46 protein-coding genes and 4 tRNA genes (2 of these 50 running past the window's edge) are annotated in these 57671 nt (G+C 64.4%); 19 read left to right on the forward strand and 31 right to left on the reverse strand.

Annotated features, from left to right (window positions below):
* A protein-coding gene (gene ppsA, locus LOY22_RS18505; RefSeq protein WP_045195023.1) for a phosphoenolpyruvate synthase crosses the window boundary here: on the reverse strand, positions 1-1696 show its 5' portion. 680 nt of this gene lie to the left of the window's left edge; 1696 of the gene's 2376 nt are visible here — the first part of the coding sequence; its start codon is at positions 1694-1696; its stop codon lies off the left edge, out of view.
* 176 nt (positions 1697-1872) lie between these two features.
* Here ppsA and LOY22_RS18510 point away from each other — a divergent pair, with 176 nt between their 5' ends.
* Entirely contained in the window at positions 1873-2691 is an 819-nt protein-coding gene (locus LOY22_RS18510) for a pyruvate, water dikinase regulatory protein (protein WP_045195025.1), read from the forward strand.
* Positions 2692-2853: 162 nt separating this feature from the next.
* Here the strand turns inward: LOY22_RS18510 and LOY22_RS18515 are convergent, their stop codons facing one another.
* Positions 2854-7719, reverse strand: a complete 4866-nt coding sequence (locus LOY22_RS18515) for an NAD-glutamate dehydrogenase (RefSeq protein WP_258594388.1) — start codon at positions 7717-7719, stop codon at positions 2854-2856.
* 347 nt (positions 7720-8066) lie between these two features.
* On the opposite strand from LOY22_RS18515, the gene LOY22_RS18520 reads away from it, so the two are divergent.
* The 13 genes from LOY22_RS18520 (at position 8067) to LOY22_RS18580 (ending at position 24421) form a co-directional block, all read left to right on the forward strand.
* Complete coding sequence (locus tag LOY22_RS18520; RefSeq protein WP_045195029.1) at positions 8067-8420, forward strand: hypothetical protein; 354 nt, start codon at positions 8067-8069, stop codon at positions 8418-8420.
* A 74-nt stretch (positions 8421-8494) separates the two neighbouring features.
* Positions 8495-9205, forward strand: coding sequence for a FadR/GntR family transcriptional regulator (locus LOY22_RS18525; RefSeq protein ID WP_045195031.1), 711 nt, complete (start codon positions 8495-8497; stop codon positions 9203-9205).
* 109 nt (positions 9206-9314) lie between these two features.
* Positions 9315-10508 carry an L-2-hydroxyglutarate oxidase gene (lhgO, locus tag LOY22_RS18530; protein WP_195884709.1) on the forward strand — a complete coding sequence of 398 codons (1194 nt, stop codon included), beginning with the start codon at positions 9315-9317 and terminating at the stop codon, positions 10506-10508.
* Between the two features lie 46 nt (positions 10509-10554).
* The gene (locus tag LOY22_RS18535) at positions 10555-11883 is read left to right on the forward strand and encodes an MFS transporter (protein WP_045195035.1); all 1329 of its coding nucleotides are present in this window, start codon (positions 10555-10557) and stop codon (positions 11881-11883) included.
* Between the two features lie 202 nt (positions 11884-12085).
* Positions 12086-13045 (forward strand): MoxR family ATPase, encoded by a 960-nt coding sequence (locus LOY22_RS18540; RefSeq protein ID WP_038994235.1) that lies wholly within the window; start codon positions 12086-12088, stop codon positions 13043-13045.
* 4 nt (positions 13046-13049) lie between these two features.
* On the forward strand, positions 13050-13994 hold the full coding sequence (locus tag LOY22_RS18545) for a DUF58 domain-containing protein (RefSeq protein ID WP_045195038.1): 945 nt from the start codon (positions 13050-13052) through the stop codon (positions 13992-13994).
* Complete coding sequence (locus LOY22_RS18550) at positions 13991-14485, forward strand: DUF4381 domain-containing protein (RefSeq protein WP_093380674.1); 495 nt, start codon at positions 13991-13993, stop codon at positions 14483-14485. The genes LOY22_RS18545 and LOY22_RS18550 overlap by 4 nt, the downstream gene beginning before the upstream one ends.
* Entirely contained in the window at positions 14478-15554 is a 1077-nt protein-coding gene (locus tag LOY22_RS18555; RefSeq protein WP_045195041.1) for a VWA domain-containing protein, read from the forward strand. The genes LOY22_RS18550 and LOY22_RS18555 overlap by 8 nt, the downstream gene beginning before the upstream one ends.
* Positions 15551-17272, forward strand: coding sequence for a tetratricopeptide repeat protein (locus LOY22_RS18560; RefSeq protein WP_258594391.1), 1722 nt, complete (start codon positions 15551-15553; stop codon positions 17270-17272). The genes LOY22_RS18555 and LOY22_RS18560 overlap by 4 nt, the downstream gene beginning before the upstream one ends.
* Positions 17269-18894, forward strand: coding sequence for a BatD family protein (locus LOY22_RS18565; protein ID WP_258594393.1), 1626 nt, complete (start codon positions 17269-17271; stop codon positions 18892-18894). Before LOY22_RS18560 ends, LOY22_RS18565 begins: the two co-directional genes overlap by 4 nt.
* Before the next feature lie 51 nt (positions 18895-18945).
* Positions 18946-20187 (forward strand): exonuclease SbcCD subunit D C-terminal domain-containing protein, encoded by a 1242-nt coding sequence (locus LOY22_RS18570; protein WP_093380666.1) that lies wholly within the window; start codon positions 18946-18948, stop codon positions 20185-20187.
* Positions 20184-23831 carry an AAA family ATPase gene (locus LOY22_RS18575; RefSeq protein WP_258594395.1) on the forward strand — a complete coding sequence of 1216 codons (3648 nt, stop codon included), beginning with the start codon at positions 20184-20186 and terminating at the stop codon, positions 23829-23831. Before LOY22_RS18570 ends, LOY22_RS18575 begins: the two co-directional genes overlap by 4 nt.
* Entirely contained in the window at positions 23828-24421 is a 594-nt protein-coding gene (locus tag LOY22_RS18580) for a glutathione S-transferase (protein ID WP_213603613.1), read from the forward strand. The genes LOY22_RS18575 and LOY22_RS18580 overlap by 4 nt, the downstream gene beginning before the upstream one ends.
* Here LOY22_RS18580 and LOY22_RS18585 read toward each other — a convergent pair.
* The 11 genes from LOY22_RS18585 to LOY22_RS18635 all read right to left on the reverse strand — a co-directional run bounded on the left by LOY22_RS18585 (position 24408) and on the right by LOY22_RS18635 (position 36458).
* Entirely contained in the window at positions 24408-24590 is a 183-nt protein-coding gene (locus tag LOY22_RS18585) for a hypothetical protein (RefSeq protein WP_093380655.1), read from the reverse strand. The genes LOY22_RS18580 and LOY22_RS18585 overlap by 14 nt on opposite strands.
* A gap of 122 nt (positions 24591-24712) precedes the next feature.
* Positions 24713-25804: a lactonase family protein gene (locus tag LOY22_RS18590; RefSeq protein WP_408980951.1), complete on the reverse strand. Its 1092-nt coding sequence runs from the start codon at positions 25802-25804 to the stop codon at positions 24713-24715.
* Between the two features lies 1 nt (position 25805).
* Positions 25806-26099: a DUF5629 family protein gene (locus LOY22_RS18595; RefSeq protein WP_258594399.1), complete on the reverse strand. Its 294-nt coding sequence runs from the start codon at positions 26097-26099 to the stop codon at positions 25806-25808.
* Positions 26100-26235: 136 nt separating this feature from the next.
* A complete protein-coding gene (locus LOY22_RS18600) occupies positions 26236-28617 on the reverse strand; it encodes an RND family transporter (protein ID WP_093387402.1) in 2382 nt (793 codons plus the stop codon).
* 20 nt (positions 28618-28637) lie between these two features.
* On the reverse strand, positions 28638-29693 hold the full coding sequence (locus LOY22_RS18605) for a YCF48-related protein (protein ID WP_093380649.1): 1056 nt from the start codon (positions 29691-29693) through the stop codon (positions 28638-28640).
* Positions 29694-29953: 260 nt separating this feature from the next.
* Positions 29954-32611 (reverse strand): aminopeptidase N, encoded by a 2658-nt coding sequence (pepN, locus tag LOY22_RS18610; protein WP_195884718.1) that lies wholly within the window; start codon positions 32609-32611, stop codon positions 29954-29956.
* Between the two features lie 14 nt (positions 32612-32625).
* Entirely contained in the window at positions 32626-33456 is an 831-nt protein-coding gene (locus LOY22_RS18615) for a DUF2797 domain-containing protein (RefSeq protein WP_258594402.1), read from the reverse strand.
* Positions 33453-33713 carry a YeaC family protein gene (locus LOY22_RS18620; RefSeq protein ID WP_045195064.1) on the reverse strand — a complete coding sequence of 87 codons (261 nt, stop codon included), beginning with the start codon at positions 33711-33713 and terminating at the stop codon, positions 33453-33455. Before LOY22_RS18620 ends, LOY22_RS18615 begins: the two co-directional genes overlap by 4 nt.
* Before the next feature lie 14 nt (positions 33714-33727).
* Complete coding sequence (locus LOY22_RS18625) at positions 33728-34600, reverse strand: rhomboid family intramembrane serine protease (protein WP_195884720.1); 873 nt, start codon at positions 34598-34600, stop codon at positions 33728-33730.
* Complete coding sequence (locus LOY22_RS18630) at positions 34597-35568, reverse strand: metallophosphoesterase (protein WP_093380644.1); 972 nt, start codon at positions 35566-35568, stop codon at positions 34597-34599. The genes LOY22_RS18625 and LOY22_RS18630 overlap by 4 nt, the downstream gene beginning before the upstream one ends.
* Positions 35568-36458 carry an NAD(+) kinase gene (locus LOY22_RS18635; protein ID WP_045195070.1) on the reverse strand — a complete coding sequence of 297 codons (891 nt, stop codon included), beginning with the start codon at positions 36456-36458 and terminating at the stop codon, positions 35568-35570. Before LOY22_RS18635 ends, LOY22_RS18630 begins: the two co-directional genes overlap by 1 nt.
* Before the next feature lie 133 nt (positions 36459-36591).
* On the opposite strand from LOY22_RS18635, the gene LOY22_RS18640 reads away from it, so the two are divergent.
* Positions 36592-37536, forward strand: a complete 945-nt coding sequence (locus LOY22_RS18640; RefSeq protein ID WP_093380641.1) for a DUF1853 family protein — start codon at positions 36592-36594, stop codon at positions 37534-37536.
* A 57-nt stretch (positions 37537-37593) separates the two neighbouring features.
* On the opposite strand, the gene LOY22_RS18645 is transcribed toward LOY22_RS18640, so the two are convergent.
* The gene (locus tag LOY22_RS18645; RefSeq protein WP_045195073.1) at positions 37594-38880 is read right to left on the reverse strand and encodes an arsenic transporter; all 1287 of its coding nucleotides are present in this window, start codon (positions 38878-38880) and stop codon (positions 37594-37596) included.
* A gap of 169 nt (positions 38881-39049) precedes the next feature.
* Between LOY22_RS18645 and LOY22_RS18650 the strand changes: the two genes are divergently transcribed.
* Positions 39050-39598, forward strand: coding sequence for a cytochrome b (locus tag LOY22_RS18650; protein ID WP_093380638.1), 549 nt, complete (start codon positions 39050-39052; stop codon positions 39596-39598).
* On the opposite strand, the gene LOY22_RS18655 is transcribed toward LOY22_RS18650, so the two are convergent.
* A complete protein-coding gene (locus LOY22_RS18655; protein WP_093380635.1) occupies positions 39595-40494 on the reverse strand; it encodes a 1-aminocyclopropane-1-carboxylate deaminase/D-cysteine desulfhydrase in 900 nt (299 codons plus the stop codon). The genes LOY22_RS18650 and LOY22_RS18655 overlap by 4 nt on opposite strands.
* Positions 40495-40572: 78 nt before the next feature.
* Positions 40573-42609 (reverse strand): NADPH-dependent 2,4-dienoyl-CoA reductase, encoded by a 2037-nt coding sequence (locus LOY22_RS18660; RefSeq protein ID WP_258594406.1) that lies wholly within the window; start codon positions 42607-42609, stop codon positions 40573-40575.
* A 193-nt stretch (positions 42610-42802) separates the two neighbouring features.
* On the opposite strand from LOY22_RS18660, the gene LOY22_RS18665 reads away from it, so the two are divergent.
* Together LOY22_RS18665 and LOY22_RS18670 are read left to right on the forward strand one after the other, a co-directional pair.
* Positions 42803-43924, forward strand: a complete 1122-nt coding sequence (locus LOY22_RS18665; protein WP_213603604.1) for a carbon-nitrogen hydrolase family protein — start codon at positions 42803-42805, stop codon at positions 43922-43924.
* A 3-nt stretch (positions 43925-43927) separates the two neighbouring features.
* Entirely contained in the window at positions 43928-44968 is a 1041-nt protein-coding gene (locus LOY22_RS18670; RefSeq protein ID WP_093380628.1) for an AraC family transcriptional regulator, read from the forward strand.
* A 203-nt stretch (positions 44969-45171) separates the two neighbouring features.
* On the opposite strand, the gene LOY22_RS18675 is transcribed toward LOY22_RS18670, so the two are convergent.
* Positions 45172-46032, reverse strand: coding sequence for a DUF2242 domain-containing protein (locus LOY22_RS18675; protein ID WP_258594409.1), 861 nt, complete (start codon positions 46030-46032; stop codon positions 45172-45174).
* 266 nt (positions 46033-46298) lie between these two features.
* Here LOY22_RS18675 and LOY22_RS18680 point away from each other — a divergent pair, with 266 nt between their 5' ends.
* Positions 46299-47852 (forward strand): methyl-accepting chemotaxis protein, encoded by a 1554-nt coding sequence (locus LOY22_RS18680; RefSeq protein WP_258594411.1) that lies wholly within the window; start codon positions 46299-46301, stop codon positions 47850-47852.
* A gap of 8 nt (positions 47853-47860) precedes the next feature.
* Here LOY22_RS18680 and LOY22_RS18685 read toward each other — a convergent pair whose 3' ends face one another.
* The 14 genes from LOY22_RS18685 to truA form a co-directional block, all read right to left on the reverse strand.
* The gene (locus LOY22_RS18685; RefSeq protein WP_093380624.1) at positions 47861-48610 is read right to left on the reverse strand and encodes an SDR family oxidoreductase; all 750 of its coding nucleotides are present in this window, start codon (positions 48608-48610) and stop codon (positions 47861-47863) included.
* 217 nt (positions 48611-48827) lie between these two features.
* Positions 48828-48904 (reverse strand) — tRNA-Asp (locus LOY22_RS18690).
* A gap of 111 nt (positions 48905-49015) precedes the next feature.
* Positions 49016-49092: transfer RNA gene (locus LOY22_RS18695), tRNA-Asp, on the reverse strand.
* Positions 49093-49191: 99 nt separating this feature from the next.
* Positions 49192-49268, reverse strand: a tRNA-Asp gene (locus tag LOY22_RS18700).
* Between the two features lie 76 nt (positions 49269-49344).
* A tRNA-Val gene (locus LOY22_RS18705) sits at positions 49345-49420 on the reverse strand.
* Positions 49421-49600: 180 nt separating this feature from the next.
* Complete coding sequence (locus LOY22_RS18710; RefSeq protein WP_174242333.1) at positions 49601-50359, reverse strand: SDR family oxidoreductase; 759 nt, start codon at positions 50357-50359, stop codon at positions 49601-49603.
* Positions 50360-50370: 11 nt separating this feature from the next.
* Positions 50371-51582, reverse strand: coding sequence for an O-succinylhomoserine sulfhydrylase (locus tag LOY22_RS18715; RefSeq protein WP_093380622.1), 1212 nt, complete (start codon positions 51580-51582; stop codon positions 50371-50373).
* A gap of 15 nt (positions 51583-51597) precedes the next feature.
* Positions 51598-53103 (reverse strand): amidophosphoribosyltransferase, encoded by a 1506-nt coding sequence (purF, locus tag LOY22_RS18720; protein ID WP_010223267.1) that lies wholly within the window; start codon positions 53101-53103, stop codon positions 51598-51600.
* A 41-nt stretch (positions 53104-53144) separates the two neighbouring features.
* Positions 53145-53699 carry a CvpA family protein gene (locus LOY22_RS18725; protein ID WP_045195095.1) on the reverse strand — a complete coding sequence of 185 codons (555 nt, stop codon included), beginning with the start codon at positions 53697-53699 and terminating at the stop codon, positions 53145-53147.
* Positions 53700-53798: 99 nt separating this feature from the next.
* Positions 53799-54467, reverse strand: a complete 669-nt coding sequence (locus tag LOY22_RS18730; RefSeq protein ID WP_093380620.1) for an SPOR domain-containing protein — start codon at positions 54465-54467, stop codon at positions 53799-53801.
* Positions 54451-55758 carry a bifunctional tetrahydrofolate synthase/dihydrofolate synthase gene (folC, locus tag LOY22_RS18735; protein WP_093380618.1) on the reverse strand — a complete coding sequence of 436 codons (1308 nt, stop codon included), beginning with the start codon at positions 55756-55758 and terminating at the stop codon, positions 54451-54453. Before folC ends, LOY22_RS18730 begins: the two co-directional genes overlap by 17 nt.
* Positions 55755-56675, reverse strand: coding sequence for an acetyl-CoA carboxylase, carboxyltransferase subunit beta (gene accD, locus LOY22_RS18740; RefSeq protein WP_045195100.1), 921 nt, complete (start codon positions 56673-56675; stop codon positions 55755-55757). Before accD ends, folC begins: the two co-directional genes overlap by 4 nt.
* Before the next feature lie 279 nt (positions 56676-56954).
* Entirely contained in the window at positions 56955-57575 is a 621-nt protein-coding gene (locus LOY22_RS18745) for a phosphoribosylanthranilate isomerase (protein ID WP_258594416.1), read from the reverse strand.
* Positions 57576-57636: 61 nt separating this feature from the next.
* Positions 57637-57671 carry the final stretch of a tRNA pseudouridine(38-40) synthase TruA gene (gene truA, locus LOY22_RS18750; RefSeq protein ID WP_045195741.1) on the reverse strand. Its footprint extends 790 nt past the window's final position, so 35 of the gene's 825 nt are visible here — the last part of the coding sequence; the start codon falls outside the window, past its right edge; it ends in the stop codon at positions 57637-57639.

A 57671-nucleotide genomic window follows, 5' to 3' on the forward strand; every position in this document is an offset into this window, starting at 1 on the left:
CCGCCGCCAGGGTGCTGATGCCCTCGACCAGTTTCTCGACGTAGAAGCCGACCGGGTCGTTGTAGCCGGCAATACGCTTGTCGACGCTCTCTTTGAGCTCGGCAGGCAGGCCTGCGTAGTTGAGCAGCGCCTTGGGGTGCACGCCGATCATGCGGTTGATGATGAATTCCAGGCGCGCCAGGCCGACACCGGCGTTGGGCAACTGGGCAAAATCAAAGGCGCGGTCCGGGTTGCCGACGTTCATCATGATCTTGAACGGCAGCTCCGGCATGGCGTCGACGGAGTTCTTGCGCACGTCAAAGCCCAGCTCACCTTCGAAGATGAAACCGGTATCGCCTTCGGCGCACGACACGGTCACGCCCTGGCCATCCTTGAGCAGCTGGGTGGCGTTGCCGCAACCAACCACCGCCGGAATACCCAGTTCACGGGCAATGATCGCCGCGTGGCAGGTACGCCCGCCACGGTTGGTGACGATGGCGCTGGCGCGCTTCATCACCGGTTCCCAGTCCGGGTCGGTCATGTCCGAAACCAGTACGTCGCCGGGCTGGACCTTGTCCATCTCCGAGACGTCCTTGATGATCCGTACCTTGCCGGCGCCGATGCGCTGGCCGATGGCGCGGCCTTCGACCAGCACGGTGCCGGTCTCTTTGAGCAGGTAACGCTCCATGACGTTGGCCTGGGCGCGGCTTTTCACGGTTTCAGGGCGGGCCTGAACGATGTACAGCTTGCCGTCGTCACCGTCCTTGGCCCATTCGATGTCCATCGGGCACTTGTAGTGCTTCTCGATGATCATCGCCTGCTTGGCCAGCTCGCTGACTTCGGCGTCGCTCAGGCAGAAACGGGTGCGGTCGGCCTTGTCGACATCGACGGTCTTGACCGAACGACCGGCCTTGGCTTCTTCGCCATAGACCATCTTGATCGCCTTGCTGCCCAGGTTGCGGCGCAGGATCGCCGGGCGGCCGGCTTCCAGGGTGCCTTTGTGCACGTAGAATTCGTCGGGGTTGACTGCACCCTGAACGACGGTTTCACCCAGGCCGTAGGCGCCGGTGATGAACACCACGTCACGAAAGCCCGACTCGGTGTCGAGGGTGAACATTACGCCGGCAGTGCCGGTTTCCGAGCGGACCATGCGCTGCACGCCGGCCGACAGGGCCACCAGCTTGTGGTCGAAGCCCTGGTGCACGCGGTAGGAAATGGCGCGGTCGTTGAACAGCGAGGCGAACACTTCCTTGGCGGCGCGGATGACGTTGTCGACGCCGCGGATGTTCAGGAAGGTTTCCTGCTGGCCGGCGAACGAGGCGTCCGGCAGGTCTTCGGCAGTGGCCGAGGAGCGCACGGCCACGGCCATGTTCGGGTTGCCCTGGGACATTTCGGCGAAGGCAGTGCGGATTTCGGCGTTCAGGCGCTCGGGGAACTCGGCCTCCATGATCCACTGGCGGATCTGCGCACCGGTTTTGGCCAGGGCGTTGACGTCGTCAACGTCCAGCGCGTCGAGGGCAGCGTGGATCTGGGCGTTCAGGCCGCTCTGCTCGAGAAAGTCACGATACGCCTGAGCCGTAGTGGCAAAGCCGCCGGGGACCGAGACACCGGCGCCCGCGAGGTTACTGATCATCTCGCCGAGGGATGCGTTCTTGCCCCCCACATGCTCTACATCATGGACGCCGAGCTTATCGAGGGAAACTACGTACTCTACCAAGGTGATCTCTCCACTAACTGTGTTGGAAAAGCTCAGGTCGCCCGCCTGCCAGCTCTGGCTTGGCCGGGCGCTTGTGGCCTGGACCTGGAAAATAAGTGAGAATGCCGAACGCAGTGTTCGGTAAACCGAACCTATCATATCCAAGATTCGTCACCAGCTTAAGGCCCAAGGCGCAAATGAAACGATCTGCTTTCTTTATCTCCGATGGCACCGGCATTACCGCCGAGACGCTGGGACAGAGTCTTCTAGCGCAGTTCGATACCATTCCGTTCAATAAATTCACGCGTCCGTACATCGACAGCGTAGAAAAAGCGCGGGTGATGGTACAACAAATCAATAGCGCCGCTGAGAAAGACGGTGTCCGTCCGATCATCTTCGACACCATCGTCAATCAGGATATCCGCGAGGTCCTCGCCACCTCCAACGGCTTCATGATCGACATCTTCTCGACCTTCCTGGCCCCGCTGGAACAGGAACTGACCGCCCATTCGTCCTATTCGGTGGGCAAATCCCACTCGATCGGCGGCAATTCCAACTATATGGAACGCATCGAGGCGGTCAACTTCGCTCTCGACAACGACGACGGCGCGCGCACCCACTACTACGACAAGGCCGACTTGATCCTGGTAGGCGTGTCGCGTTGCGGCAAGACCCCGACCTGCCTGTACATGGCCATGCAATTCGGCATCCGCGCGGCCAACTACCCGCTGACCGAAGATGACATGGAGCGCCTGCAACTGCCCCAGGCCCTGAAAAACCACCAGCACAAGCTGTTCGGCCTGACCATCGACCCCGACCGCCTGACCGCCATCCGCCACGAGCGCAAGCCCAACAGCCGCTACGCAAGCTTTGCCCAGTGCGAGTTCGAGGTACGTGAAGTGGAGAACCTGTTCCGCCGCGAGAACATTGCGCACATCAACTCCACGCATTTCTCCGTGGAAGAGATTGCGGCGAAGATTCTGGTCGAGAAAGGTGTAGAGCGAAGGTTCAAATAAAATTCACCGGCCTCATCGCGGGTCAAGCCCGCTCCCACAGGTACAGCACGATCCACCCTGTGGGAGCGGCGGTGCGGCGACCCGACTTGACCCGCGATGAGGCCGGGACAGGCACAAAAAAAACCCCGGCAAATGCCGGGGCTTTTTCATTTCAGCTCACGCTCAGGACGGCATCACCGTTGCCTGGCCACTCAGGGCCAGGTCCACCAGTTCGCGGTTGGCCACCGCGTACATGGCGTAGTCGGTGCCGGTAGCGGCACGCAGCTCGTCGAGCATGGCGCGCCAGCGCTCGACCATGACCCGGTGCTGATCCAGCCACAGGGCCACGCGGGCGTCCATGTCCTCGGGTGCGTCGATCATCTGCAGCACCGAGATGGTGATCGCCCGTTGCTGCAGGTCGATATCATCGCGGAAGGCTTCACGGGCCAGGGCCTGCCAGTTGTTTTCCACCGGCAGGTTGCTGATTTCCTGCAGGTACCAGGTCAGGTCCAGGGCGCTGCCAACGGCGAAGAAGGCCTTGGCCACTTCGGCCGGGTCCTGGCCGGTGACGTCGGAAGCCTCGATGATCGGCAACAGGGTGTACAGGTGCGTAGTGCCGGCCACCATGCGTGCCAGCAGCTCCGGCACGCCGGCTTCGACAAAGCCCTGGTAACGGGTCATCCAGCGCTCGCGGGTCGGCCCTTCCAGCAGTTCGTCAAGCTTGAGCCCCAAAGCAGCGATCTTCGGCCCGAAGTGCGCCACGTCACGCCCGGCATCCTGCTCGTTACGACGGCTGCGCAGGAACCAGCGGGTCGCACGGCGGCCCAGACGCATCAGCTCGTCCATCAGGGTCAACTGGATTTCAGCCGGGACCTGGTAGTCCAGCGCCTCGATCTGACGGAACCAGTGCGGCAGGTGGAAGATGTCGCGCACGATCACGTAGGCGCCAGCGACGTTCGCCGGGCTCATGCCGGTGGACTCTTTCAGGCGCTGAACGAAGGTGATGCCCATGTTGTTGACCAGATCGTTGGCGATCTGGGTGCTGACGATCTCGCGTTTCAGGCGATGGCGGCGCATGGCTTCGGCGAACTTGCTCACCAGCGACGGCGGGAACGCGGTTTCCATGTCGCGGGTCAGGTAGTCATCGTCCGGCACCAGCGACTTGAGCAACTGCTCCTTGAGGTCGATCTTGCTGTACGAGATCAGCACCGACAGCTCGGCACGGGTCAGGCCCTGGCCGGCGGCCAGGCGCTCGGCCAGTTGCTCTTCGGTCGGCAGGAACTCGATGGCGCGGTCCAGCTTGCCACGGCCTTCAAGGTCGGCCATCAGGCGCTTGTATTCAGCGATGCGCTCCTTGGCCCGACGCGCAGCCAGCGACAACGCCTGGGTCTGCTTGTAGTTGTTGCCCAGCACCAGGCCGGCCACTTCGTCGGTCATGCTGCCCAGCAGCTGGTTGCGCTGCTTCTCGGTCATGTCGCCAGCCTGCACCACTTCGTTGAGCAGGATCTTGATGTTGACCTCGTGGTCGGAGCAGTCCACGCCACCGGCGTTGTCGATGAAGTCGGTGTTGGTGGCGCCGCCGTTCAAGCCGAACTCGACCCGGCCCAACTGGGTCATGCCGAGGTTGCCGCCCTCGCCCACCACCTTGCAGCGCAGCTCGTTGCCGTCCACGCGCAGGGCGTCGTTGGCCTTGTCGCCGACGTCAGCGTGGCTTTCCTCACTGGACTTGACGTAGGTGCCGATACCGCCGCTCCACAGCAGGTCGACCGGCGCCTTGAGCAGTGCGTTGAGCAGCTCGGTCGGGGTCAGCTTGTCGGCTTCGATGGCGAAGCGCTCTTTCATCTGCGCGGTGATCGCGATGCTTTTCGCACTGCGCGGGAAGATCCCGCCGCCTTCGGACATGATGCTGGTGTCGTAGTCGCTCCAGGCCGAACGCGGCAGGTCGAACAGGCGCTGGCGCTCGGCGAAGCTGCTGGCCGGCTCCGGGTTCGGGTCGATGAAGATGTGCAGGTGGTTGAACGCCGCCACCAGTTGCAGCTTGTCGGACATCAGCAGGCCGTTGCCGAACACGTCACCGGCCATGTCGCCGACGCCGACCACGGTGATCGGGTCTTCCTGGACGTTGATGCCGCGCTCGCGGAAGTGACGCTGCACGCCAACCCAGGCGCCACGGGCGGTAATGCCCATTTTCTTGTGGTCGTAACCGGCCGAGCCACCGGAGGCGAACGCATCGCCGAGCCAGAAGCCGTAGTCGATGGCAATGCCGTTGGCGATATCGGAGAAGGTCGCGGTGCCTTTGTCGGCAGCCACCACCAGGTACGGGTCATCGTCGTCATGCCGGACGACGTTGGCCGGCGGCACCAGGGCGCCGTCCTTGAGGTTGTCGGTGATGTCCAGCAGGCCGGAAATGAAGATCCGGTAGCAGGCGATGCCTTCGGCCTGGATATCGTCGCGGCTGCCGCCCAGCGGCAGGCGACGCGGCAGGAAACCGCCCTTGGCGCCGACCGGCACGATCACCGAGTTCTTCACCTGCTGGGCTTTTACCAGGCCCAGCACTTCGGTGCGGAAGTCTTCTTCACGGTCCGACCAGCGCAGGCCGCCGCGGGCGACGTTGCCAAAGCGCAGGTGCACACCCTCGACCCGTGGCGAGTAGACGAAGATCTCGAACTTCGGCACCGGCTTGGGCAGCTCGGGGATCAGCTTGGGGTTGAACTTGAAGCTGAAGTACGACTTGTTATGGCCCTGGGCATCGGTCTGGTAGAAGTTGGTGCGCAGGGTGGCCTTGATCAAGTCCAGGTAGCGACGCAGGATGCGGTCTTCGTTGAGCACCTGGACGTCATCCAGGGCGGTGAGGATCGCCTGTTCCAGACGCTGCTGCTTGTCGTCGAGGTCTTCGCTGGTGAGCTTGCGCGCCAGGTAGAAGCGGGTCTTGAACAACCGGGTCAGCTCGCGGGCGATGTCGGTGTGGTTGTTCAGGGTGCTGGCGATGTAACCGAGGTCGAAGCCCAGGCGGATCTGCTTGAGGTAGCGGGCGTAGGCACGCAGCAGCGCCACGTCGCGCCATGGCAGGCCGGCGGTCAGCACCAGGCGGTTGAAGGCGTCGTTCTCGGCATCGCCATTGACGATGTGCACGAATGCATCCTGCAGGGTGTCGTTGAGCTGCTGGATGTCGAGGTTCAGGCCTTCGGCGGCGGTGAAGGCAAAGTCATGAATCCAGTACTCGCGGCCATTGGCGTGGCGCAGGCGGTAGGGGAACTCGCCGAGCACGCGCAGGCCGAGGTTTTCCAGGATCGGCAGCACATCTGAAAGCGCCAGCGGTGTATCGGCGTGGTACAGCTTGCAGTGCAGCTGCTGTTTGCCGGCCTGGGTCAGCGGCTGGTAGAAGCTCATGACCAGCGGCTTGCGCTCGGACAGGGTCAGCAGGTGCTGCATGTCGACCACCGCCGAATGGGCGGCGAAACGCTCGCGGTAACCGGCCGGGAAGCCTTTCGGGAAATCGGCCAGGACGTTGGTGCCCTGGGCTTCGCCGAAGCTTTCGACGGTCAGGCTGGCGTAGTCGTCCTGCCACGAACGGCAGGCCTGGATCACTTCGTTTTCCAGTTGCTGCGGGTCGATGTCGATGCGGTTTTTCGGGTCGACGCGCAGAATCAGCTGCACGCGGGCCAGTACCGACTCGGAGAAGAAGGTCCAGAACTCGCAGTCGCTGGCCTTGAGGCGCTCCATCAGCACCTGCTGGATCTTCTGCCGCACTTCGGTGGAGTAGATATCACGCGGCACGTAGGCCAGGCAGTAGCAGAAGCGGCCGTACGGGTCCTTGCGCAGGAACACGCGGATCTTGTTGCGCTCCTGGATCTGCACGATCGACATGACGGTGCTGAACAGCTCGTCGACCGGGGTCTGGAACAGGTCGTCGCGCGGCAGCACTTCCAGGACCTGCGCCAGCTCCTTGCCCAGGTGGGCCTTGGGGTCGAAGTGCGAGCGGCGCTCGACTTCGGCGACCTTGCCACGGATGTAGGGGATCGCGCGCACGCTCTCGCCATACACCGAGGAGGTGTACAGGCCCATGAAGCGGCATTCCTTGATGACCTTGCCGTCGGCGTCCAGCTGGCGGATCGACACGTAGTCCGGGTAGGCCGGACGGTGCACGCGGCTTGGGTGCGCGGCCTTGGCGAAGGACAGCAGCAGCGGCTCTTGCAGGTAATTGACGGCGTAGTCTTCGATGCGCAGGTCTTCGGCGGTGAGACCGACGCGCAGCATGCGGGTCAGGCCGAGGAACGACTGCTCGTCGTATTGCAGCTGGCCGCCCTGGGCGTCGCCATGGACAACGAACTCTTCGTAGCCGAGGAAGGTGAAGTGGTTGCCCAACAGCCACTCGAGGAACGCCTTGACCTCGGCCTTTTCATTTTGTGCCGGGGCGTAGGCGGTTTGTTCAACCAGCGCCACGACCTCGCGCAGCTTGGCTTTCATCGGCTCGAAATCGGCGACGGCGACACGCACTTCAGCCAGCACCTGCTCAAGCTCGCGGGTCAGCAGGTTGAGTTCGGCGGTGTTGGCGCAGCGGTCGATTTCCAGGTACATCAGCGATTCTTGCAGCACGCCTTCGCCCTGGGTGCCCTTGGGCAGGATTTCCAGCAGCTCGCCTTTCGGCCCGCGACGCACACTCAGTACGGTGGTCTGCAGGGTATGGATGCTGTAGCCGCGGCGGTTGAGCTCGGTGCGCACCGAGTCGACCAGAAACGGCAGGTCATGGTGCAGGACTTCGACCGCGGTGTGGGTCGACTGCCAGCCATGACGCTCGTAATCGGGGTTGTAGACGCGAACCTGAGGCTGGGAGTGATCGAAACGCTCGATGATGCGCCAGGCAGAGAGGGTGCAACCGGCCAGGTCCGACATACGGCGCTGGGTGAGTTCGTCCAGAGAGATGATGCCGAAGAACTGCTCGGCGAACAGCGCCACTTGTGGCAGTGCCTGTTCGCTGATGTGCTGCGCCAGGGCCGCTTGCAGTTGATGCTGGAAGTCGGCTTTGCTGGCTGCGGTGAAAAACGCCATCTGTGGTACTCCGCTTGGGCTTTATTATTGAGTGAAGCGTCGCGCGCGTCCGCCGTTTACGGATCAACGATAGCCAACCCGTAGCAGGAGGACGGTAAAACCATAGAAACAGGCGCTCAAGGTGACCCGCAAGTCACATCTTCCCGCTCCACGGATGGGCATCTGCAAAAACGACTGCCAGCGCGGCTGTGTCTTTACGGGTGTCCATCGACAGCGCAGCTTAACGAGTGCCCGCCCGCCCCTGCTTGCGGTGCTGCGACATATTCGGTCATTGAGGTGCAACCGTACGTTTATCCACAGGCCGAACACTGGCAGAATCGTGTTTCAACTTATTGATCGAGCCGCTCATGCAATTCAAGACCGCCCTGCTCTTCGCCACCCCCTGCGATGATGAAGAAGACAACATGGCCACCCTGTGCTGCCACAGCGACAAGGGCCAGATGTTCCTCATGACGCGCTATCCGGACGAAGACACGGTGGACATCACCCTGGATGACGAGCCAAGCACCCTCGACGGCCTCAAAGTGACCTTCAGTGCCAAACGCTTGATGATCGAAGTGGCAGCGGGCGATACCGATGCGCTCAATGGCGACGACTTTCTGGAAATCCTGCTTACCGCCGACGGCACCGACCTCGCCGAAGTCGAAGAAACCCTGCAGAACATCCTCAAGGGCACCGGTACCTACGTCAGCGAGCTGTAATCGCCCACGCGGTTTCTTGACAAGGAACCGCTGCAAAAGGCATTGTCTGACAACCTGATTAATGAGCCACCCTCATGCTTGAGCTTCAGCGCCCCGACACCCTGGTCGAACGGGTTGTCGGCGCCATCCGCGCAGAAATCGATTCCGGTCGCCTGGCGGCCGAATCGCGCCTGCCCACCGAACAGCAACTGGCCGAGCAATTGAACGTCAGCCGCTCGGTGGTACGCGAGGCAGTGGCCCAGCTCAAGGCGGACGGGGTGCTGATCGCCCGCCGCGGCCTGGGTTCGTACATTTCGCAAACCCCGACCGGCACGGTCTTCCGCTTCCCTGCTGCGCAAGGCCGCAGCCCGGACCTGGTGCAGATGTTCGAAGTGCGCCTGTGGATCGAGACCCAGGCCGCCTCGGTAGCCGCCCAGCGCCGCGACGCCGCTGACCTGGCGCGCATGGGCAAGGCCCTGCAGGAGATGCTCGACAAGCGCAGCGAGTTTGCGGTAGCTGCCGCCGCTGACGTGGAGTTCCACCGGGCCATCGCCGAGGCCAGCAAGAACGATTATTTCGTCGCTTTCCATGATTTTCTGCGTGGCCAGCTGGCCGCAGCCCGTCGCACCGCCTGGGAAAACTCGGCGGCGCATTCGGTCGGCGGTTCGGCCGATGCCCATCGCGAGCACCAGGCGCTGTACCAGGCCATCGCCGATGGCGACCGGCTTGGCGCCGCAGCCTGCGCCGAAGCGCACCTGCGGGCCTCGGCCAAACGCCTGAAACTGGACCTGCCGAGTATCGACTGAACACCCTATAGAACGGGCGCTGCGGCATGGCGCCCTTTTGTTTGACCTACTTAGTCTGACAACCTGATAAGCAGACTCTCTGATAAGAACAAGCCAAGGTGACACCTGCATGATCTACGACTACTGCATCATCGGCGGCGGCATCGTCGGCCTCGCCACCGCCATGGCGCTGCTGGAACGCCAACCGGGCGCCTCCTTGCTGATCCTGGAAAAGGAAAGCAGCCTGGCCAAGCACCAGACCGGGCATAACAGCGGCGTGATTCACGCAGGCATCTATTACGCGCCGGGCAGCCTCAAGGCCGACCTGTGCAAGCGCGGCGCCCAGGCCACCAAAGCGTTCTGCAGCGAGCACCAGATCAAGTTCGAAGTCTGCGGCAAGTTGCTGGTGGCCTCGACGCCGCTGGAAGTCGAGCGCATGCGTGCCCTGTACGAGCGCTCGCAGCAGAACGGCCTGAAGGTCGAACAGTTGGATGCCAAGGAGCTGCAACGCCGCGAGCCGAACATCGTCGGCCTCGGCGGCCTGTTCCTCGATGCCACCGGCATTGTCGACTACCAGCAGGTCTGCGAAGCCATGGCCCGGGTCATCCAGCGATTCGGCGGCGAAGTGCAGCTGCAAACCACCGTGCGCGCTATTGTCGAAACCGCCGACAAGGTCACCATCAGCAGCGACGACAAGGTCTGGAGCGCCCGCCAGCTGGTGGCCTGTGCTGGCCTGCAATCGGACCGCCTGGCAACCATGGCCGGGGTCAAGATCGACCACCAGATCATCCCCTTCCGCGGCGAATACTTCCGCCTGCCTGCGGCCAAGAACGACATCGTCAACCACCTGATCTACCCGATTCCCGACCCGGAGCTGCCGTTTCTTGGCGTGCACCTGACGCGGATGATCGACGGCAGCGTTACCGTCGGGCCGAACGCGGTACTGGGGCTGGGCCGGGAAAACTACCGCAAGTTCTCGGTGAACTGGCGCGACGTTGCCGAATACGCGCGTTTTCCGGGGTTCTGGAAAACCATCTGGAACAACCTTGGTTCCGGCACCGCCGAGATGAAGAACTCACTGTTCAAAGGCGGCTATCTGGAGCAATGCCGCAAATACTGCCCGTCGCTGAATGTCGAAGACCTGCTGCCCTATGAGGCCGGGATCCGCGCCCAGGCGGTGATGCGCGACGGCACCCTGGTGCACGACTTCCTGTTCGCCGAGACGCCGCGCATGGTGCACGTCTGCAACGCGCCCTCGCCGGCGGCCACCTCGGCCATCCCGATCGGCCAGATGATCGCCGAAAGGATCTTCAAGGCCCGCTGAATCCTGCTGCACACCTAACTACAAAGACAAAAAAGGAACACCCCACATGTCGGTACATGAGGCGGCTGCGGCCGCGAGCGAAACCCCGGAACAAAAACGCAAACGCCTGCGCAAGGTCGCCGCCGCGACCATCTTCGGCTCGATGCTGGAGTGGTACGACTTCTACCTGTACGCGACCATGGCGGCGATCGTCTTCTCGAAGATCTTCTTCGACCCGAGCAACCCGGCGGTGGCGTCGCTGCTGGCGTTCTCCACCTTCGCCATCGGCTTTATCGCCCGCCCCTTCGGCGGCGTGCTGTTCGGCTACCTGGGCGACCGCTTCGGGCGCAAGCAGGTACTGGTCATCACCTTCTGCATGATGGGCGTGTGCACTACCCTGATCGGCCTGATCCCCAGCTACGCCTCGATCGGTATCTGGGCGCCGATCATCCTCGTGCTGGTACGCATCATCCAGGGCCTGGGTGCCGGTGCCGAGTTGTCTGGCGCGGCGGTGACCTCTTATGAACACGCCAGCGAAGGCAAGCGCGGCAGCCAGGGCGCCTGGCCGGCGCTGGGCCTGAACCTGGGCCTGCTGCTGTCGTCGCTGACCGTCTACCTGCTGACCATGAACGGCAACGAGTTCCTGCTCGCCGGCGGCTGGCGCATCCCGTTCATCTGCAGCATCGTGCTGGTCGGCGTCGGCCTGTGGGTGCGTAAAAGCATCCCGGAAACCCCGGACTTCAAAGAGCTCGACAAAACCCCGGCCAAGGACCAGGTATCGCCGCTCAAACTGCTGTTTCGCAACGACCTCAAAGGCCTGGCCGTGGTGTTCTTCGTGGCCATCGGCTACAACGCCCTGAGCTACATCTTCAAGACCTTCTCGCTGGCCTACCTGACCCAGTACAAAGGCGTCGAAGCCCATGTCACCTCGCTGTCGGTGACCATCGCCAGCCTGGTGGCGATTATCGCCGTGCCGTTCTTCGGCTGGCTGTGCGACAAATGGAGCAGCAAGACCGTGCTAATGCTTGGCGGGCTGTTCTCGGTGCTGTTCGCCTACCCGTTCCTGAGCCTGCTCAACACCGGCGAGCCGATGATGATCTACCTGGCGATTGCCATCGGTACCGGCATCCTCGCACCGATGATGTTTGCCCCGCAGGGCTCGTTCCTCAGCCGCCAGTTCCCGACCCAGACCCGCTCTTCGGGCTTTGGCACCGGGCGCGAGATCGGCACCGCCGTGGCCGGCGGTCTGGCACCGCTGGGCGGCCTGGCGCTGGTGGCCAACTCGGCGACCCACTCCACCGACGGCGTGGCGCTGATTCTGGTGGTGGCGGCGGTGTTCGTGGTGGTGTTTGCCCTGTGCGACCAGGGCCGCAAGCATTCCAGCTTCAAGAACTGACACCCCGGCTCCCACAGGGTCAGCGCGATCCCTGTGGGAGTTGGCGTTGCCGACGATGGGCTGCACAGCAGCCCCGACTTCACGATTTGAACAATTTTCCCTGCTGCCGTTAGTCGCAAGCCCCCGGATGGATTAAAGTATCAGCCCCCGCCCGGGCGCTTTTACGCCGCACGCCCTGGCTTTTTTCCAGGAACCGTCAACGATGGAACACCGTGAGGCGCTGATCGCGCTGCGCACCTTTCTTTCAACCCAGATCCTGGGCCAGGAAAAACTCGTCGAGCGCTTGCTCATCGTGCTCCTCGCCGACGGCCACATGCTGGTCGAAGGCGCCCCGGGCCTGGCCAAGACCAAGGCCATCAAGGAACTGGCCGAAGGCGTCGAAGCCGAGTTCCATCGTATCCAGTTCACCCCCGACCTGCTCCCGGCCGACATCACCGGCACCGAGATCTATCGCCCGGAAACCGGCAGCTTCGTGTTCCAGCAGGGGCCGATCTTCCACAACCTGGTATTGGCCGACGAAATCAACCGCGCCCCGGCCAAGGTTCAGTCGGCGCTGCTCGAGGCCATGGCCGAACGCCAGGTCAGTGTCGGGCGCAGTACCTACGAGCTGTCGCCACTGTTCCTGGTGATGGCCACGCAGAACCCGATCGAGCAGGAAGGCACCTACCCGCTGCCCGAAGCCCAGCTCGACCGCTTCCTCATGCACGTCAAGATTGGTTTTCCCGATGCCGCCGTCGAACGGCGCATCCTCCAGCAGGCCCGGGGCGAGGCGCTCAACGGCGAGACCAAGCCGGAACGACGGGTCAGCCAGCAGGCGATCTTTGCCGCACGCAAGGAAATCCTCGGCCTGTACATGGCCGACGCGGTAGAGGAATACCTGGTGCAACTGGTGATGGCCACCCGCACCCCGGCCAAGTTCGACCTGGAGCTGGCCGACTGGATTGCCTACGGCGCCAGCCCGCGCGGCTCGATTGCCCTCGACCGCTGCGCGCGGGCTCATGCCTGGCTGGCCGGACGCGACTTCGTCAGCCCTGAAGACATCCAGGCGGTGCTGTTCGACGTACTGCGCCACCGCATCATTCTTTCCTTCGAGGCCGAGGCCGCCGGGATTGACCAGGACCGGGTGATCCAGCGCATCCTCGACGTCGTCGCCGTCGCCTGAACCCATGCCCAATCGCCTGCTGGCCGCGCCCGGAATCCGCATCAGCCTCGCCGAGCTGATCGAGATGCGCCATCGCGTGCGCGAAGTGCAGTTGTTCTCCCGGCCCGGCCAGCGCAGCCCGCTGGTCGGCCTGCACCACTCGAAACTGCGCGGACGCGGGGTCGACTTCGACCAGGTGCGGGTGTACCAGGCCGGCGACGATGTGCGCAACATCGACTGGCGGGTGACCGCGCGCACCCAGGAGCCGCATACCAAGCTGTTCCATGAGGAGCGGGAGCGGCCGATCTTCATCCTCGTCGAACAAAGCCAGCGTCTGTTCTTCGGTTCCGGGCTGATGTTCAAGTCGGTGCTCGCCGCCCAGGCCGCCGCCCTGATCGGCTGGGCTGCGCTGGGCCACAACGACCGCATTGGCGGCCTGGTGTTCGGCGACAACGAGCACTACGAAATCAAGCCACGGCGCAGCAAGCAGAGCCTGTTGCAGTTGCTCAACCGCCTGGCACGGGTCAACCAGTCGCTGCACACCGAAGCCGTGCCCCAGGCCGACAGCCTCGGTATCGCCCTGCGCCGCGCCCGCGAAGTGCTGCGCCCGGGCAGCCTGGCAATCATCATCTGCGACGAGCGGGCGCTGACGCCTGCGGTCGAGCAGCAATTGAGCCTGCTTTCGCGTCATTGCGACCTGCTGCTGTTGCCGCTGTCCGACCCGCTCGACCATGCCCTGCCGGCCGCCGGCCTGCTGCGCTTTGCCCAGCACGGTGCGCAACTGGAGCTCGACACCCTCGACCCGACCCTGCGCAAGAGCTACCGCCAGCAAAGCGAGGCGCGCATCGAACGCTGGGAGCTGCTGGCGCAAAAGCTGCGGGTGGTGCTGATGCCGCTGAGCACCCAGAGCGAGATGATCGAGCAACTGCGCGAGTACCTTAACGCGCAACGACCGGGGAAAACCTCGTGAACCCGCTCGATCAATTGCAGCCGCTGCTGGCCCCACCGCCGATCGGCTGGTGGCCGCTGGCGCCAGGCTGGTGGGCACTGCTGTTGCTGCTGCCGCTACTGGCTTGGGGCCTGTGGCGCCTGCGCCATTGGCGCCCGGGTAAAAAGCCCATCGTGCGCGCCGAACTGCCTCTGGACCCGGTACGCATCGAGGCCCTGGCCGAACTCGCGCGCCTGCCCAAACCCTACGACGGTGCCCCGGCCGGGGCCTGGCTGCAGCAGATCAACGCACTGCTCAAGCGCCTGTGCCGCAACCATTACCCGGGCAGCCACAGCCATACCCTCAACGGCCGCCAATGGCTGGCGTTTCTTGATAACCGCTGCCCGGCCGCCGGCCTGACCCGCTGGATGGTACTGGTCGAAGGCGCCTACAAGCCCGAATGCAAACTCGACGACAAAGCCATCAACGGCCTCAACCAGTCGGTCGAAACCTGGATCCGCAAACATGTTTGAACTGGCCTGGCCGTGGATCTTCGTGCTGCTGCCGCTGCCCTGGCTGGCGCGCCTGCTGCTGCCGGCCGCCGACAGCGGCGAGCCGGTGCTCAAGGTCAGTTTCCTCGATGAACTCGAAGGCCTGGCCGGGCGCCGCGCGCGCCTGAACCTGCCGACCTGGCGCCAGCAAGCGCCATTCGTGCTGGTCTGGCTGTTGCTGCTGTTTGCCGCCGCCCGCCCGCAGTGGCTGGGCGAACCGCTGCCGGTGGCCGCCAGTGGCCGCGACCTGCTGGTGGCGGTGGATGTTTCCGGCTCCATGGACTTTCCCGACATGCAGTGGCAAGGCGACGACGTCAGCCGCCTGACCCTGGTCAAGGCCCTGCTCGGCGACTTTCTCGAAGAGCGCCAGGGCGATCGCGTCGGCCTGATCCTGTTCGGCAGCCAGGCCTACCTGCAGGCACCGCTGACTTTCGACCGGCGCACCGTACGCACCTTCCTCGACGAAGCGCAGATCGGCATCGCCGGCAAGAACACTGCCATTGGCGATGCCATCGGCCTGGCGCTCAAGCGCCTGCGTCAGCGCCCGGCGCAGAGCCGGGTGCTGGTGCTGGTCACCGACGGCGCCAACAACGGCGGGCAGATCCACCCGCTGACCGCCGCGCGCCTGGCCGCCCAGGAAAACGTGCGCATCTACACCATCGGCATTGGTGCCGACCCGGAGCAGACCGGCACCGCCGGCTTGCTGGGCATCAACCCGAGCCTGGACCTGGACGAAGCCTCGCTCAAGGAAATCGCCGAACTGACCGGCGGCAGCTACTTCCGCGCCCACGACGGCGAAGAACTGCAAGCCATCGGCGACGCCCTCGACCGCCTGGAACCTGTGGCCCAGCAGCCGACCCAGGCGCGCACCGCCGAGCCGCTGTACAGCTGGCCGCTGGCCCTGGCGTTGGTGCTTAGCGTGCTGCTGGTGGTCGAACAGCAATGGCCCGACAACCTGTTGCAGCGCCTGCTGCGCCGCCCACGCTTTTTGCAGCCGCACCCGGAATGGCGCCAGCGCCTGCAACGGCTGCGCTTGAGGAGGCGGCGATGAACGAACTGTGGCCGCAATGGCTACGCCCGCTGTGGCTGGTCGTCCTGCCGCTGCTGGCCTGGTTGCTGTGGAAGCTCTGGCATCGGCAAAAACGCGCCGGGCGCTGGCAGATGATCCTGCCCGCGGCCTTCCATGCCGTGCTGCTCGGTGGCGGCAACGGTCGCGACAGCAAACTGCCGTGGATCGCGTTGGGCCTGGCCTGGCTGATCACCGTGCTGGCCCTGGTGGGCCCAAGCTGGCAGCGCCTGGAGGACACCCGCCAGCGCCCGGCCGACCCGCTGGTGGTGCTGCTTGAGCTGACCCCGCAGATGCTTGCCGACGACGCCGCGCCAAACCGCCTGGAACAGGCCCGACGCAAGATCCTCGACCTGCTCGAGCACCGCCGCGACAGCCAGACCGCGATCATCGTCTACGCGGGCAGCGCGCACACCCTGGTGCCGCTGTCCGACGACCTGGCCACCAGCCGCAACCTGCTCGAAGCCCTGGACCCGGCGATCATGCCGCAAGCCGGCCAGCGCGCGGATCTTGCCGTGCGCAAGGGCCTGGCCCTGCTCGCCCAGGCAGGCATCGGCCAGGGCCGGCTGCTGTTGATCGGCTCATCGCTCGATACCCAGGAGCGCCAGGGCATCGTCCAGGCGCTTGGCCGCCAGGGCCCGAGCCTGTTGATGCTCGGCGTCGGCAGCGCCGAGGGGGCGCCGGTCAGGCAGGCCAACGGCGAGTTCCTCAAGGACGATCAGGGCGGCATCCTCTTGCCGCGCCTCGACAGCGCCAGCCTCAAAGCCTTTATCACCAGTACCGGCGGGCGTTATCGCAGCGCCCGCATCGACGACCTCGACCTGCGCGGCCTGCGCCTGTTCGACAACCCGCGCAGCCTGCGAGACGATGGCCAGACCGTGCAGCTCGACAGCTGGGCCGACCAGGGCTTTTGGCTGTTGCTGCCACTGTTGCTGCTGGCCGCCTGCGCCGGCCGCCGTGGCTGGCTGTTCTGCCTGCCGTTGCTACTGGCCCTGCCGCAACCAAGCTACGCCTTCGAGTTCAACGACCTGTGGCTGCGCCCCGACCAGCAAGGCCAGCGCCTGCTTGAGCAGCAGCGCCCGGCCGAAGCTGCGCGACACTTCGAAGACCCGCAATGGAAAGGCCTGGCCTTGTATGAGGCCGGCGACTACAACGGCGCCGCGCGCCAGTTCGCCCAGGGCAACCGCGCCGCCGACCATTACAATCGCGGCAACGCCCTGGCCCGCAGCGGTGAACTGGAAGCCGCAGTGGATGCCTACGAGCAGGCTCTGGAGCGCCAGCCGGAACTGCAACCGGCGCTGGCCAACAAGGCCCTGGTCGAGCAATTGCTGCAACAACGCCAGGCCGAACAGACGCCTGAGCAGCCGCCCGAAGACAACCAGCAAAGCGACCCCAACAGCAGCAGCGACGCTGCCAGCAGCTCGCAGAACGCCCAGGACCAGGCCGCAGCAAAACCACCGCAAGAGGCCGATGAAGCGGGCAAACCTGCAGACAACGCCAACGAGCAGGCACAAAACCAGGCCAGCGGCGCGGACGACGAAGACACCACCCGCCCGCCCCAGCGCCCGACCGACAGCAGCCTTGATGCCGAACAGCGCCAGGCCCTGGAACAATGGCTGCGACAGATTCCGGACAACCCGGCCGAGCTGTTGCGGCGTAAATTCTGGTATGAACAGCAACAACATCAGGAAACCCATCGATGAGTCGCGTCTGCGTCCTGGTCTTCAGCCTCTTTATCGCCCTGCAGGTGCAGGCGGCGGCGCTGCTCGCCAGTGTCGACCGCACCCGCCTGAATGCCGGCGAAACCCTTGAGCTGACCCTCGAGACCCAGGATGTCACCCAATTCGGCAAGCCCGACCTGACGCCGCTCGCTGCCAGCTTCGAAGTGCGTGGCACCCGCCAGGTCAACAGCCTCAACAGCCTCGACGAAAACAGCGCCAACACCCGCTGGATCATCACCCTGTTGCCACGCCAGAGCGGCAGCGTGGAAATTCCCGCCCTGCAGCTGGGCGAGGTGCGCAGCCAGCCGATCAGCCTGCAGATCCAGGCCAACGAGGTCAGCAGCGAAAACCACGGCCCGGTGTTCATCGACGCCAGCCTCGACCAGCCCGAGGTTTACGTCCAGGCCCAGGCGGTGCTGACCCTGAGCATCTATCACTCGGTGCCGCTGTACGACGACAGCAGCCTCAGCCCGCTGCAGCTGGACAACGCCAGGGTCGAGCCGCTGGGTGAGTCGCGCACTTTCGAAAAAGTCATCGACGGTGTGCGCCACGGCGTGATCGAGATGCGCTATGCAATTTACCCGCAGCAAAGCGGCGACCTGAAAATCCCGGCCCTGACCTTCAGCGCCACCGCCGCGCAGAACGACGCCGAGCAGGAACTCAACACCCCGCGCGCCGGCAAGCAGGTGCAGGTCAGCTCGACGCCGCTGGTGTTGACGGTCGACCCGATCCCGGCCGATTACCCAGCCGATACACCGTGGCTGCCGGCCAACAGCCTGACCCTGGAAGAACACTGGAGCCCGGACCCGGCCCAGCAACAGACGCAAATCGGCGACTCGCTGACCCGCACCGTGATCCTCCAGGCCGAGGGTTTGTCCAGCGCCCAGTTGCCACCACTGCCCGGCACTGAAGTGAGCGGCCTGCGCCGCTACCCGGACCAGCCGCAACTGCGCAACCAGGTCAATGACCGCGGCCTGCTCGGGGTGCGTGAAGAGCGCGAAGCGCTGGTACCGACCCACGCCGGCAGGCTGGAACTGCCGAGCCAGGAAGTGGTCTGGTGGAACACCCGCGAAGATCATCTGGAGCGCAGCAATCTGCCGGCGCGCAGCCTGCAGATCGAGGACAACCCGGCGCTGAGCGCCGACAAGCCGGCCAGCGTCGACCCGGTCACGGTGCACACCTACCTGCTCTGGCCCTGGCAACTGAGTACCCTGGTGCTGGCCCTGACCACCCTGCTGGGCTTTGCCCTGTGGTGGCGGGCGCGCTCGCAACCGGCGGTGCTGCGCGCGGCGCAAAGCGGGCCGAGCCCGCGCACCCTGCTAGATGACCTCAAGCGCGCGTGCCAGGCCAACGACCCTCAAGCGACGCGCCAGGCCCTGGATGCCTGGGCGCGCCAGCAACCGGAAACCCTGGCCGAGATGGCCGCGCGTTTCGTGCCGCTGTCCGATGCCCTCGATGGCCTCAACGGCGCGCTGTACAGCGAAAGCGGGCAGTATTGGCAAGGCGAAGAATTATGGCGGGCCATCGGTACCATCCCGGCCGCCGAGCAGGTCCAGCCTGCACAAAGCGAGAACGGCAGCTTGCCGCCGCTGTACCCCAAATAACCTCAAGGCGTGACGCCCCGGGCGCCACGCCGGCACACTGCGGAACCCTTCATGCGTCTGTTTCACACCTCCGACTGGCACCTGGGTCAAACCCTGCACGGCCAGGAACGCGACTTCGAACACGCCTGCTTTCTCGAGTGGCTGCTCGGCCAGCTCAAGCTGCGCCAGCCCGATGCCCTGCTGATTGCCGGCGACATCTTCGACACCGTCAACCCGCCGGTCAAAGCCCAGGAACGGCTCTACGACTTCATCGTCCAGGCCCACGAACAGCAGCCCAAGCTGACCATCGTGATGATTGCCGGCAACCATGACTCCGGTTCGCGCATCGAGTTGCCGGCGCCGCTGATGCGCAGCCTGCGCACCCACGCCCTGGGCCGTGTGCAATGGCTGGATGAAGGCGAGCTGGACAGCGAGCGCCTGCTGATTCCGCTGACCAACGCCAAGGGCAAGGTCGCCGCCTGGTGCCTGGCGCTGCCGTTTTTGCGCCCCGCAGAAGTCACCGGTGCGCACCTGGGCGATGACTACCTGCGCGGCATCGCCCAGGTCCACGAAAAACTCATCGCCGCCGCCCTGCAACGACGCAAAAACGGCCAGGCGCTGATTGCCGTGAGCCATGCCCACATGGCCGGCGGCTCGATCTCGGAAGACTCCGAACGCAGCCTGATCATCGGCAACGCCGAAGCCTTGCCGGCGCGGCTGTTCGCCCCGGAGATCAGCTACGTCGCCCTCGGCCACCTGCACAAACCGCAGAAGGTCAACCGCGAAGAGCGCATCCGCTACAGCGGCTCGCCGATCCCGCTGTCGTTCTCGGAAATCGGCTATCAGCACCAGGTTCTGGAAATCGAACTGGACGGCGCCAAGCTTGCCAGCGTCGAATCGCGCCTGGTGCCGCGCGCCGTGCACCTGCAACGCCTGGGCCCGGCGCCGCTGGCCGAGGTGCTGGAGCAACTGGCCGAGCTGCCGGTGGTCGACCTGCTCGACGACCCGCAGCGCCAACCCTGGCTGGAGATCCGCGTACGCCTGGACGAACCCCTGCCCGACCTGCGCGCGCAACTTGAAAGCGCCCTGCACGGCAAGGCCGTGCGCCTGGTGCGCATCGCCGCCGAATATGCCGGCAACGGCCGCAGCGCAGACGACAGCAGCGCCGACCTGCTGGAACTCGGCCAACTGACCCCGCACGAGCTGTTCAGCCGCGCCTGGGAGCAGGCCTACGGCAACGCCGTCGATGAACAGACCCTGGCCGACTTTGCCCTGTTGCTGCAGGACGTCCAGCAGGAGCAAGAACAGCCATGAAGATTCTCGCCATCCGCCTGAAGAACCTGGCCTCCCTGGAAGGCCCGATCGAGATCGACTTCAGCGCCGAGCCGCTGGCCAGCGCCGGCCTGTTCGCCATTACCGGACCTACCGGCGCCGGCAAGAGCACCCTGCTCGACGCCCTGTGCCTGGCGCTGTTCGGCGCGGTGCCGCGGCTGAGCAACATCGGCCGCGAAACCAAGTTGCCGGAAGTCGACAGCGACATCCTTACCAGCGACCCGCGCACCCTGCTGCGTCGGGGTTCGGGCAGCGGCTTTGCCGAGGTGGATTTCGTCGGCATCGACAGTCGTCGCTACCGCGCCCGCTGGGAAACCAACCGCGCCCGCGACAAGGCCAACGGCAAGCTGCAAGGCAGCCGCCAGAGCCTGCATGACCTGGACAGCGAGCAACTGCTGAGCAACCAGAGCAAGGCCGAATACAAGCAACTGATCGAGTCGCGCCTGGGACTTAATTTCGAGCAGTTCACCCGTGCCGTGATGCTCGCCCAGAGCGAGTTCAGCGCCTTCCTCAAGGCCGATGACAAAGAGCGCAGCGAGCTGCTGGAAAAGCTCACCAACACGGCGATCTACAGCCAGTTGGGGCGCCGCGCCTACAGCAAGAGCAAAGAAGCCGAAGAGGCGCACAAAGCCCTGCAGGACCAGGCCAGCGGCGTGCTGCCCATGGCCGCCGAGGCTCGCGCCGAACTGGACCTGCACTACACCCAAGCGCTCGACGGGTTCAAGGCCGAACAGGCGCAACTGCGCCTGCTCGAACAGCAACGCAGCTGGCTCAGCGAGCTGCTGCAACTGCAAGAGCAAGTGCAGGCCAGCAGCGCGCAACTGCACAGCGCCCAACACCACCACGATAGCCTGCACGGTGAGCGGCTGAAGCTTGCGCGCCTGGAACAGTTGGCGCCGCAGCGTCACCAGTTCGCCCGCCAGCAGGCGCTCAATGCCCAGCTCAGCCCGCTGGCCGCGAGTATCGCCGCGCAGCGCCAGCAACATGAACAGTTGCATAGCCGTCAGCAGCAGCTGCAGGACGAACAGGCCAAGGCCCGCGAAGCCCTGGGCCTGGCCCTGGCACAACAAAGCGACAGCGCACCTGCGCTACGCCAGGCCTTTGCCGAACAAAACACCCTGACCCGTTTGCAGCAGGAGCTGACCAACAGCACAGGGCTCAAGCAGCAGGCCGAACAGGCCAGTGCCGAAGGCCAGCAACAGCTGCTGAGCCTCAATGAGCAGCAACGCCTGAGCGAACAACGCTTGCAGCAGATCGGCGCGCAGCTTGAGCAAAGCGTGGCGCTGGCTGGCTTGAGCGAAGCCTGGAATGCCTATCGCCACCGCCTGCAGCAACTGATGCAACTGGGCAACCGCCTCAACCAGGGCCGTGCCGAACTGCCGGGCCTGCAGCAACGCGCCAGCGAGGCGCACGCCCAGCTTGAAACGCAACGCGCCGCCCTGGCCCTGCTCTACCGCGAAGCCGAGGCCGAACCCGAGGCACTGGCCGAACAGATCGGCCTGCTTGGCGAGCTGTTGCAGAAAAACCGCCAGCAGCAACGCCAGGTCGAAGAACTGAGCCGGCTGTGGAGCAACCAGCAAGAGCTCGAACAGCGCCTGCAAGCCCTGCGCGAACGCCAGCAAGCTGCCCTGCAACAACGCGAACAGCTGATCAGCGAAGGCCTCAATGGCAAAAACCAGCTGACCGCCGCCGAACAGGCGCTGAACCTCACTCGCCAGTTGCTCGAACGCCAGCGCCTGGCCCGCAGCCAGAGCGTCGAAGAACTGCGCGCGCAATTGCAGGACGACCAGCCCTGCCCGGTCTGCGGTAGCCAGGAACACCCTTACCATCAGCCCGAAGCCCTGCTGCAAAGCCTCGGCCGCCACGACCAGAACGAAGAAGCCAATGCCCAGCAGGTGGTCGACGGGCTGAAGAAGCAACTCGATGAGCTGCGCACGCAACTGGGCGGGGTCAACGGCCAGATCAAGGAGTACCTGCACCAGCAGGAGCAACTGGGCAGCCAGCAACAGGCGCTGCTGCCCAGCCTCCAAGCGCACCCGCTGTACCCGTCGCTGGCCGCTCAGGACGCAAGCCAGCGCAGCACCTGGCTGGACTTGCAGGCACGCAACCTGAACCACGACATCGGTCGTGACGAGCAGCGCCAGAACGCCCTGCTGACCCTGCAAAAAGACGCCAGCCGCCTGCAACAGCAGCTGCAGGCAGCCCAAGAAGCCAGCCAGCAGGCCAGCCAGCACCTGAGCCAGCAGCAAACAGCGCTGGCCAGTGACGAAGAACGCCTGGAACAGGAACTGGGCAGCTTCGCCAGCCTGTTGCCCGCTGACATCCTCAACGACCTGCGCCAGGAGCCGGCCGCCGCCTTCATGCGCCTGGACCAGCAACTGGCCCTGCGCCTGGACCTTTTGCAACGGCAAAAGGACGAACAGCAGGAACATGCCGAGCGCCAGCAGAGCCTGGACAAAGCCCAGCTGCAGCAACAGGCGCGGGTACAAAAACACGAAGAGCTGCAACAACAGTGCACTGAGCTGGAACACCAGCATCAAAGTAGCCGCGACAGCCTCACCGCCCTGCTCGGCGAACAGGCCAGCGCCGAACACTGGCAGCAGCATCTGGAACAGGCCGTGGAGCACGCACGCCAGGCTGAAACCCAGGCGCTGCAACAACTGCAGCAAACCCAGGCGCAACTGATCGAACTGGCCGCCGAGCTCAAGGCCAAAGACGAACGCCTGAGCAACCTGGAACAGGAACACAACGAGGTTCGCGCGCAGATCGAACAATGGCGCCAGGGCCACCCGGAGCTGGACGACAGTGGCCTGGAGCAATTGTTGGCACTGGACGACAACGCCGTAGCGCAGCTGCGTCAGGGTCTGCAGGACGCCGAAAAAGCCATCGAACAGGCCCGCACCCTGCTGCAGGAGCGCCAGCAGCGCCTGGACCAGCATCAGGCCCAGGGCAACGCCGAGCTCACCCGCGAAGCCCTGGAGCAGGTAATCGACAGCCTGCAGCTACAGCTGGCGGCCAGCGAACAGACCTGCGCCGAACTGCGTGCCGCCCAGGCTGAAGACCAGCGCCGGCAACTGGCGCACCAGGCCCTGGCCGAACGGATCGCCAGCGCCTACGGCGAATGGCAGCGCTGGGCGCGGCTCAACGCCCTGATCGGCTCGGCCACCGGCGACACCTTCCGCAAGATCGCCCAGGGCTACAACCTCGACCTGCTGGTGCACCACGCCAACGCCCAATTGCGTCAGCTGGCCCGGCGCTACCGGCTCAAGCGCGGTGGCAGCCTGCTCGGTTTGCTGGTGCTGGACACGGAAATGGGCGACGAGCTGCGCTCGGTGCATTCGCTGTCGGGCGGTGAAACCTTCCTGGTCTCGCTGGCCCTGGCCCTGGGCCTGGCATCGATGGCCTCAAGCACCTTGCGCATCGAGTCGCTGTTCATCGACGAAGGCTTCGGCAGCCTTGATCCGGAGTCGCTGCAACTGGCCATGGACGCCCTCGACGGCCTGCAGGCCCAGGGCCGCAAGGTCGCGGTGATCTCCCACGTACAGGAAATGCACGAGCGTATCCCGGTGCAGATCCAGGTGCGTCGCCAGGGCAATGGCCTGAGCACGGTGGAGGTCAGCGGATGATCCTCTACTCGTTCCGCCGCTGCCCGTGGGCCATGCGTGCGCGCCTGGCGCTGCGCTATGCCGAGTGTCCGGTAGAAATTCGCGAAGTCAGCCTCAAGGCCAAACCTGCCGAGCTTCTGGCACTGTCGCCCAAGGGCACGGTACCGGTGTTGAGTGCAGACGGCCTGGTGCTGGAGGAAAGCCTGGAGATCATGCGCTGGGCCCTGGCCCGGCATGATCCGCAAGACTGGCAACTGGCGGCCGACCCGCAGGCGGCGCAGGCCGCCGAGGCGCTGATCGAGCGCAATGATCGCCAGTTCAAGGTGCAGGTCAATCTGTACAAGTACGCTGAACGCTACCCACAGCACTCGCGTGAGGAGTACCGGGCACAGGCTGAACCCTGGCTGGCCGAGCTGAATGAGCGACTGGCGCACCAGGCCTACCTGTTCGCTGACCATCCAAGCCTGGCGGATGCGGCGTTACTGCCATTGATGCGCCAGTTCGCCGGGGTCGAGCCTGAATGGTTTGCCCAGGCGCCCTACCCGCACTTGCGGGCGTGGCTGCAGGGTTGGCTGGAGTCGGCGCTGTTCAAGGCGATCATGGCGCGCTAGGCTTGTGGTCCAGCGCAGCGTAGAAGTTGGCGCTTTGTTGCAGGTACTTCTGGGTGTAGCTCTGGGTCGACGATTTGCGCTCGCTGAGCTCGACGTGGGCGTTGGCCGGCAGGACCACCGAAGCAGAAATGGCGGAAGCGGCGATGACCGGGAAAAGGTTGAAGTTCATGGCGCTGACCCTCGAAGTCTGTGGTTTGAAGTGGCCATCTGGGGCCGTGGTTCAAACTTACGCCGCTGGCGCGGCGCACAGAAATTCATTGCAGCAGTAGCAAACATCAGCGCAATTGATAGTCAGTTGACGAACTTCAGGTCCGAGGGCGCATCCTGGGCCAGCTTCTGCACGGTTTCACCGAGCAAGCCACTGCGCGGATCACGGCGGATCACCACGATCTGGTTACTCTTCTGATTGGCCACCAGCAGGAACTTGCCGCTCGGGTCGAGGGTGAATTCCCGAGGATGATCACCTTCGACACTGCGCCGCTGCACCTGCATCAGCTTGCCGGTCTTGTCATCGACGGCAAACACCAGCAGCTCGTTGGCCGTACCGCGGTTGCTGACATACAGAAAGCGCCCGTCAGCCGACAGGTGCAAGGCCCCCGCCGCGCGGGCCGAGGCATCCCCCTGGTCGGTCAAGGGCAGGCGCTGCAGTTCCAGCAGCTTGCCGTCCTGGTACTCGAACGCCACCACTTGCGCGCTCATTTCCAGGGTCAGGTAGGCATGCTTGCCGTCGCGGTCAAACAGCAAATGGCGCGGCCCGCTGCCCGGCGGCAGGCTTACCGGCTCCACCGCGCTCAGGGGCTGGGTGGGGCTGGCACCGTCGTAACGGTAGACAAACACCTTGTCGGCGCCAAGATCACTGGCGAACACGTACTTGCCGTCGTCCGAGGACACCACCGAATGCACGTGCGGCCCGGTCTGGCGCTCCGGGTTGACGCCGCTGGGCTTGTGCCGGTCTTGCTGCACCGAGGCCTGCAAACGGCCTTTACGGTTCACCGGCAACACACTGAGGCTGCCGCCCGGGGCGGGCAACACGCCGTAGTTGGCGACGAACAGGTAGCGCTGGTCATGGCTGAGGCTGGAATGGGTCGGCTCGTCGCCCAGGCTGGGCACCTGGTTCAGGGCCTTGAGGCTGCCGTCCTTGCCGATGGCAAAACTGCTGACCTGACCGTTGCCGGCGCCATTCTCGTTGACCGCGAACAGCAGGCGCTTGTCGACCGAGAGGGTCAGCCAGGACGGGTTTTCACTGTTGAGCACCTGCAGCGGCGTGGGGTCGATCTGGCCGCTGTCGCTGTTGAAGCGATAACGGTAGATGCCCTCGCTGCTGCCTGCGGTGTAGCTGCCGACCAGTAGCTCATGGGCCTGGGCGGTGAACATCAGGCTCATGCTACTGGCGATCAGCAGGTTCTTCAGCAGGCGCGTCATCGTCATCCTCTTCGCGGGCACTAAAGGCACTCATACAGACTAGCCGATGCTCGCCGGTGTCGGCCGTGATCAGCCAGTCGGTACCTTCGAGCCGGGCGGCGCCGATCTGCTCGGGGGAGAACGCGTATTTTTTCAAGGCGCGGCCGTCCATCAATTCGATGCACAGGCCGGTTTCGTCGAAGCGGAAGTCAAAAGCGTGCAGGCCGTCGACCAGGAGCATGTTGCAGGATTCGAGGGCTTGGGAGAGGGTTGTCATTGCAGGAATATCACTGGCGGGAAACCCCCATGATACCTGAAAGCATCGCGGGTCAAGTCGGATCGCCGCACCGCCGCTCCCACAGCCAGGGTGGGAGCGGCGGTGCGGCGATCCGACTTGCCCCGCGATTGCCGCATCAATGGGCGAAAATCGAACCGCCCTGCTTGCCCGCCATTTTTTCCGGCTTGATCAGGAACCGCGCCAGTGCCGGCAGCAGCCACAACGCGCCGAACATGTTCCACAGCAGCATGAAGGTCAGCATCAGGCCCATGTCGGCCTGGAACTTGATCGCCGAGAAGATCCAGGTGCACACGCCGATGGCCAGGCACAGGCCGGTGAACAGCACCGCCTTGCCGGTGGACTTGAGGGTCTGGTAGTAGGCTTCCTGCAGCGGCAGCCCGGCACGCAGGAAACTCTCCAGGCGGCTGTAGATGTAGATGCCGTAGTCCACGCCGATACCCACGCCCAGCGCCACCACCGGCAGGGTCGCGACCTTGACGCCGATGCCCATGAAGGCCATCAGGGCGTTGCCCAGCACCGAGGTCAGCACCAGCGGCAGGACAATGCACAAGGTTGCGGCAAACGAGCGGAAGGTGATCATGCACATCACCGCCACGCAGATGTACACCAGGATCAGGATGGTCAGCTCGGCCGACTTGATCACCTCGTTGGTGGCCGCCTCGATACCGGCGTTACCGGCCGCCAGGAGGAATTCCAGGCCTTCCTTGTTGTGGGTGTCGGCAAATTCCTGCACCGCCTTGACCGCGCGGTCGAGGGTCTCGGCCTTGTGGTCGTTGAGGAAGATCAGCACCGGCGCCAGCGAGCAGTCGGCGTTGTACAGGCCGTCGGCTCGGGAGATGGAGCTGTTGAGCACGTCCGGGTTGCGCGACAGGCTTTCCCATTTCAGGTTGCCCTCGTTCATGCCCTTGATCATCTGCTTGGACACGGTCACCAGGGAGATCGCCGATTGCACCCCCTGGGTGTTCTCCATCTTCCACATCAGCTCGTCGATCGGCGCCATGGTCGAGTGCACCGAGCAGCCTTCGGTCGGGGTCTTGACCATGACCACCAGCACGTCGGAGCTGGTCGAGTAGTTGTTGATGATGAAGGCGTTGTCCTGGTTGTAGCGCGAGTCCGGACGCAGCTCCGGCGCGCCCTGGTCGAGGTCGCCGATCTTCAGGTTCTGGCTGTACCAGAGGCCGCCACCGAAGGCCAGCAAGGCCAGGACGATGGACACCGGCGCGACCTTGGCGCTGGCAAAATTGGACAGCAGGCGCCAGAACGGATGCTCGCGGGTGGCGTCCTTCTTGCTGCGCTCGATGGCCTTCTTGCTGATGCCGACATAAGAGATGGCGACCGGCAGCAGGATCAGGTTGGTAAAGACGATTACCGCCACACCGATCGAGGCACCGATGGCCAGCTCGCGGATCACGCCGATGTCGATGATCAACAGGGTGATGAAGCCCACGGCGTCGGCCAGGATGGCGATCATCCCCGGCAGGAACAGCTGGCGGAAGGTGCGCCGGGCCGCGGTCAGGGCGTTGTCGGCATCACTGGACTGCAAGGCGATGCCGTTGATCTTTTGCACCCCGTGGGAGATGCCGATGGCGAAGATCAGGAACGGCACCAGCATCGAGTACGGGTCAAGACCGAAACCCACCGCATGCATCAGGCCCAATTGCCAGACCACCGCCACCAGGGTGGTGATCAGCACCGCGATGGTGCTGCGGATACACCAGGTGAACCAGTACAGCAGCACCCAGGTGATCACCAGGGCGATGCCGAAGAACATCGCCACCATCATCAGGCCGTCGATCAGGTCACCGACCTTCTTGGCGAAGCCGACGATGTGCACCTTCACGTTGGGGTTCTGGGCCTGGAACTTGTCGCGGATCTTCTCTTCGAGCTGATGGGAGAATTGCTGGTAGTCGAGCTTGATCAGCCTGCCCTGGTCCTGCGGGTCGGGGTAGGACTCCAGCAGCGGGATGTCGATGATGCTCGACTTGAAGTTGTTGGCCACCAGGCGCCCGACCTGCCCGGACTTGAGCACGTTGTTGCGCAACTGGTCGAGGCTGTCGGCCGAGCCGTCGTAGGTCTGCGGGATCACCTCGCCGCCGGCGAAGCCCTCTTCGGTCACTTCGGTCCAGCGCACGCTGGGGCTCCACAGCGACTTAAGCCCGGAGCGGTCGACGCCGGGAATGTAGAACACCTCGTCATGCACCTGACGCAGGGTTTCCATGTAGTCCTTGCTGAAGATGTCGCCGTCGGTGGCCTCCACCGAGATGCGCACGGTGTTGCCGAGGTTGGCCAGGTCGTTGCGGTGTTCGAGCATCTTCTCGATGAACGGATGCTCGAGCGGGATCATTTTTTCGAAGCTGGTGGACGGACGAATCTGCGTGGCCTGCCAGAACAGGAACACGCTGACCAGCAGGCAGATGAGGATCACCACCGGGCGGTTATTGAAGATCAGGCGCTCAAGCAAGGTCGCCTTGTCCTGATGGTGTTGCTGCTGGTTCATGTTGAACTGCTCCTGACGGGTCATGGCTGCACTCCTTCGGCGCCCTGGGCCGAAGCCAGGTGCACGCCACCCTGGCCCACCAGCACCAGGCGCCCTTCATTCAGCCCGCTGACGCCGGCCAGGGCAATGCGATCGGCCCGGTTGAACACGCTGAAGCTCTGACCGTCGTCGCTGCTGCGCAGCACGCTGCCGCCATTGCCCACGAGTACCAGGCTGCCATCATCGAGAAGCGTAGCGCTTGCCAGACCAAATTCGAGGTTGCCGCGCGCGGCTTTCAATTTGATCTGTTGCCAGGTGTCGCCAAAATCGCTGGAACGGTAGAGGTTGCCGCGCAAGCCGTAGGCCAGCAAGGTGCGTGGCTGGGCGGTGCCGGTGACGCCGAACAGCGAGCCTTCATAAGGGCCTTCGAGCTTTTCCCAGGTCTGGCCGTCGTCGCTGGAGCGGAACATGCTGCCCTGCTCACCAACGATGAACAGGCCGGCGTCTTTTACCGCGGCGATGCCGTTGAGGTGGAACTGGTCATCGTTATGCAGCCGATCGCCGACATCGTTCCAGTGCTTGCCACCGTCGGTGGTTTCCAGCAATGCGCCATAGGCGCCCACGGCGATGCCGTGCTGGGTGTCCTTGAACCAGACATCGAGCAGCGGCGCTTCACGCGCCAGGTCTTCGAATTGTTTGCTCCAGGTAGCGCCGCCGTCGGTGCTGGCGAGGATCTGCGCATCGTGGCCGACCGCCCAGCCGTGCTGGTCGTCGACAAAATAGACGGCGGTGAGCAGTTGCCGGGTCGGCACCTTGGCCTGGGTCCAGGACTTGCCCTGGTCATCGGAAAACAGGATATGGCCACGATCACCCACGGCGACCAGGCGTGCGCCGGCCTTGGTGACGTCCAGCAGCAAGCTTTTTACCGCCTTGGACGATTGGGTGGAGTAGTCATCGGTTTGCGCGGCTGCGGCTTCGGCCGTATTGGCCCACAGCCCGATTGCCAAGACCAGCAAGCCGCTGGCGGCCAATGCCCAAGGGCGATTGCCGGCTTTACGCGCAGCAGCGCCGAGACCCGCCATGACAGGCTCAGTCATAGATCTATCCCCCGTTTATTGTTATTTGGGTCAATCTATATGCAGGTACTGCAAAAACCGTGTTCCAGAGCCCCGCAATAGCTGAGAGCCATCCTATCGGGGTTTGCAAAGGGCTGACAACGAACGGGACGTTATCTTTTGTTAAGCGCAGGATTTGCGGGGAAGCAATCGCGGGTCAAGCCCGCTCCCACAGGGTCGGTGCATGCAGTTCCCTGTGGGAGCGGCGGTGCGACGCCTCGACTTGACCCGCGATAGGGTCTTCAGGCCAGACTTTTGCTCACAACCTCATACACATCGCTGGACAACGAACCCGACGCCAGAATCCGCTCCAGCTCGCCTTTCATCAACGCCTGACGGGCGCTGTCGTATTTGCGCCAGCGGGTCAGCGGCGCCAGTTGCCGCGAAGCGATCTGCGGGTTGAGGGCGTTGAGCTCGATCACCAGGTCCGCCAGGAAGCGATAGCCCGAACCATCGCCGGCATGGAAGTTGACCAGGTTCTGCCCGGCGAAGGCACCGATCAGGGCGCGGACCTTGTTCGGGTTCTTCATGGTGAAGGCCGGGTGCTGCATCAGCGCCTTGACCCGCGCCAGGCCGCCCGGCAGGGTGCTGGCCGCCTGTACGCTGAACCATTGGTCCATGACCAGGGGGTTGTCCTTGAAGTGCTCGGCAAAGCTTTCCAGGGCCTTGGCCCGCTGCGTCTCGAACGGCGAGTTGACCAGCACGGCCAGGGCGGTGAGGCGCTCGGTCATGTTGTCACAGGCGTCAAACTGCTCCAGGGTTGCAGCCAGCACTTCGGGCCGGGCGCTGAGCATCAGGTACGAGAGCACGATGTTCTGCAGGCTGCGACGGGCAAAGTGCTCGGCTTCGGCAACGTACTCGGTGCCACGCGATAGCGCGCGGTTGGCCTGGTAGCGTGCGTTGAGGGCATCGAACAGCTGCTCGGCGATCTGCTTGCGGGCGAACTCGCGGGCGGCGTGGATGGCATCGACGTCAGCCACTTCGCTGATTTCGGTGAGGTAGGCTTCGCTGGGCAGCGAGAGCATCTCGGCGACCATGGCCTGGTCCAGTTGCTCGTTGGCCAGCACCGTACCCAACGCGGTCACCAGGCGCTGATCCAGCATTAGCTTGGCGCCCTGCTGGTGCTGGGCGATCAGTTCCTGCAGCACCTGTACCGACAGTTGCTGGCCGGCTTCCCAGCGATTGAAACCATCGCTGTCGTGCTGCATGAGGAACATCAGCTGGTCACGGTCATACGGAAAGCTCAGCTTGACCGGGGCACTGAAGCCACGCAGCAAGGAGGGTAGCGGCTTGGCAGCGATGCCCTCGAAGGTGAAGGTCTGCTCGGCTTCGGTGACCGACAACACCCGCGAGGTGCCGTCTGCTGCCGCTTCACCTTGCAGGCGCAGGGCAATGTCGTTGCCCTGGGCATCGAGCAGGCCCAGTTCCACCGGGATCACGAATGGTTTTTTCTCGACCTTGTCCGGGGTGGCCGGGCAGCTCTGGCGGAACGTCAGGCTGTAAGTCTGCGTGGCGCTGTCGTAAGCCTCGCTGACTGCCAGGCGCGGCGTGCCGGCCTGGCTGTACCAACGCTTGAACTGGGTCAGGTCGACGCCGTTGGCGTCTTCCATGGCCTTGATGAAGTCATCGCAGGTCACGGCCTGGCCGTCATGACGCTCGAAGTACAGGTCGCTGCCTTTACGGAAACCCTCGGCGCCCAGCAGGGTGCGGACCATGCGCACCACTTCCGAGCCCTTCTCGTACACGGTCAGGGTGTAGAAGTTGGAGATCTCGATGAAGCTGTCGGGGCGCACGGCGTGGGCCATGGGCCCGGCGTCTTCGGCGAACTGGTGGGTGCGCAGGTAGGCGACGTCCTCGATACGCTTGACCGTGCGCGAGTTCATGTCGGCGCTGAACTCCGAGTCACGAAACACCGTGAAGCCTTCCTTGAGCGACAGCTGGAACCAGTCGCGGCAGGTCACGCGGTTGCCCGACCAGTTGTGGAAGTATTCGTGGGCGACCACCGCCTCGACCCGCTGGTGCGCAGCGTCGGTGGCGGTTTCGGCGCGGGCCAGCACGCAGCTGGAGTTGAAGATGTTCAGGCCCTTGTTTTCCATGGCGCCCATGTTGAAGTCGTTGACCGCGACGATCATGAAGATGTCCAGGTCGTACTCGCGGCCATAGACTTCCTCGTCCCAGCGCATGGACTTCTTCAGGCTGGTCATGGCGTGCTGGCACTTGTCGATGTTTTCCGGCTCGACATAAATGCGCAGGGTCACGTCACGGCCCGACTGGCGGGTGAATTTGTCTTCGACGCACCACAGGTCACCGGCGACCAGGGCGAACAGGTAGGCCGGTTTCATGAACGGGTCTTCCCAGGTTGCCCAATGCCGGCCATCTTCCTGCGGGCCAGTACCGACCGGGTTGCCGTTGGACAGCAGCACCGGGTAGCGATGCTGCTCGGCGATCACCGTGGTGGTGAACTTGCTCATCACGTCCGGGCGGTCGAGGTAGTAGGTGATCTTGCGAAAACCCTCGGCCTCGCACTGGGTGCAGAACATGCTGCCGGACTTGTACAGGCCTTCGAGGGCGGTGTTGCGCTCGGGGTGGATCTTCACGCTGGTGTCGAGGGTGAAGGTCGCAGCCTTGGGCTGTACGGTCAGGTGGCTGTCATCGAGCTGGTAGTCGCCGGCGGCCAGGGCCTGGTCGTCCAGGGCGACGCTGAGCAGCTCCAACTGCTGGCCGTCGAGCACCAGCGGCGGCAGGCCGGCACCACGGGCCGGATTGCGGCGCATGACCAGCTGCGCGTGGACCAGGCTGTGGTCCTCGAACAGTTCGAAGGTCAGGTGGGTCTCGTCGATCAGGTATTCGGGGGCCTGATAGTCCTTGAGGTAGATCACTTGCGGCTGTTCGGTACGCATGTGGCGGTCCTTTTTTACTGATGCACGGCGAGCTGGTACGCCGTGTATTTGCGAATATTGATCACGCCGGTGTCGAAGATCAGGTACTGGCCCTTGATGCCCAGCAGCGTGCCTTCAGCCACGGGATTCTTATCCAGGTTAAAGCTGACGATCTTGCTCGGGTAGGCCTCGACCGGGTAGCGGATTTCCAGCACTTCACCATCATTCAACGGCTGCACGGCCTGTAGGCCGAATCGTGCCTGCAGGGCAGTCAGGCCCTCGGCGCAGCTGTCGAACAGTTGCTGGCGCACGGCAAGCAGGTCGACCGCCTCGGCATCGCCCTTGAGCAAGGCGCGCCAGTTGGTGCGGTCGGCCACCTGGCTGCGGAACAGGTCTTCGACCAGCCCCGACTGCTGGCGGGTGGCAACCCGCACGATCGGCAGCGCCTGGCTGGCGCCCTGGTCTAGCCAGCGGGTGGGCAACTGGGTCGCCCGGGTAATGCCGACCTTGATGCCTGAGGAGTTGGCCAGGTACACCACATGATCGGTCATGCAGAACTGCTCGCCCCACGAAGGTTCGCGGCAGGTGCCCTGATCGTAGTGGCATTTTTCCGGGGCCATGATGCACACGTCGCACTGCGCAAGCTTGGTCATGCACGGGTAGCAATAACCCTGGCTGAAGCTGGTCTTGGTCTTGCGCCCGCAGTGGCTGCAATGGATGGCACCGAGGTATTCCAGGCGCAGGGTCTTGCCGATCAAGGGGTTGACCGGCACTTCCTGCTCGCCCAGACGAAAAGCGTACTGCACCACCGGCGCATCGAGACGCGCCGACATTTTACTGATGGAGCCGCGGCCGAGTTCGATCAATGGATCGCATCCGACTTGAACAGGATGTTCGGCACCGGTGCCGACTTCGAGGCGCATTCCTGCGGGCCCATGTAACCGGTACGCTGTTCTTCCGGCAGGTTCTGCAGCTCCCAGGCGATCACCGCCTGCAGCGACAGCTCTTTCTGCTCGGTGGTGAGCTTGCGCCCGTCTGCCCATTTGCCCAGCTCTACCGCCAGTTTCAGGCTCTGGTAGATTTCCGGGGTGATGTTTTCAATCATTTGCGCAAAAGTGGACATAAGGTCTCCCAAAATCAAGCGGTCAGTTTACGCCGGGCCAGCGCCCCGCCCAAGAGCCCGCTGAGGCAACCGACCAACAGCCCGCCGACATGGGCGGCGTTGGCAATCTGGCCGAAGCCGAGCAGGCTGATCAAACCGGACAGGCACAGCAGCAGCCACACCAGCATCATCACCAGCACGCCGCGCGGCATGCGATACACCGGGTTGGGCGCCAGCCACTGGTACAGCCAGACGTGCCCGAGCAAGCCGTAGAGCACCCCCGACAGGCCGCCGAACAGGCTCGGGCCGCCAAACAGGTACTGCGCAGCGTTGGACACCAGGCTGAACAGCAAGGTCAGGCCGAGCAGGTTCCATGGCCCCTGGCGCAGTTCGATGCGCCGGCCCAGTTCCCAGTACCAGAGGCCGTTCATGGCCAGGTGGAGGATGCCGAAATGCACCAGCATCGGCGTGAACAGGCGCCACCACTGGCCATCGGCAAGGCTGGCGGCCAAGGGGGTGAAGTACAGGTAGTCGCCCTGCACGCGAAAATCGAGGAAGGTCAGCCAGCTCAAGGTCGCGAAGTTGTCGCCAAGGCCAGTAAGGCCGGCGACGATCAGGCACAGCAGGAGGATCGCCGCCGTGGCCTTGCTGGCGCGCAACTGCTCGCCGATGCTCGGACGCGCCGGCGGCGCCAGGGCGGCATCGGCCGGCAGTTCGAACTCGGCATTGCCCTCGGGGAAACGCTGGTAAAGCTGGCGTACGTCTTCGGCGAGGTTCTCGGCCACCCACAACACCTGGTCACCGCCCTCCTCGCTGACCCGGTGCGGCACCTGCAGGCGCCGCAACAGGCCGACAAAGCCGCTGAGATCGGTACTCAACGGCATGCGTAATACCACCACTGCAGTCATTGGCTGGCCTCCGGCCGGTCGACATCAACCCAGACGAACTTGCGCGGGTCGATGCGGGTTTCAGCATCCAGGCGGTAAGCGACCAGTTTGCCGTACAGCACCGCACTGTAGTCCAGGCAGGCCAGGTTGGCGCGGATCGGCGCTGGTTTGCCGCTGCGCCAGTAATGGCCGACGAACAGCATCGGCTCGTCCTCGCTGTAGCGCAGCAAGGCGTTCTTCTGGCTGTGGCTGAGCGGCGCACTGGCCACCTGCTCGGGCAACGCATCGGGCTGGAAGACGATATCGCCGTAGGTCTGCGGGTCTTCTTCCCAGAACTTGGTGCGGAAAAACGCCCGGGTCAGGCCGTCGCCGCCAGTCAGGGTCAAACCGTCCGGCAGGCGCATGTCGGTGCCGCGCAACAGGCGGTTGCAGACTGTGGCGGCAAAGCTCTCAGGCACTGCCGAAGCCTGGATGAAATGCTCGTCGATGCGCCCGTCCGGGTACTGCTGGCGCAGGGGGTCGATCAGCCGCGCATCCCAGCAGGCATGGACAACGCGAAAACGCCCGGCGTCGATGAACAACGGCAGTTCGTAGAACCACTCGAGAAAGTCATGCCAGTCGCCTGGATGCTGTTCGAACTGGGTCAAGGTTTCGTAGATCAGCCGGCCGTGGCGCGGGGTGTGCTCGCGCACGTAGTGCTTGCCGCTCTCGGGCAACGCCGGGGTGTTCCAGCCCAGGGCGTTGTACTCGTGGTTGCCCATGATGCAGTGGGCCTGGCCGGCCTCGACCATGTCATGGACGATGTGCAGCGCTTCGCGAATCCGCGGGCCACGGTCGATGATGTCGCCAAGGAACACGGCCTGGCGCGACGGATGCCGCCAGACGCCACCCTGGCGCTTGTAGCCGAGGGCGTCGAGCAGGCGTTCGAGGGTATGTGCACAGCCGTGCACGTCACCGATCAGGTCGAAACTGCGAGCGGGATCGAGCATCACTCGCCTCCACCACCCAGGCGGCTGCCCCAGCCGAGCTTGGTCCGGCATACCTCGTAGTAATTGTGATCCAGCGGATGGATCAGGCGCAGCTTCTGCGGCTTCTTGTTGACCGTGATGGTATCGCCAGGCGCGCAGGTGAAATGGTTCTGGCCGTCGCAGGAAATCTGCGGGTAGATCTGCAGGTCCTTGGACACGACGATCTTGAGCTCACTGTTGCCGTCAACCACGATCGGCCGCCCCGACAGCGTGTGCGGGTACATCGGCACGATGACGATGGCGTCGAGCTTGGGGTGCATGATCGGCCCGCCCGCCGACAGCGCGTAGGCGGTCGAGCCGGTCGGCGTGGCGACGATCAGGCCGTCGGCCTTCTGGCTGCAGACGAACTGGCCATCGATGTAGATCTCGAACTCGATCATTCGCGTCGACTTGCCCGGGTGCAGCACCACATCGTTGAGGGCGTCGCCCTGGCCGATGGCTTCGGCGTGACGGCGCACTTCGGCCTGCAGCAGGAAGCGGTTTTCCACCAGGTAGTGGCCGTCGAGCACCTCGGCGACCTTGACCTCCAGCTCATCGGGGCGGATGTCGGTCAGAAAGCCCAGGCTGCCACGGTTGATGCCCAGTACCGGAATGTTGTGCCGGGCCAGGGCGCGGGCGGCGCCGAGCAGGCTGCCGTCGCCACCGACGACGATCACCAGGTCGCAGACCTCGCCCAGCAGCTTGCGGGTCGAAGTTTGCAGGCCGTGGCCGGGCAGGACTTCGGCGATGGTGTCCTCGAGGATCACGTGCAGATGCCGCGCCAGCAGGAATTTTTTCAGTCGGCGAATGGTATCGAGCACCTGGGAGCTGCCCAGACGTCCGATGATACCGATATTGCGAAATTGCTCCATGGGGCTCCAGGGCTCTGCGGCGGGTAAAGAGGCGATGCTCGCCAAAGAGTTCGATTATGGGCGAAAGCGCCGGGCAGCGGCAAACGCCGGAGAAATTCAGCAAGCGCGCAGGCTGAGCGGCTATGCTCGCAGAATGAACCCGTTTCCCAGCCTGACCGACCTGCCCCGCCAGTTGCGCCAGCCCCAGGTGCGCGACCTGGCCTGGGTGATCCTGGCGCCGCCGATGCTGCGCGACACGCCGTGGCCGCAGCGCCACCCGCTGGCGGCCAGCCGCTGGGTAGCCGAGCCTGAACAACTGCGCCAGTGGCTGCTGGCACAAGACCGCGACAGCCAGCCCCTGCTGCACTGGCTGGCCCAGGCCAGCACCCGGCGCCTGGGTTTGTACTACGAACGTCTATGGCAGTTCGTCCTCCAGCATGCTCCCGGCGTTACCCTGTTGGCTGCCAACCTGCCGATCCGCAATGGCGGGCACACCCTCGGCGAGCTGGACCTGTTGCTGCGCGACAGCGACGGTGTGCACCACCTGGAGCTGGCGATCAAGCTGTACCTGGGGCCGCAGAACGGCACGGGAGAGAACCCGGCGCAGTGGCTGGGGCCGGGTTGCCATGACCGCCTGGACCGCAAGCTTGCCCACCTGGCCGAACACCAGTTGCCGATTTCGGCGCGCGCGGAAAGCCGCGAAGCGCTGGCGGCGCTGGAGATCGAGCAGTTCAGTGCGCAATTGTGGCTGGGCGGTTACCTGCTCTACCCCTGGCCGGGGCAGGCGCAAGCGCCGCGTGGGGCCAACCCGCAGCATTTGCGCGGGCTCTGGTTGCATCAGCGGGACTGGGCGTCATTGCGGGCGCAAAGCGCGGCTGGTCGCTGGCAGCCGCTACCGCGCCATGCCTGGCTGGCGCCGGCCTGTTATCCGGCGCAGGACTGCTGGTCGGTGCAGCGCTTCGAAACCTGGCTGCAGGCCCTGGACCCGCTGGCACCGGCGCAATTGCTGGTAAGGCTGGTCGAGGGCGAGCGTGGCGAGTGGGAGGAAGCCGAGCGCTTGTTCCTGGTCTCTGACCTTTGGCCCAATCTTCCCGGGTAAATGGTTTTGTGGGAGCGGCGGTGCGACGCCTCGACTTGCCCCGCGATCAGGCCAGCCCTAAACCACCGTCAAGCGCAACGCCAGCGCCACCAGCGTCAGCAGCAACACCGGCAGCGTCAGCACAATCCCGACCTTGAAGTAATACCCCCAGCCAATCTTCACCCCCTTGCGCTCCAGCACATGCAACCACAACAGGGTCGCCAGGCTGCCGATCGGGGTAATTTTCGGCCCCAGGTCACTGCCGATCACGTTGGCGTAGATCATCGCTTCCTTGACCACCCCGGTGGCGGCACTGGCATCGATCGACAAGGCGCCGATCAGCACCGTCGGCAGGTTGTTCATGATCGACGACAGCACCGCGGTCAGCAGCCCGGTACCCAGCGCCGCACCCCACACCCCGCCGCTGGCGAATGCGTTGAGCCAACCGGCCAGGTAATCGGTCAGCCCGGCGTTGCGCAGGCCATAGACCACCAGGTACATCCCTAAGGAGAACACCACGATGTGCCAGGGCGCTTCTTTGAGCACCTTGCGCGTGGAAATCCTGTGCCCGCGTGCCGCCACCAGCAGCAACACCAGTGCACACACCGCCGAAATCGCGCTGATGGGGATGCCCAGCGGCTCAAGGGCAAAACAGCCGAGCAGCAGGATCGCCAGCACCAGCCAGCCGGCAACAAACGTCGCCGGGTCTTGCACCACGCTGCGCGGCGCATCCAGTTGCAGCGGGTCGTAGTCTGCCGGGATATCACGGCGGAAGTACCACAACAGCACCGCCAGGGTTGCCGCCACGGCAACCAGGTTGACCGGCACCATCACCGCCGCATAACGGTTGAAACCAATACCGAAGAAGTCGGCGGAGACGATGTTGACCAGGTTCGACACCACCAGCGGCAAGCTCGCGGTATCGGCTATAAAACCTGCGGCCATGACAAAAGCCAGGGTCGCCGCCGGGCTGAAGCGCAGGGCCAGGAGCATGGCCACCACGATCGGGGTGAGGATCAGCGCCGCGCCGTCGTTGGCAAACAACGCCGACACCAGTGCCCCCAGCAGTACGATGAAGCAGAACAGCCGCTGGCCACTGCCGCGCCCCCAACGCGCCACGTGCAGCGCCGCCCAGGCAAAAAAGCCAGCAGCATCGAGCAACAGGCTGATGATAATCAGGGCAATGAAGGTGCCGGTGGCGTTCCAGATGATCTGCCAGACCACCGGAATATCGCTCCACTGCACCACCCCGCAGAGCAACGCCAGCAGCGCCCCGCCCGTGGCACTCCAGCCAACGCCCAGGCCGCGGGGCTGCCAGATCACCAGGGTAATGGTCAGGAGGAATATCAGCGATGCCATCAGCATGAAGTACAAGCCTTGTAGAAATGGGGCACAAGCGCCGGATTCTAGCGACAGATCAAGGCCTGCGTGACCAATTTCTGCTGCAATGGCCGGGTAATCGGCTGGCAAGCGGTTACAGTTAGCTGACTGCGCCACAAGAGCGCGGACTTCGACCTGATGATGAGGAATACCCATGACGTTGAGCCAAAACCAGGCCCGCTATGGCGGTCTGTCGATTGCCCTGCACTGGCTGATGCTGGTGCTGCTGGCGGCGGTCTACGCCTTTATCGAACTGCGCGGCATGTTCCCCAAGGACAGCGCCGAGCGCGCGCTGATGAAAGACCTGCACTTCATGCTCGGCCTGACGGTATTCGTGCTGGTCTGGCTGCGCCTGGCCCTGCGCCTGGGCCGCCCGACCCCGCCGATCATTCCGGCGCCGCCGGCCTGGCAGACCGGCCTGGCGCACCTGATGCACCTGGCCCTGTACCTGCTGATGATCGGCCTGCCGCTGGCCGGCTGGCTGCTGCTCAGCGCTGCCAACAAGCCGATCCCGTTCTATGGCTTCGAGCTGCCGGCGCTTATAGCCCCGGACCCGGACCTGGCCAAGTTCATCAAGGGCTGGCACGAGCGCATCGGCACCTGGGGCTACTGGTTGATCGGCCTGCATGCTGTTGCCGGCCTGTTCCATCACTATGTGCAGCGCGACAACACCTTGCTGCGCATGTTGCCACGCAATAACTAGGCGAACCCGCGGCGGCCCTGCAGGCCGCCGCTGTGCAAAAAGATCAGCCGGGTGCCGGCGGCAAAAGCCCCCGCTTCGACTTCCCGGCGCAGCGCCAGCAAGGCCTTGGCGGTGTACAGCGGCTCCAGCGGCATGCCCGTTTCAGATTCGCAGTCGGCCATAAACGCCAGCAGCTCGTCATCGACCTTGGCAAAGCCGCCACGGCAGGCCTCATGCAGCCTGTAACCTGCCTTGCCAACCAGTGTTTCGACAGACTCGGGCACGCCGTGGTCCAGCGGTACGGCCAGGGCGCCATGCACCTCACGCCGGCCCGCCTCGGCCAACACCAACCCGGCCAGGGTGGTGCCGGTGCCGGCCGCCAGCCACCAGCCGTGGTAATCCGCCCAGCCCAGCGCCGCCAACTGCGCTTGCGCCTGCTCGACGATCAACGCACAACCCTTGGCGCCCAACGCCCCGCCACCGCCTTCAGCGACACACTGCCAACCCGGATAAAGCGCCTGCCACGGCTGCCAGAACCCCGGTTGATGACGCTCGCGATAACCGCCATACCCCAACCAGTGCAACTGCATGCCAAAGGCTTGCAGGTCGCGCACGGTCGGGGTGTCCTGGGCATGGCCACGCAACAGCCCGGCGGTAGCAAAGCCGAAGCGCTTGCCCGCCGCCGCCAGGGCATGCAGGTGATTGGAATGGGCGCCGCCAAGGCTGATCACCCCGGGCGCCCCTTGGGCCTGGGCGATTCGCAGGTGTTCGAGCAGCTTGAACCACTTGTTGCCACTGATCAGCGGGTCGATCAGGTCCAGGCGCAACACCGCGAGCTTCACGCCATGAGGGCGTAGCCAGTTCAACGGCAAGGGTTGCAGGGGGGCGAGCGGAAGGTCGTCGAAATTGCCAATCATGGGCGGGGCACAACAGGGTTGCCAGGGCAACGCAGTGTAACAGCGCGACGGGCCGGGCGGCCCACCGCGCTGCGCCGGTCAGAGCTCGGCGGCCAGACGCGAGCCCTGGTTGATGGCGCGCTTGGCGTCCAGCTCGGCAGCGACATCGGCGCCACCGATCAGGTGCACCGACTGCCCGGCGGCGAGCAAGCCGTCCTGCAGTTCGCGCAGCGGATCCTGGCCGGCGCAGATGACGATGTTATCCACAGGCAGCACCTGCGGCTCGCCCTCGGCGATACGGATGTGCAGGCCGGCATCGTCGATGTTCAGGTATTCGACGCTGTTGAGCATCTGCACCTGCTTGTTCTTCAAGCCCGTACGGTGAATCCAGCCGGTGGTCTTGCCCAGGCCGTCGCCTACCTTGGTTTTTTTCCGTTGCAGGAGGAACACCTGGCGCGCCGGCGCATGCGGCTCGGCCTTGATCCCGGCCACGCCGCCGCGGGCTTCAAGCCGGGTATCGATGCCCCACTCCTTCCAGAACGCTTCACGGTCCTGGCTGGTGGCCACGCCCTGGTGTACCAGGTACTCGGAGACGTCAAAGCCGATACCGCCAGCGCCGATCACGGCGACCTTCTGCCCTACCGGCTTGCGCTGCAGCAGCACGTCCAGGTAGCTCAACACTTTGGCGTGCTCGATGCCAGGGATGGCCGGCAGGCGCGGGGCGATACCGGTGGCGAGGATGATCTCGTCAAAGCCGCCCGTCGCCAGTTGCTCGGCATCGACGCGGGTGTTCAGGCACAGCTCGACACCGGTGGTCTGCAGCTTGCGCTTGAAGTAGCGCAGGGTTTCATAGAACTCCTCTTTGCCCGGCACGCGCTTGGCCACGTTGAACTGGCCGCCGATCTCGCTGGCCGAATCGAACAGGGTCACTTCATGGCCGCGCTCGGCCGCCACGGTGGCAGCCGCCAGGCCGGCGGGGCCGGCGCCGACCACGGCGATACGCTTGACCTGGGTTACCGGCAGGTAATTGAGCTCGGTTTCGTGGCAGGCGCGCGGGTTGACCAGGCAGCTGGTCAGCTTGCCGCCGAAGGTGTGGTCCAGGCAGGCCTGGTTGCAGCCGATGCAGGTGTTGATCTCGTCGCCACGCCCGGCGGCGGCCTTGTTGACGAACTCCGGGTCAGCCAGGAACGGCCGCGCCATCGAGACCATGTCGGCGTCGCCCTCGGCAAGGATCTGCTCGGCGACTTCCGGGGTGTTGATGCGGTTGGTAGTGATCAGCGGGATCTGCACCGCGCCGCGCAGCTTGGCGGTGACCTTGGTGAATGCCGCACGCGGTACCTTGGTGGCGATGGTCGGGATCCGCGCTTCGTGCCAGCCGATACCGGTGTTGATGAGGGTCGCGCCGGCCTGCTCCACGGCCTTGGCCAGTTGCACGATCTCTTCCCAGCTGCTGCCGCCCTCGACCAGGTCGAGCATCGACAGGCGGAAGATGATGATGAAGTTCGGCCCTACCGCTTCGCGCACCCGGCGCACGATCTCCACCGCCAGGCGCATGCGGTTCTCGTAGCTGCCACCCCAGCGGTCGGTGCGCTGGTTGGTGTGGGCGGCGAGGAACTGGTTGATGAAGTAGCCTTCCGACCCCATGATCTCGACGCCGTCGTACTCGGCGCTTTGCGCCAGCAGCGAGCAGGTGACGAAGTCCTGGATCTGCTTCTCGATGCCCTCTTCGTCCAGCTCACGCGGCTTGAACGGGTTGATCGGCGCCTGGATCGCGCTCGGCGCTACCGATTTGGGGCTGTAGGCATAGCGCCCGGCGTGAAGGATCTGCATGCAGATCTTGCCACCGGCTTCATGCACCGCTTTGGTGACGATGCGGTGTTTATCGGCTTCTTCCGGCGTGCTCAGCTTGGCGGCGCCGGAATACACCCCGCCCTCCACGTTCGGGCCGATGCCGCCGGTCACCATCAGGCCGACGCCGCCACGGGCACGCTCGGCAAAATAGGCCGCCATGCGCTCGAAACCGCCGGGCTTTTCTTCAAGGCCGGTGTGCATCGAGCCCATCAGGGTGCGGTTGCGCAAGGTGGTGAAACCCAGGTCCAGCGGGGCGAGCAAATGCGGGTATTGAGCGGCGGCCATAGTGAACTCCACAACAGGCGTAATCACGGAATGCGGGCGCCTCGCCAAGGCTGGCGGGGCCCGTCAGTTATCTGAGGCCGACATTAAAGAGCCAGCGGGCGCGGCTCAATGACCGAAAGTGACAAGTTATTGATCCTGCTGCACTCGGGGTCTACCCTAGGGGCCGAATCCCTTTTCGGCGCTGTCCCGTTTCATGCGAAAACTTCTGTTGAGCGCCCTGGCGCTGGTTGTCATTGCCGTCCTCAGTGGCTACGGCTTCTGGACCGAGCAGCGCCCGGCCGGGCACTACCTGTCGGACCTGCGCATCGAGCTGGCCCTGAGCGAAGGCGTGCCGGCCGATCACGGCAACCTGCTGGGCGTCGAGCCGCAGCTGTTCCCCGGTGACTACCAGAGCCTGCAGCGCCTGCACCGCAAGCTGGCCGCCTACCTTGAACACGCCCGCGCCCAGGGCCTGGTCAACGCCAAAACCATCGTCATCCTGCCCGAACACATCGGCACCTGGCTGTGGGCCCGAGGCGAGAAGAGCGAGCTGTACCAGGTCACCCAACGCCGCGAAGCCCTGCAATGGCTGGAACTGAGCAACCCGCTGCGCTACGGCCTGGCCCTGCTCGGCGCCGAGGGTGACGACCGCCGTGCCGACGCCCACCTGCGGATGAAAGCCGGGCAGATGGCCGAGGATTATCAGCAGCTGTTTGGCGGTCTGGCCAAGGAGTTCGGCGTGACCCTGGTGGCCGGCTCCATCGTCCTGCCTGAACCTTACGTCGAGCGCGGTACCCTGCGCATCGGCTCCGGCGCCCTGTACAACGCAAGCCTGGTGTTCGCCAGCGACGGCTCGGTGCTCGGCCAGCCGCAACGCCAGCAGCACCCGGACAGTGAAGTGCGGCGCTTTATCAGCAGCGGCACCGATCAACCGCCACAGGTGCTGCAAACCCCGGCCGGGCGCCTGGGCGTGTTGATCGGCAGCGACAGCTGGTACCCGAGCAACCAGCAGCAACTGGCCAACCAGTTTGCCCAGATCGTCGCCAACCCGGTGTTTCTCAGCGGCCATGACAGCTGGAACGCGCCGTGGCGCGGCAACCGGCATCAACCCCTGGCCTCGTCGCTGGCGCTAAAGCCCGGTGAGGTGAGCGAACACGAAGCCTGGCAACGCCTGACCCTGAACGCCAACGCCGCCAGGGTCAGCAGCATGAGTGTGTTCCTGCGCGGGCGCTTCTGGGACCTGGCCGCCGATGGCCAGGGCTTTGCCCAGCTCAACGGGGTGAACCTGGGCGGCACGTCCAGCCCCGGTGCGCGCCTGCTGAACCTCTGGTTGTAGGGCATGAACCGTCCCCGCGTGCGCCTGGGCGACCTGTCGGTCGGTTTTATCCAGCCGCTGAGCGAAACCCTGCAGCAACGCGGCATCGATCCTACGGCCCTGCTCGCCCGCTACGGCCTGGAGCCAGCGCGCCTGGCCGAAGCCGGCGCGCGCCTGTCGATCCCGCGCTATATGCACCTGGGCCATGCCGCCATCGAACTGACCGGCGACCCGGCCCTGGGCCTGCGCATGGGCCACATCAGCCGCCTGGGCCAGGCCGGCCTGGCCGGCGTCACTGCGGCACAAGCACCCACCGTGGGCGAAGCGGCGCGCACCTTGTTGCGCTTCGAGCCACTGTACGCGGCCAACTACCGCGGGCACTCAAGCTTTCATGAAGACAGCAGCGGCGCCTGGCTACGGTTCTATTCGATCAGCCCGTACAACGCCTATAACCGCTTCGTGGTGGATTCGCTGCTGGCCGGCTGGCTGGCGCAGCTGTCGAGCCTGGCGGGTACGATGCTGCTGGCCGAACGGGTCGAGATCGAGTTCGAGGCGCCCGCCTACGCCGCCCACTACCAGGCATTGAGCTGCAACCCGGTGCAGTTTGGCGCCGCCACCAATCAACTGCGCCTGAGCCGCGCCAACCTGGCCCTGCGCAACCCGGCGCACTGCCCAAGCACCTGGCAGCACTTGCTGCAGCTGTGTGAGGCCGAGCTTGAGCAACGCACGCGGATACGCAGCCTGGGCGAGCGCATCGCCCACCTGCTGGGGCCGCTATTGAATGGCGGACGGGAACCGGATCTGGAGGAAGTGGCCAGGCACCTGCAATTGCCGACCTGGACCCTGCGGCGCAAGCTGGCCGAGGAAGGCACGCAGTTTCGCGCCATCCTCAACGATACCCGGCGCGATCTGGCCATGACCTATATCCGTGACACGGAACTGGCCTTTGGCGAGATTGCCTACTTGCTCGGGTTTGCCTCGGCGGAGGCGTTTCAGCGTGCGTTCAAGCGCTGGAACGGCATCACCCCGGGCGAGTTTCGCCGCAGCCAGCGGCGTACCGGCTGATTACAGCTCGGTAGCGTCTTCGGCCGGCTCGACCGGGTCGAGCTCAATGGCGCGGTATTCGAGTAGTTCTTCTTGATAGTCGTCCATCGTCTGCTCCGTTGTTTCTCATTCATGTCATTGATTCATCAACGAGCCTAAAGTGCCGCGATGAAAGAAAAATGACAATGACGCTTATCAAAACAACGTAGCAGAGACGGGCGAATTTACAGCGGCGCCTGCTCGCTGCTGGCCGGTGCTACCGGGACGATGGTCGGGGTCGGCTCTACGGGTGCCGGTGTGCTGCTGTCCTGGACGCTGATTGGCGCAGCTTCGGCGGGCGGCGGCACCGGCTGCGAGCCACTGCTGTCATCCACCACCGGCGCGGCCGGCACTTCGGCAGCCGGGGCCGGCGACGGTTCGCTGACCGGTACGCCAGCCGCTGGTGCTTCAACCGGAGCCGGAGCCAGGGCGGCCGCTGGTGCTGCCGGCGCGGTCTCGGGCACACCCAGCTCCACCGCTGGCTTGGCTGCAGGCTTTGCCTCAGCCTTCTTCTTGGTTTCCTTGGGCAGGAAACTTTCCACCAGGGCGAAGTAACGCTCGTAGAACTTGGCCGAGGTCACGGTCTCGCTGGCAACCTTGACCATCGAATCGTCACTGGAGCCGATCGGCATCGACACCGAACCCAGCACGCCAACGCCGAGGCTGGCCGAGGTGTTGGATTTTTTCAGCGCATAGCGATCCTGCAGGGCGTTGGCGAACATGGTCGAGCGCTGCTCGTCGCCGCTGTCGCGGGCACAGACCACGTTGAAGCTGATCTGCAGGTGCGAATCGCCAGTCTGCTGGAAGCTCTTGTTGCCATTGACCTGGCCAGCGTCGCTGCTGGTGATGATATAGCCCTGGCTGAGCAAGGCACGGCGCGCCGCTTCGCAGGTACCGGCTTCACTCACCGCAAAGCTGCGCGAGAAGGTACCCGAGTCGTCGAAATTCTCGTGTTCGTAAATGGCAGCTTTCTTCGAAGAACAGCCGGAAACACCCGCCAGCACAAGGGCCAGCCCGAGCGCACCGCAGACGGTTGACTTTGACATTGCAAATCCTGAGGAAACGGTCGGCGCCTATTGTGCAACACATCGACGGAATGCTGAAACCACAGGCGGGCAATCACCGCAGAAAATTCATACAAGGGGCCAGTGATCGCCCCTGATGCCGGGGTTTGACCATTGGTCGATAAACCCACAAATCCTTCGCTCAAGCCCTACGAACAGATCGGACCCATCCGACTTTTGCCCTGCCCATTCTACGACTACGCTGGCAACTAGCCATCACCGCCTACCGGTCGACAGGAGTTATCTCGGTGAAAAACCTATCTGTGAAAATCAAGTTGCTGCTTGGCTTTGCGCCCATTCTGGTACTGATGGTGCTACTCGCCATTACCGCCATCAACAGCTTGAACACCCTGACCCAGCGCGCCGATCGCCTGGTGTCGGTCAACTACATCCTCGACAACCTCAATGAAATGCGCGCCGCCCAGCTGAGCTTAGAGCAACGCCGCGAAGGCAGCTTCGCCAGCCAGCTGGTACAGGCCCACCAGGAGGCCAGCCGCCTGGTCGAGGAAAACCTCGGCGCCCTGCCCGATGCCGACTCGCAGCGCCTGCTCAAGGCCACTGGCGATGATCTCAAGCAGTACCTGCAACAGTTCGAGCAACTCAAGGCGGCCAGCGGCGGCACCCTGCTGCAGAGCAAGCTGCATGACCAGTTGCTGCAGACCGTGCATCAGGGCCTGGAGGCGATCAACCAGTTGATCACCCTGCAGAACCAGAAGAGCACCGAGGAATCCAGCGACAGCCGCAGCCTGATGCTGGGCTTGCTGTTCGCAGCCCTGGTGCTGGGCGTGCTGATCAGTGCGCTGATCATCCGCCAGGTCACCCAGCCGCTGCGCCAGGCGGTGGAAATTGCCCGGCGCATTGGCCAAGGCGACCTGACCAACACTGCCAGCGAACCACGCCGCGACGAATTCGGCCAGCTGTTGCAGGCGCTGGCGCAAAGCGGCGAGAACCTGCGCGAGATGCTTGGCCAGGCCGGGCATGTCACCCGCCAGCTGTCGACCGCCGCCGAGGAGCTGTCGACCATCACTGAACAGACCAGCGCCGGCATCACCAGCCAGAAGGTCGAAACCGACCAGGTGGCCACGGCAATGAGCGAGATGGTTGCCACCGTCCAGGAAGTCGCGCGTAACGCAGAAGAAGCCAGCGAAGCCACGCACCAGGCCGACAGCCAGGCCAAACAGGGCAACCGCGTAGTGCAGCAGGCCCTGAGCCAGATCGGCCAGCTGGCCGACGACATCGGCAATTGCGCCAGTGCGGTCAGCCAATTGTCGGAAGAAAGCGAGCGCATCGGCACCGTGATGACGGTGATCAACGCCATTGCCGAACAGACCAACCTGCTGGCTCTCAACGCCGCCATCGAGGCGGCGCGCGCGGGTGAGGCCGGGCGCGGCTTTGCCGTGGTCGCCGATGAAGTGCGCGGGCTGGCCCAGCGCACACAGCAATCAACAGCGCAGATCGAGACGCTGATTCTGTCGTTGCAACAAGGCGCGCAGAAAGCCGCCGAAATGATGCAAGCCAACCAGCAACAGGTCGGCGGTACTGTGGAATTGGCCAACCAGGTCGGTATCGAGCTGCAGGCCATCACCCAGACCGTGACCGGCATCCAGACCATGAACCTGCAGATCGCCACCGCCGCCGAACAGCAGAGCAGCGTCGCCGAATCGATCAACCGCAGTGTGCTCAGCGTGCGCGACGTTGCCGAACAGTCGTCCACCGCGTCGCAGCAGACGGCGGCTTCGTCGGTGGAACTGGCGCGCCTGGGCAGTGAACTGCAACAGCTGGTGGCGCGCTTTCGGGTGTAACCGGTAAGTCAGCCGAACAGGCCGCCGTCGTCGCTGTCGATAACGATCGACGACAGGCTCACATGCCGCGGCCGGGTCACGGCAAACAGCACGGCCTCGACCACGTCACGGTTGGTGCCGCGCTCGCCCTTCTGGCGCTGGGCGGCGGCCTCCCAGGCCGGTTGCGTCGGGCAGATGTCGTCCAGGTACGGCGGGTGCACGCACAGCGAACGGATCGGCGTACCGGCCAGTTGCTGACGCAACCCCTCTGCCAGTGCACGCTGGGCCTGCTTGGCGGCGTAGAACGGCACTGAGACGCTGTGCAAGGCGGCATTGGGCAGCGCGCTGATCGAGCCTATGGTGACGATGTCCGGGCGCTGAGAGCGGCGCAGAGAGGCCAGCAAGCCCTGGGTGAAGAGGAAGGTACCGGTGACCGCAGCGTTGATCACGCCGTGGACCTCTTCAGGAGAATAACTTTCCTCGTTGTGCTCCAGCCACATGGCGCCGTTGTTGATCAGCAGATCGATAGTGGGGAAGCGCTGGCTGATGGCCTGCGTTGCGTGGGTAACGCTGGCGCTGTCGGCGAGATCGACCTGGACAGTCAATGGCAGTTGAGCGGTGCGGGTTTCGATCGTGGCAGCGACTTGGGCCAGGGCTGCTTCGTTGCGGCCACAGAGCACGACCTTGCAACCAGCGTCGGCCAGGGAGATGGCCAACGCGGCACCCAGGCCGCGTCCGGCACCGGTGATGACCGCGATCGAGTCTTGAAGATTGTTCATCCTGAACCTCAGTGGAAGACTTGAGGCGCTAGCATACCGGTTGTGCGGACTGGATGCAGACCAAGCAGGCCTGAAAAGCATCGCGGGGCAAGTCGAGGCGTCGTACCGCCGCTCCCACAGAGTGGGAGCCGGCCTTGCTGGTGATGAACGTACCACGGTGCCAAAATTTCGGCACAAAAAAAGCGACCCGAAGGTCGCTTTCTCTGGTACTGCAATATGGCGCAGCGGACGGGACTCGAACCCGCGACCCCCGGCGTGACAGGCCGGTATTCTAACCGACTGAACTACCGCTGCGTGTCGTGCTCACCCGGGCTGCGCAAAGGCTGCAAATCCCGGGCACAAAAAAAGCAACCTCAGGTCGCTCTCTTTGTTGCTTCGAGGAGTTCAAGGGCCTCGAAGCGAAGATGGCGCAGCGGACGGGACTCGAACCCGCGACCCCCGGCGTGACAGGCCGGTATTCTAACCGACTGAACTACCGCTGCGTATCGTACAGGCTTGCGCCCGCTTGAAACTGGGATCTGGCTACAAGGCTGTTTGGCCCTGGAACCTCAAACCGGTCGTTAAACCGATCTGGAGAAAAGTGGCGCAGCGGACGGGACTCGAACCCGCGACCCCCGGCGTGACAGGCCGGTATTCTAACCGACTGAACTACCGCTGCGCATATGGACTTGCGTCCGGTTCCTCTCTGGTAACACCTTCTTGCAAAAGTGTCGGGTCAGGAACATCTCAGGAAGTGGTGGGTGATGACGGGATCGAACCGCCGACCCTCTGCTTGTAAGGCAGATGCTCTCCCGGCTGAGCTAATCACCCGTGTGCTTCGCTGAGGTGGCGAAATTTACGCAGGTATCGAACCTAAGTCAATAGCCTGATTGAAGTTTTTTTCACAGGGGTGAAAAAAACAGCTTCAAGGTTCAAGCTGCAAGCTACAAGAAAAAGCAAAATCAAAAGCACAACGCGGACGTCTTGCAGCTTAAAGCCTGTCGCTTGCCGCTACCGATAAATCATCTTCTTGGTCATGCCGCCGTCGACCACGAATTCCTGGCCGGTGACGAAGCCGGCGTTGCGCGACAGCAACCAGGCCACCATCGCCGCCACGTCTTCTACCGTCCCTACCCTGCCCGCCGGATGCTGAGCATGGTCGGCTTCGGTCAGCGGCTCGGCACGGCGCTGGGCTGGATCACGGGCGTCGATCCAGCCGGGGCTGACGGCGTTGACGCGAATCTCCGGGCCCAGGCTCATGGCCAGGGCATGGGTCAGGGCCAGCAGCCCGCCCTTGCTCGCGGCATAGGCCTCGGTGTCGGGCTCCGATTGCCCGGCGCGCGTTGACGCCAGGTTGACGATCGCCCCGCAATGGGCGCGCAGGTACGGCGCACAGTGCTTGGCCAGCAGCATCGGGCCGCCGAGGTTGACCGCCAGCACCCGGTTCCAGTGGGCCAGGCTCAGGCTTTCGAGGGTGGTGTTGTGCGGGTCGGCAATCGCCGCGTTGCATACCAGGGCGTCGAGCCGGCCAAACTGGCCCAGCACTTCGGCCACGCCGGTCATTACCTGGGCTTCGTCGGCGACATCCATGCCGACGAACCAGGCGTTGTCACCCAGCACCTTGGCCACTTTCGCGCCACGGGCACGGTCGAGGTCGGTGAGCACCACCTGCCAGCCTTCGCTGATCAGCCAGGCGGCAATGCCCAGGCCGATGCCCCGCGCCGCGCCGGTGACCAGGGCGACGCGGCCGTTATGGCTGCTGTCGCCCACCGACCAGTCGATCACAGTGCCGCCAGCCCGCGGGCCAGGTCGGCCTTGAGGTCAGCGACGTCTTCCAGCCCCACGGCAACCCGGATCAGGCTGTCGCGAATGCCGGCGGCCTCACGCTCCTGCGGCGACAGGCGGCCGTGGGAGGTGGTGCCCGGGTGGGTGATGGTGGTCTTGCTGTCACCCAGGTTGGCGGTGATCGAAATCAGCCGGGTGGCATCGATGAAGCGCCAGGCGCCCTCTTTGCCGCCCTTGACCTCAAAGCTCACCACTGCACCGAAGCCGCTCATCTGCTGCTTGGCCAGCTCGTGCTGCGGATGGCTGTGCAGGCCCGCGTAGTGGACCTTGTCGATACCGTCCTGCTGCTCCAGCCATTCGGCCAGGGCCTGGGCATTGGCGCAGTGGGCGCGCATGCGCAGGTTGAGGGTCTCAAGGCCCTTGAGGAAGATCCAGGCGTTGAACGGGCTCAGGGACGGCCCGGCGGTGCGCAGAAAGCCCACCACTTCTTTCATCTGCTCGCTGCGCCCGGCAACCACGCCGCCCATACAACGGCCCTGGCCGTCGATGAACTTGGTCGCCGAATGCACGACGATGTCGGCGCCCAGCTTCAGCGGCTGCTGCAAGGCCGGGGTGCTGAAGCAGTTGTCGACCACCAGCTGCGCGCCCTTGGCATGGGCGATTTCAGCCAGGGCAGCAATATCCACAAGCTCCGCCAACGGGTTGGATGGTGACTCGACGAACAGCAGCTTGGTGTTGGCCTTGATCGCCTGGTCCCAGCCGGCCAGGTCGGTCAGCGGCACGTAGTCGACCTGCACGCCAAAGCGCTTGAAGTACTTCTCAAACAGGCTGATGGTCGAACCGAAGACGCTCTGCGACACCAGCACATGGTCGCCGGCGCTGCACAGGGCCATGACGGTCGAGAGAATCGCCGACATGCCGGTGGAGGTGGCAACCGCTTGCTCGGCGCCTTCAAGGGCGGCGATGCGCTCTTCGAACGCGCGTACGGTGGGGTTGGTGTAGCGTGAATAGACGTTGCCTGGAACCTCGCCGGCGAACCGCGCGGCGGCATCGGCCGCCGTACGGAACACGTAGCTGGAGGTGAAGAACAGCGGATCGCTGTGCTCACCTTCCGGCGTGCGATGCTGGCCGGCGCGTACCGCCAGCGTGTCGAAAGCGACCCCTTCGAGGTCGCTGTCCAGGCGCCCGGCATCCCATTCCTGTGTCATGCCGCTGCTCCTAACTTAGTTGTTGTAGAGGTCGATGATCGCGCTGACCGCCTGGTTCTTGACCTTGGAGGCGTCGTTGCGCGCCTGCTCGATCTTGTCCAGGTAGGCTTCGTCGATGTCGCCGGTGACGTACTTGCCGTCGAACACCGCGCAATCGAAATGCTCGATCTTGATCTTGCCACCGCCGACCGCTTCGATCAGGTCCGGCAGGTCCTGGTAGACCAGCCAGTCGGCACCGATCAGCTCGGCGACATCCTGGGTGCTGCGGTTGTGCGCGATCAGCTCGTGAGCGCTCGGCATGTCGATGCCGTAGACGTTAGGGAAGCGCACCGCCGGGGCGGCCGAGCAGAAGTAGACGTTTTTCGCGCCGGCTTCGCGGGCCATCTGGATGATCTGCTTGCAGGTGGTGCCGCGCACGATCGAGTCGTCGACCAGCATCACGTTCTTGCCGCGGAACTCCAGCTCGATGGCGTTGAGTTTCTGGCGTACCGATTTCTTGCGCGCGGCCTGGCCGGGCATGATGAAGGTACGGCCGATGTAGCGGTTCTTGACGAAGCCTTCACGGAACTTGACGCCCAGGTGGTTGGCCAGCTCCAGCGCTGCGGTGCGGCTGGTGTCGGGAATCGGGATGACCACGTCGATGTCGTGGTCAGGGCGCTCGCGCTGGATCTTCTCGGCCAGCTTCTCGCCCATGCGCAGGCGCGCCTTGTACACCGAGACGCCGTCGATGATCGAGTCAGGCCGGGCCAGGTAGACGTGTTCGAAGATGCACGGCGACAGTTGCGGGTTGGTCGCGCACTGACGGGTGTGCAGCTTGCCCTCTTCAGTGATGTACACCGCTTCGCCTGGCGCCAGGTCACGGATCAGGGTGAAGCCCAGCACGTCCAGAGAAACGCTTTCGGAAGCGATCATGTACTCGACGCCTTCGTCGGTGTGACGCTGGCCGAACACGATCGGACGGATGCCGTTGGGGTCGCGGAAACCGACGATGCCGTAGCCGGTGATCATCGCCACCACCGCGTAACCGCCAACGCAACGGTTGTGCACGTCGGTGACCGCGGCGAACACGTCTTCTTCGGTCGGTTGCAGCTTGCCACGCACCGCCAGCTCATGGGCGAAGACGTTGAGCAGCACTTCCGAGTCAGAGCTGGTGTTGACGTGGCGCAGGTCGGACTCGTAGATCTCCTTGGCCAGCTGTTCGACGTTGGTCAGGTTGCCGTTGTGCGCCAGGGTGATGCCGTAGGGCGAGTTGACGTAGAACGGCTGGGCCTCGGCCGAGGTCGAGCTGCCCGCGGTCGGGTAGCGCACGTGGCCGATACCCATGTGACCGACCAGGCGCTGCATATGGCGCTGCTGGAATACGTCACGGACCAGGCCGTTGTCCTTGCGCAGGAATAACCGGCCATCATGGCTGGTCACAATACCGGCAGCGTCCTGGCCGCGGTGCTGGAGGACGGTTAGCGCGTCATACAGCGCCTGATTGACGTTCGACTTACCGACGATACCGACGATGCCACACATGCGACGCAACCCCTACTTAATGAAACTGGATTGAAAAGCGCTCAAGGCGTTTTGGGCCCCAGCAGCTGTTCCTGGAACGGGAGATCAGCCGGTGCGCTGATCCCGCTGGCTAGCCACTGACTGGTGAACCCCAGAATGAGGTTTTTCGACCAGTCAGCCACCAATAGAAATTGTGGCAGGAGGCGAGACTCCTGCCACCACTGATCCTGTTGTACCGGCCCCAGGCTCAACAGCCCGACCGCCACGACCACCAGCAAGGCCCCGCGGGCGGCGCCGAAGGCCATGCCCAGGAAGCGATCGGTCCCGGACAGCCCGGTGACGCGAATCAGCTCGCCGATGAGAAAGTTGATCATGGCCCCCACCAGCAGGGTGGCGACGAAAAGAATGGCGCATCCGGCGATGACCCGGGCCGAAGGCGTCTGGATATAAGCTTCCAGGTACTGCGACAGCGAGCCACCGAACATCCAGGCCACGGCACCGGCGATGATCCAGGTAAGCAGCGACAAGGCCTCTTTGACAAAGCCGCGCTTGAGACTGATCAGCGAAGAAATGGCGATGATCGCGAGAATCGCCCAGTCGACCCAGGTAAATGCCACAGTGTTGCCTGCAAACGGATAAGGCGGCGCATTTTACCAGAGCAACGGGCTGTCGGTAAGCAGTGATTTACCGCCCGGTACGGGCCGGGCGGCAAGGGTTCAACTGCGCTCGGGCTGGAAGCGTACGACAAAGCCCTTGAGCTTCTGCTGGCGGTTGATCACATCGCGCAGGCGCTCGGCCTCGGCGCGCTCGATCAACGGTCCGACATACACCCGGTTCATGCCTTCGGCCGAACGGATATAAGCGTTGTAGCCCTGGCTGCGCAGGGTTTTCTGCAGGTTGTCGGCGCTGGCGCGGTTGGCCAGGCTGGCCATCTGAATCGACCAGCTGACCGGCAGGCCATTGGCGTCGATCTTGCCCGCAGCAGGCTTGGTCGCAGCGGCGACGGTGGCTGCCGGCTTGGCTTCTACCTTGGCGGGCGCCGGCGTCGCCGGTTTTGCCGCGACAGCCGGTGCGGCCGGGGCCGGTGTCGGCAGCGGCGTGGCGGCTGGCGCCGGGGCAATCGGCGTGCTTGGCGCCTGCACCGGTGCCGCAGGCTGCTCGACGATCAGCGACTCTTCAGGCACTACCTGCGGCTCGGGGACCTGCACCGGCTCTACCTGCACTTGCGGCAGGGTCGGCGCAGCCGGTGCCTCGGGGGCTTCGACGCGCACCTGGCGCATTTCGTCTTCGCGCGAGAACAGCATCGGCAGGAAGATCACCGCCAGCGCCACCAGCACCAGCGCCCCGACCATGCGTTGCTTGACCACTTTATCCAGCAATGCCATTTGCCCCGTCCTCCGTGGCCTGCCGGTCGAGCCACTGCAGGGCTTCGCCGACACAGAAAAATGATCCGAACAGCAGGATTTCGTCATCCGCCGTTGCCTGCGCGCACTGCCCTTCCAGGGCGGCGGCGACGCTGGGGTAAGACTGCACCGCAGCGCCAAGGTTCGTCAGCGCCGCCTGCAACTCGCCAGCCGGCCGGCTGCGGGCGGTGTCCAGCGGCGCCACGGCCCAGGCCTGAACCTGGTGCTGCAGCGGCTTGAGCACACCGTCGAGGTCCTTGTCGGCGAGCAAACCGAACACCGCCAGGCGCTTGCCCTGCGGCGGCCGGGTGGCCAGGCGCTGAGCCAGGTACTCGGCAGCATGCGGGTTGTGCCCGACATCCATGAGGATAGTCAAAGGTTTGCCTTGCCAGGTAAAGGCTCGCCGATCGAGGCGGCCGACCATGCGCGTGCTGCGCAGGGCCTCGGCAATCTGCCCGGCATCCCACGGCAGGTCGAGCAACAGGTAGGCCTGCAATGCCAACGCGGCGTTTTCCATCGGCAGGTCGAGCAGCGGCAAATCCTGCAGCTCAACCACCTCGCCACGGGCATTGACCCCACGCCACTGCCAGTACTGGTCAGTGCTGGCCAGGTCGAAATCGCGACCGCGCAAAAACAGCGGGCTGTTCAGGGCACGGGCCTTGTCCAGCAACGGCTGCGGCGGATTGAGGTCACCACACAGGGCCGGCTTGCCCTGGCGGAAGATCCCGGCCTTCTCGAAGGCCACCAACTCACGGGTGTCGCCCAGGTAGTCGACATGGTCAACGCCGATGCTGGTGACCAGCGCCAGGTCGGCATCGACGATGTTGACGGTATCCAGGCGTCCGCCCAGGCCGACTTCGAGCACCACGGCGTCGAGCGCCGCCTGCTTGAACAGCCAGAACGCCGCCAGGGTACCGGCTTCGAAGTAGGTCAGGGAGATGTCGCCACGGGCCGCTTCAACCGCGGCGAAGGCTTCGCACAGCTGCTCATCGCCGGCTTCAGCGCCGTTGATCTGCACCCGCTCGTTGTAGCGCAGCAGGTGCGGCGAGCTGTAGACGCCGACCTTGAGGCCCTGGGCGCGCAGCAACGCGGCAACGAAGGCGCAGGTCGAACCCTTGCCGTTGGTGCCGGTCACGGTGATTACCCGTGGCGCCGGCTGGCCCAGCCCGAGCCGCGCAGCGACCTGTTGCGAACGCTCCAGGCCCATGTCGATGGCCGACGGATGCAACTGCTCGAGGTAGGCGAGCCAGTCGCCAAGGGTACGTTGGGTCATACGGTGGCAGGCGCCGGCGGCACGACGATCGGCTCGATCACCGGGGCGACGAACGTGGGCGTCGGCAGGCCCATCATCTGGGCCAGCAGGTTGCCCAGGCGCTGACGCAGCTCCTGACGCGGGATGATCATGTCGATGGCGCCGTGCTCCAGAAGGAACTCGCTGCGCTGGAAGCCTTCTGGCAGCTTCTCGCGTACGGTCTGCTCGATCACCCGCGGGCCGGCAAAGCCGATCAGCGCCTTGGGCTCACCGACGATGACATCACCAAGCATCGCCAGGCTGGCAGAAACGCCGCCGTAGACCGGATCGGTCAGCACCGAGATGAACGGGATGCCTTCTTCGCGCAGGCGTGCCAGTACTGCGGAGGTCTTGGCCATCTGCATCAGCGAGATCAGCGCTTCCTGCATGCGCGCACCACCGGAGGCCGAGAAGCAGACCATCGGGCAGCGGTTTTCCAGGGCGTAGTTGGCGGCACGGACGAAACGCTCGCCGACGATGGCGCCCATCGAACCACCCATGAAGGAGAATTCGAAGGCGCTGACCACGATCGGCATGCCCAGCAGGGTACCGCTCATGGAGATCAGTGCGTCTTTCTCGCCGGTCTGCTTCTGGGCAGCAGTCAGGCGGTCCTTGTACTTCTTGCCATCGCGAAACTTCAGGCGGTCGACCGGTTCCAGGTCAGCGCCCAGCTCGGCGCGACCTTCGGCATCGAGGAAGATGTCGATACGGGCGCGGGCGCCGATACGCATGTGATGGTTGCACTTAGGGCAGACATCCAGGGTCTTTTCCAGCTCCGGACGATACAGCACGGCCTCGCAGGACGGGCACTTGTGCCACAGGCCTTCAGGGACCGAACTCTTCTTCACCTCGGAACGCATGATCGAAGGGATCAGTTTGTCTACTAACCAGTTGCTCATGCTTTCTTTCTCCAGTAGCGGCGACCGGCAGGCTATGGCTGCCGGCTCGCGCGTATGCCCTTGAGCTCAATTCGTGTATGACGCGATAAAGATGCGGCTCCGGCGCCCGCCTGCAGCGAGCCACCCCGATACCGCACCCTCGTCAACCTGTAAGGGCGACGCCCGTGGCGTCACCCGCTAATTTCGACCGGCCCATGGGCGCGATCCGGCAGCACCGGGCTGCGAAAGCTATGGACGATGGCGCGCGGCCAGCCGTCACATCCGCAGCACGCAGCGCTTTCACGCCTGCTTGACCGCGCGGATAAACGCCTCGATCCGCGCCGGGTCCTTGATGCCCTTGGCCTGCTCCACGCCGCCGCTGACATCCACCGCATAAGGCCGCACCTGCGCAATGGCCTGGGCGACGTTATCCGGCGACAGGCCGCCAGCGAGGATGATTGGCTTGCTCAGTTGCGCAGGCACCAGCGACCAGTCGAACGCCTCGCCGGTACCGCCGGGCACGCCGGCCACGTAGGTATCGAGAAGAATGCCGCTGGCACCGCTGTAGCGCTTGCAGCTGGCCTCCAGGTCGTCGCCCGGGCGCACCCGCAAGGCCTTGATCCATGGACGGTTGTGACCTGCGCAATCGGCCGGGGTTTCATCGCCATGGAACTGCAGCAGGTCGAGCGGCACCGCTTCGAGGATGTCCGTCAGCTCGCAACGGCTGGCGTTGACGAACAGGCCGACGGTGGTGACGAACGGCGGCAAGGCGGCGATGATCGCCCGCGCCTGCTGCACATCGACCGCCCGCGGGCTCTTGGCATAGAACACCAGGCCGATGGCATCGGCGCCCGCCTCGGCTGCGGCCAGCGCATCCTCGATGCGGGTAATGCCGCAGATTTTGCTGCGAACGGCGCTCATGACCTGTGAACCTCAGCAGAAAGCGGAAAGTCCCGGATGTTAGCAAATGGCTTGCGGGCCGTCAGCCCGTCAATGCCTCGTAGCCGGTAATGAAGT

It is taken from the genome of Pseudomonas sp. B21-035 (assembly GCF_024748945.1).
GTDB lineage: Bacteria > Pseudomonadota > Gammaproteobacteria > Pseudomonadales > Pseudomonadaceae > Aquipseudomonas.

What these genes read in the sequence shown, in the direction of transcription:
- LOY22_RS18545 (WP_045195038.1), top strand. Translation starts at nt 13,050, where the DNA reads ATGCCCAATCGCCTGCTGGCCGCGCCCGGAATCCGCATCAGCCTCGCC.
- LOY22_RS18560 (WP_258594391.1), top strand. Translation starts at nt 15,551, where the DNA reads ATGAACGAACTGTGGCCGCAATGGCTACGCCCGCTGTGGCTGGTCGTC.
- purF (WP_010223267.1), bottom strand. Translation starts at nt 53,103, where the DNA reads ATGTGTGGCATCGTCGGTATCGTCGGTAAGTCGAACGTCAATCAGGCG.
- LOY22_RS18675 (WP_258594409.1), bottom strand. Translation starts at nt 46,032, where the DNA reads ATGTCAAAGTCAACCGTCTGCGGTGCGCTCGGGCTGGCCCTTGTGCTG.
- LOY22_RS18670 (WP_093380628.1), top strand. Translation starts at nt 43,928, where the DNA reads ATGAACCGTCCCCGCGTGCGCCTGGGCGACCTGTCGGTCGGTTTTATC.
- LOY22_RS18540 (WP_038994235.1), top strand. Translation starts at nt 12,086, where the DNA reads ATGGAACACCGTGAGGCGCTGATCGCGCTGCGCACCTTTCTTTCAACC.
- LOY22_RS18555 (WP_045195041.1), top strand. Translation starts at nt 14,478, where the DNA reads ATGTTTGAACTGGCCTGGCCGTGGATCTTCGTGCTGCTGCCGCTGCCC.
- LOY22_RS18520 (WP_045195029.1), top strand. Translation starts at nt 8,067, where the DNA reads ATGCAATTCAAGACCGCCCTGCTCTTCGCCACCCCCTGCGATGATGAA.
- LOY22_RS18655 (WP_093380635.1), bottom strand. Translation starts at nt 40,494, where the DNA reads ATGATTGGCAATTTCGACGACCTTCCGCTCGCCCCCCTGCAACCCTTG.
- LOY22_RS18715 (WP_093380622.1), bottom strand. Translation starts at nt 51,582, where the DNA reads ATGACACAGGAATGGGATGCCGGGCGCCTGGACAGCGACCTCGAAGGG.
- LOY22_RS18580 (WP_213603613.1), top strand. Translation starts at nt 23,828, where the DNA reads ATGATCCTCTACTCGTTCCGCCGCTGCCCGTGGGCCATGCGTGCGCGC.
- LOY22_RS18685 (WP_093380624.1), bottom strand. Translation starts at nt 48,610, where the DNA reads ATGAACAATCTTCAAGACTCGATCGCGGTCATCACCGGTGCCGGACGC.
- folC (WP_093380618.1), bottom strand. Translation starts at nt 55,758, where the DNA reads ATGACCCAACGTACCCTTGGCGACTGGCTCGCCTACCTCGAGCAGTTG.
- LOY22_RS18515 (WP_258594388.1), bottom strand. Translation starts at nt 7,719, where the DNA reads ATGGCGTTTTTCACCGCAGCCAGCAAAGCCGACTTCCAGCATCAACTG.
- accD (WP_045195100.1), bottom strand. Translation starts at nt 56,675, where the DNA reads ATGAGCAACTGGTTAGTAGACAAACTGATCCCTTCGATCATGCGTTCC.
- LOY22_RS18625 (WP_195884720.1), bottom strand. Translation starts at nt 34,600, where the DNA reads ATGACTGCAGTGGTGGTATTACGCATGCCGTTGAGTACCGATCTCAGC.
- LOY22_RS18595 (WP_258594399.1), bottom strand. Translation starts at nt 26,099, where the DNA reads ATGACAACCCTCTCCCAAGCCCTCGAATCCTGCAACATGCTCCTGGTC.
- LOY22_RS18585 (WP_093380655.1), bottom strand. Translation starts at nt 24,590, where the DNA reads ATGAACTTCAACCTTTTCCCGGTCATCGCCGCTTCCGCCATTTCTGCT.
- LOY22_RS18745 (WP_258594416.1), bottom strand. Translation starts at nt 57,575, where the DNA reads ATGAGCGCCGTTCGCAGCAAAATCTGCGGCATTACCCGCATCGAGGAT.
- LOY22_RS18535 (WP_045195035.1), top strand. Translation starts at nt 10,555, where the DNA reads ATGTCGGTACATGAGGCGGCTGCGGCCGCGAGCGAAACCCCGGAACAA.
- LOY22_RS18575 (WP_258594395.1), top strand. Translation starts at nt 20,184, where the DNA reads ATGAAGATTCTCGCCATCCGCCTGAAGAACCTGGCCTCCCTGGAAGGC.
- LOY22_RS18570 (WP_093380666.1), top strand. Translation starts at nt 18,946, where the DNA reads ATGCGTCTGTTTCACACCTCCGACTGGCACCTGGGTCAAACCCTGCAC.
- LOY22_RS18510 (WP_045195025.1), top strand. Translation starts at nt 1,873, where the DNA reads ATGAAACGATCTGCTTTCTTTATCTCCGATGGCACCGGCATTACCGCC.
- LOY22_RS18525 (WP_045195031.1), top strand. Translation starts at nt 8,495, where the DNA reads ATGCTTGAGCTTCAGCGCCCCGACACCCTGGTCGAACGGGTTGTCGGC.
- LOY22_RS18590 (WP_408980951.1), bottom strand. Translation starts at nt 25,804, where the DNA reads ATGAGCCTGATGTTCACCGCCCAGGCCCATGAGCTACTGGTCGGCAGC.
- LOY22_RS18605 (WP_093380649.1), bottom strand. Translation starts at nt 29,693, where the DNA reads ATGACTGAGCCTGTCATGGCGGGTCTCGGCGCTGCTGCGCGTAAAGCC.
- LOY22_RS18660 (WP_258594406.1), bottom strand. Translation starts at nt 42,609, where the DNA reads ATGGCCGCCGCTCAATACCCGCATTTGCTCGCCCCGCTGGACCTGGGT.
- LOY22_RS18650 (WP_093380638.1), top strand. Translation starts at nt 39,050, where the DNA reads ATGACGTTGAGCCAAAACCAGGCCCGCTATGGCGGTCTGTCGATTGCC.
- LOY22_RS18640 (WP_093380641.1), top strand. Translation starts at nt 36,592, where the DNA reads ATGAACCCGTTTCCCAGCCTGACCGACCTGCCCCGCCAGTTGCGCCAG.
- LOY22_RS18665 (WP_213603604.1), top strand. Translation starts at nt 42,803, where the DNA reads ATGCGAAAACTTCTGTTGAGCGCCCTGGCGCTGGTTGTCATTGCCGTC.
- LOY22_RS18730 (WP_093380620.1), bottom strand. Translation starts at nt 54,467, where the DNA reads ATGGCATTGCTGGATAAAGTGGTCAAGCAACGCATGGTCGGGGCGCTG.
- LOY22_RS18630 (WP_093380644.1), bottom strand. Translation starts at nt 35,568, where the DNA reads ATGCTCGATCCCGCTCGCAGTTTCGACCTGATCGGTGACGTGCACGGC.
- pepN (WP_195884718.1), bottom strand. Translation starts at nt 32,611, where the DNA reads ATGCGTACCGAACAGCCGCAAGTGATCTACCTCAAGGACTATCAGGCC.
- LOY22_RS18620 (WP_045195064.1), bottom strand. Translation starts at nt 33,713, where the DNA reads ATGTCCACTTTTGCGCAAATGATTGAAAACATCACCCCGGAAATCTAC.
- lhgO (WP_195884709.1), top strand. Translation starts at nt 9,315, where the DNA reads ATGATCTACGACTACTGCATCATCGGCGGCGGCATCGTCGGCCTCGCC.
- LOY22_RS18565 (WP_258594393.1), top strand. Translation starts at nt 17,269, where the DNA reads ATGAGTCGCGTCTGCGTCCTGGTCTTCAGCCTCTTTATCGCCCTGCAG.
- LOY22_RS18645 (WP_045195073.1), bottom strand. Translation starts at nt 38,880, where the DNA reads ATGCTGATGGCATCGCTGATATTCCTCCTGACCATTACCCTGGTGATC.
- LOY22_RS18635 (WP_045195070.1), bottom strand. Translation starts at nt 36,458, where the DNA reads ATGGAGCAATTTCGCAATATCGGTATCATCGGACGTCTGGGCAGCTCC.
- LOY22_RS18600 (WP_093387402.1), bottom strand. Translation starts at nt 28,617, where the DNA reads ATGAACCAGCAGCAACACCATCAGGACAAGGCGACCTTGCTTGAGCGC.